The organism is Vibrio sp. T20 (assembly GCF_007858795.1).
Taxonomy (GTDB): Bacteria; Pseudomonadota; Gammaproteobacteria; order Enterobacterales; family Vibrionaceae; genus Vibrio; species Vibrio satsumensis.
Genome location: NZ_VFEB01000012.1, coordinates 1 through 55725 on the forward strand (window position 1 = coordinate 1; position 55725 = coordinate 55725).

Below are 55725 nucleotides of genomic sequence, written 5' to 3' on the forward strand. Positions count from 1 at the left end.
CAACTACCTTGAAAAACGCCGTACCTGTGAAATCACAATCTGATATTTTCAACTTTAGAATTGCTCCCTTTCTCTCACCGACTTGAGCTAGGAGAAGAACTATCAACGCATTACGCCACTGAGAGTGCTTAAAAGGATTACTGGGATGATTTGGTTGAATGATATCTAATAGTTTGTAGAAAGCCTTATCTGGAATGACAGATATTTCAGGATCACCATTCAATGTCCGAAGCTCCGTATCACGCCGAATACCAAGCAATATGACCGACTTCATATCAGAAAAGCGTTTTTCGATATAAGTTGGTACGTGTCCAGTACTGTGGTGCTCTAGGTATAGATACTCTAGAAAAGCAAGAGACCGGCGAATACGATTATTTGTCGTTGGAGGGACTACAATCGACGAAACCGTCTTAGTGGAATGAATAAGGTTATTAATCGCCTTGTTTGATAACCGGAAAGTAGCAACCTCTTTATGAGCAGTTATGCCTTTGAAAGTAAACTTCGTACTTTGAGTAAAGCGTCTAACTTCTTCTGCCTGCAGCATCTCACCTGTAGATATTCGTTGTTCAATATCAATACCCTCATGATCTAACCACTCAAAGAAAAATCTTAAATCATGTGCGACTGATATTTGAGTGTTGATAGCGTCATTCCCGTAACTTTGATACAGATGATTACAAAGGGAGTAATCTGGAAGGTAACTACTATTAACAAGAGATACTCGGGTTTTCCCCCCTATTTGATATATGTGGAGTTTTACTTGCATAATCTGCCTTTACAAAAAAAGTTTATACACATTAACTACTAGTACAGTTAGCCAGTAACAACCAGTTAATGATATTAATTATCACTAAATTATTAAGGCATTGATACTTAATAGTTTAATAAAAATAATGTATTTACAGATTAAAGATTACACTTAATTACCTGATGACCAACTTATGACGACTTTCTTTTTCATTGATATACCCAATAAGAAAAAACCGCCCGAAGGCGGTTTAGGTGTTAATTAGAATTGGTAAGTAGCATTCACGTAATATGTACGCTCTGGTGATGGGTATCCACCAGCAGTCTCGTACTCTTCGTCAGTTAAGTTATCCACTCGACCATTTAAAGTAAGGTTTTCATTCGCATAGTAGTTCACTGAAACATCAAACAAGCTATACGCTGCGAGATCTTCAGAGAAGTCCGGTCTCTCACCTACATATTGGTAACCTAATGAAACATCAACATCATCGAAACTAGCCACTGCATTATACTTGTAAATCTTCTTAGCTCGGCGTATCAGTTGCTCACCAGATTGATCTTCTGGGTCTTGGAAGTTAGCGCTCACTTGGTGATTAATAAAGCTAGTATCAAATCCAACGACCATTTCAACACCACGTAGTTGGCTTTCGCCATCGGTATTGTAGTACTTGCTTGTCGCGTAGTTGTAATCAATTAAGTCTTCAACGTTCGTGTCATAGCCAGTAATCGACCAATCAACGTCCTTGATTAAGCCACCAAAAGTCAACTCGAATGAATCTGCCTTTTCAGCTTCTAACTGTGCATTACCGTAGTAGCTATATAGTTGATATAAGTTAGGTGCCTTGAAGGATGTGCCATAAGCTGCTTTTACGAAAAGCCACTCAGCATAACGGTAGCCTAACCCGGTGTTGTAAGTGGTTTCAGTACCAAACTGCTCATTATCATCAACGCGAAGGCTCAGCTCGCCAAACACTTTATCCGCGTCTGCATTTAATGCTGCAAAGTATGCAACATTCGTTCTGTCATATTCAGTATTCGAAGGCTTCACAATATAAGCCTCATCACGCCAATCTACACCGCCGCTTAGAGTCAGTGCCGAAGTCAATTTGTATGAATTCACCCATTGAACATTTAGCTGTTCAAGCTCATCAGATGTTGCTGACGCTGAGTTCTTGCCTAAAGACTGTTCGTAGTTCCAGTTATCTTGATTCTGATAGTTAACTAGGAAATCAGACTTAAGTTCACTGCCACTATATTTAACCCCAGCAGCAAAGGTAGAATTCTGAACTTCTGCCTCTTTGTAAGAGTGGACAGGTGCTCCCGTAATATAATCAACATACGAACCATCATATTGAGAGATAGTCTCAAACATGCGGAAGTTAGCAAAACCACTCCATTGCTGATCAAAGTTATGAACATAACCAATTAGTGCGTTGCGCGATTCAAAACCATGGCGGTCACCATCATTTATTCCAGGCATTGGATGAACGTTGTATCCCTCATCGGAATCGTAACCAACAGACACGTTCAAGTGACCATTTTCACCGACCTTAGTACCACTAACAAAGCTCAGCTCCTGGTAATCTAAGCTTCCTAAACCTGCACTAACTGCCGTTTTTTCATTGTCAGAGTTTGCAACAGTAATAATGTTGATAACACCGCCGATAGCTTCTGAGCCATACATAGCAGCACGGGCACCTCGAACGTATTCCACACGATCAACGAATGTAATTGGTAACTGGCTAAAGTCGACTCCACCTTTTGCAGCGCGAGCAAAACGAATGCCGTCAATTAACACAAGAACCTGATCAGAGTTAGCACCTCGAACAAAGATCGAAGCTTGCTGGCCTCTACCACCATTCTGTGTAACTTGAATACCCGTTAATCGTTTGAATACATCAGTTAGTGACTTAGCTTGAATACGAGCTATATCTTGACGTGTCACAACCTCAACTTGAGCGACAACACTTTCAGTGCTTTGCTCAAAACGGTTAGCCGTAACCACCATGGTTTCGTCGGCAGATGCTTGTTGGGCGTGTAAATTGGAGATAGGTGAAAGCAGCGATGCTACAGCAACCGCTAAAAGGGATTTGTTCATGTTGTGATCCTAAATCGCGTAAAGTCCTACCAAACCACATCTTATGGTTTGGCCGCTGGCAGGTATTCGGACTCAAGAGCACAACCTTTATGGTTACCTAATACTCGACTTCCCACAAAAAGCTATTTGCAGTGTCTTATGAATACTCGTTCTCTTTTACCGCTGCGCGTCAGTTCTGGATTTACACCAGATTCCCTCTTCAGCCATCTATACATCTAAATGACACCAGCTTGCCGAAGATAGTATTGACCTCTGAATCATTTGTCTAGTCTAAGATAGTTATAAGCTATAGTTTTCATGGCCTATTTACACTGAATGACTCTCAACACTGGACAAGCGCCTGTGATTGAATAAAATCTGCGCTCTTGATTTAAAAGCACGACAGCAAAAGGCATAACAATGGCGAATTTAGATGTAAACCCGCAACGCTACCAAGAACAACTGGCAGAAAAGACAGAGCGTCTTACTGAAATGTTCTCAGAATATAATGTGCCTGAGCTGGAAGTGTATGAATCTCCAGAACAACACTACCGCATGCGTGCTGAGTTCCGCGTGTGGCATGAAGGTGACGATATGTATTACGTCATGTTCAACCAAGAGACTAAAGAAAAATATCGCGTAGACCAGTTCCCTGCTGCTAGCCGTCTAATCAATGACTTGATGCCTCTATTAACGGATGCAATGAAGGACAACCACTCTCTACGCCACAAACTATTCCAAGTAGATTTCCTTTCTACATTAAGCGGCGAGATTTTGGTGTCACTACTTTACCACCGTCAATTAGGTGAACAGTGGATTCAAGATGCTAAAGTACTTAAGCAGCAATTAAACGATGAAGGTTTTAACCTAAACCTGATTGGTCGTGCGCGTAAGATGAAAATCGTACTGGACCGTGACTACGTTATTGAAAAGCTAGACGTGAATGGTGATAGCTACATCTACCAACAAGTAGAGAACAGCTTTACTCAACCAAACGGAAAAGTAGCAGAGAAAATGTTGGAATGGGCTGTCGACTGTACTCAAGACAGCAAAGGTGACTTGCTTGAGCTTTACTGTGGTAACGGTAACTTCTCATTAGCGCTGGCACAAAACTTCGAGCGTGTACTGGCAACAGAACTGGCGAAGCCGTCAGTGGAATCTGCGCAATACAACATCGCGGCGAACAACATTGAAAATGTTCAGATCATCCGTATGTCTGCAGAAGATTTTACCGTAGCAATGGAAGGCAAGCGTGAATTCCGTCGTCTACAGCAAGCGAACATCGATCTTAAGAGCTACAACTGTAACACTATCTTTGTTGATCCACCGCGTTCAGGTATGGATGTAGATACTTGTAAGATGGTTCAAGGCTACGAGCGTATCATGTACATCTCTTGTAACCCTGAAACGTTGAAAGAGAACCTAGAGATCCTAAGCGAAACACACAATATCACTCGTTTTGCTCTGTTTGACCAGTTCCCTTACACCCACCACATGGAAGCGGGTGTATTCTTAGAGCGCAAAGCATAAGTCTCGCTTTCTCGGTCTAAGACAAACAGCAAATACAAAAAAACGAGCCAATTGGCTCGTTTTTTTTATTTATAGATTGGTTTAAGCGGTTTTACCGATAAAGCCTAGCTTCTTACCTACCCAGGCTAAAAGCAGCATCGCGACAATAATCGCAAAGAAGTTTGAACCTGCATCAGGGTGTTGTGCTTTCACAAAAGCCGAGTGGCCAAATGCACCCACGAAGAAACAAGCTAGACCTACTAGTGGGATATCTTCAGATACTGGATTAGTTAGGTATTCTTGGTAAAGCGCTTGTACTGCCAAAACTAAAGCGATAAGCGGGAAAATAGAGAAGCCCACTTCGCTCATTGTTACCCAAGATAACAATGCATCACCACACACACCAGCTACAACAGCAAGTACGAGTGTCTTTCTTTCAGAACCACGGTTTACAGTATTATTTTCATTCGACATTATTCAATCCCGCCTTTTAATCGGTTACGTTCACGTTCTTTACGATACCAAAAAGCTCCTTTGGCCATCATTCGCAATTGCATGATCAAGCGTTCAGCCAATTCATCTCGCTGACGTCGATCTAAATCTAATGCTTCTGCCCCTGAGTTGAAGACTAAGATGACCGAGGCTTCAGCTTGAGTGAAAGCTTCGTCCCTTGTCATGCCAGTCGTTATCAAATATTCGGTTAACTCAGCAGAGAAGTGCTGTATCTCACGAGCTACCGCTGCACGAAACTCAAATGAAGTTCCTGAGCGCTCTCGCAATAACAGTCTGAATACGTTAGGGCTGCTTTCAATGAATTCCATAAAGGTTTCAACCGATGTGCGAATCACACTGCCTTCTTTTACTATACGTTGCCTAGCTTGACGCATTAACTGGCGCAACAGTAAGCCACCTTCATCAACCATGGTTAAGCCAAGCTCATCCATGTCTTTGAAGTGACGATAAAAGGAAGTCGGTGCTATTCCAGCCTCACGAGCGACTTCTCTCAAGCTTAGATTGGAAAAACTACGATCGGCACTGAGCTGGCTAAATGCTGCATCGATTAAGCTGCGACGAGTTTTTTCTTTTTGCTGTGCGCGAATGCCCATTGGTTTCATACTTTATCAATTTCTTCTTTTACAGCCTAAACAGGCATGTCTAATACTCTGTTTAATATAACGCGAATCACTTATTTATATAAGGCACTCTGGTTATATAAGACACTAAACATACCTCTTTGTTCACGTACCGAAGTAAATACGTTCGCAGAAAAAATTTCAATATCCACACTGTCATTTGGAGACATACGACAGACCAAATATTATTTTTTCGATAACACTGCGTGATCCCACCGACTCTCTGATGCCCTTTTCATGTACCCAAGAACAGAATCAGTTAAAATCTCGCTAAAGCAATGTTAATCAAATATAACAAGGAAGATATCTATGCCGCACTCCAACCACTTTGATGTAATCGTAATTGGTAGTGGCCCCGGAGGCGAAGGGGCAGCGATGGGATTAACCAAAGCCGGGTTGAACGTTGCAATCATTGAGAAAGAGAGCAGCGTTGGTGGTGGTTGTACTCACTGGGGAACAATACCTTCAAAAGCACTGCGCCATGCCGTAAGTCGTATTATCGAATTCAACAGTAATCCGCTGTTTTGTCAGAACAACAAAAGCATTCACTCTACGTTTTCCAACATTTTGGGTCATGCTAAATCAGTTATCGATAAACAGACTCGATTACGCCAAGGCTTCTACGACCGCAACCAGTGCACGCTGGTATTTGGTACTGCACGTTTTATCGACACCAACACTGTCTCGGTAATGCAAAGCGATGGCACTGAAGAACATTACAGTGCAGACAAATTTGTTATCGCGACAGGCTCTCGCCCTTACCAACCAGATAACGTCGACTTCCTGCATGAACGTATCTACGACAGCGACTCGATTCTTTCTCTTAAACACGACCCGCAACACATCATCATCTATGGTGCTGGCGTTATTGGTTGTGAATATGCGTCGATTTTCCGCGGTTTGGGTGTAAAAACCGATCTTATCAATACTCGTGACCGCTTGTTGTCATTCCTAGACAATGAAACCTCAGATGCACTTTCTTATCACTTCTGGAACAGCGGTGTCGTGATTCGCAACGATGAAACCTTTGAGAAAATTGAAGGGACTGATGATGGCGTGATCATCCACCTAGAGTCAGGTAAAAAGATGCGTGCTGACTGCCTGCTCTATGCCAATGGCCGAACGGGTAATACCGACAAACTTAACCTTGGTGCTGTTGGCTTAGAAGCGGACTCTCGAGGTCAGGTATCAGTGAATACCAACTACCAAACTAGCGTTGATCACGTTTACGCGGTAGGTGATGTCATAGGCTACCCTAGCCTAGCAAGCGCGGCTTATGACCAAGGTCGATTTGTTGCCCAAGCAATTGTCAAAGGCGAAGCAGAAGGTCACCTAATTGAAGACATTCCAACAGGTATCTACACCATCCCTGAGATCAGCTCTGTAGGTAAAACAGAACAAGAACTTACCGCTGCAAAAGTACCGTATGAAGTAGGACGTTCTTCATTCAAGCACCTAGCTCGCGCTCAAATTGCGGGGAAAGATATTGGTAGCTTGAAGATTCTGTTCCATCGCGAAACCAAAGAGATTTTAGGTATCCACGTGTTTGGTGAGCGTGCAGCTGAAATCATTCATATCGGACAAGCGATTATGGAACAAAAAGGTGAAGCAAATACCATCGAGTACTTTGTGAATACGACCTTTAACTACCCAACCATGGCAGAAGCTTATCGTGTTGCAGCACTCAACGGTCTTAACCGTTTGTTCTAGATAAAGAACCGATAGGAGTATTTGACCACCCATAGGCCAAATACATAAACAGCAAGCCGCGCGCTTGCTGTTTTTATTTAAGACATTGAATAATAGGGAATTAGTAGCAATTAGATCATGATGTTCTAAATACCTCTTTACCTGTACAACCTCATTTACCCTTCCATAAACAGAGTCCCAAGAGCTAAGCGAGAAACTCACCCTTCTTCCACTGAGAAACAAACAACACACCCAAGCCAACCCCGCGCATTGCCATAAAGCTCAGCATCGCTAGCCACAGTGCATGGTTCTCTAAACCTGATGCTAAGTAGAAAATCGCGAAGAAACTGCAGGTCGCAACAAACATACTATTGCGCATATCCTTGCCTTTAGTGGCCCCAACAAAAATACCATCCAACAAGAAGCACCACATAGACACCAATGGCATTGCGATTAACCACGGTAAATACACCTCGGCTTGGCTCTTCACGTCTGGGATTGTAGTGATCATATTAATTAAGCTCGAGCCAGCAATTGCGAATACTATGGTCAGTACCAAACAAATATTGAAGCTCCAGAAGAAAGTACCAATCAATGACTGGTTCAGTTCATCTTGGTCTTTCGCACCTATCGCCTTACCGACCATGGCTTCCATTGCATAGGCAAAACCATCCATCCCATAAGAGATGATCATCAAAAAACTCATCAACACTGCATTGGCCGCAACAACATCATCGCCAAAGCTTGCACCTTGGAAGGTCATGAAAGTGAAAGTCGCTTGTAGGCACAATGAACGAAGAAAGATATCGCGATTCAGTTTCACGAAACGACTCAAACCTTGGCTGGTTTTCTTAAGCAGATCCCATGGCGATGGCAACTGTTTCTTCGCCCAGATTCGGTAAACACAAATCAGGCCAAATGTTAGACCAGCATAATCAGCCATTACAGATGCCAATGCTGCACCTTCCACTTGCCACCCTAAACCGATAACAAAAACGATATCCAAAACGATATTAGTGACATTGGTGATTATCACCATCCACATTGGCGCTTTGGCATTTTGAGTCCCGAGCAACCAACCTAGAATCACAAAATTAGTCAGCGCAGCAGGCGCACTCCAAGCTCGGATTGAGAAGTATTGCTGACCATAGTGCTTAACTTGATCACTGGCGCTGCTCAATGAGAAAACTAAATCGGCGACTAGACTGTGTAAAAGCAAAAAGGCACCTGCAAACCCTAAAGCCATGGTCACACCTTGCACAAAAACTAGGCCAAGTTGCTTACCATCATTCGCACCATAAGATTGTGCGGCTAGCCCTGTTGTCGACATACGCAGAAAACCAAGCAACCAAAAGGTCACGCTGATCATTGTGCCGCCCAGCGCCACACCACCTAAATACCAAGAATGCTCTAAGTGGCCGATAACCGCCGCATCGACTAAGCCCAGCAGTGGAACAGTAATATTAGAGAGAACCATCGGGATCGCGAGCAACAGCACTTTTTTGTGCATCGCCTGATTGGATAGCGTTTGAAAAATAATTTGGGGGTTAAATAGCTTCACGATCACCTCTTAGTTTAGAGGCGATAGTTTAACCTAGTGGGTGGGCTTTCACTATGTTGTGGAATTTTACTTATACCGATTGTGTACTCAGTTACTCGAAATGCAGAATCGCTAAGATTACCACTTAACGAGTACTAACTGCGGCGTTAAGCGCTTTTTGACCTGAGAGATTTTACAAAGAAGTCGCTGCCACAACTTCCAACGATTACATTGCTGTTCTAATGGTGAAAATGACTTAACCCATTGAGCCCATGGCAACCAATTGAGAACACTGTCTATTGGTGAAGATAACCCGTGAGCATACTTTCCTGAACCAAGCTTTTGCCCAAGAGCACTAGAGCTTTTATCTCCAGCTAACACTAAACACGCGTGTGCATGAGTAAAATAACGACTGAGAGACTGAATAAAGTGCGCGGTCTGTTGTTCATTGCAATCCAGCAGAGCATGTTCACACACCACCATCACTGAGGCTTGTTCTGGAATGTTAAGTTCATCCAACCAAGTTAGTTCATCAACAGAGCCACACTCCAAACGATAGCGTTCATTTTTGTGGAACAGGCGTTGGCGCCACACTAGGTTTTCCGTCACATCCAGCTCAACCCAATGGCAGCGTCCATTATCCAAACGGTAGAAACGAGTGTCGAGCCCTGCCCCAACATTGATGATCCAGGCATCTGGGTTGTGAGACAGAAATTGTTGAACTTGAGAGTCACAAAGTTGAGTCAGTGTTGCGTAGAGAAGTTGTTGCTGATCGAGCTCGCCAGTAAGACATTCAGGTGCGAGTTGGCAACGCTTGCAGGCTTGTGCTGCGATAGGGTCATAAACGAGACCATCATCAGCTAGGCTTTCACGACTACGAAACCAAAGGTGTTGAACGAGGTTGGTTGGAACTTGGAATTCTTGATGTGCAGCCCCTTGAACAGAAGAAGCCTTTTGCACAGAGGAGCGCGGCTTACGAGTAAGCGGCTTCATTTGAGGTTTGGTTGGGTTTGGCATCATCATCTTCCTTGTATCTCGACAAAGAAGATGATAATGAATATCAATTACAATAACAAGTTATTGAGAATAAATATCAATAAACTGTTTGTACTTATTACATCCAGTCGGTGTTACGAATAATACCAACCGCAAGTCCTTCAATAGACAAGTGTTGAGATTCTAGATCGACATGGATTGGAGAAAACTCTTCATTTTCAGCGTGTAACAGAACCGTTGAACCTTTACGTTCTAGGCGTTTTACCGTTACATCATCATCGACACGAGCCACGACAACCTGACCATCGCGTACATCTTGTGTTTTATGAACAGCCAGTAGATCACCATCCATAATACCGATGTCTTTCATACTTTCGCCATTTACACGAAGTAAGAAGTCAGCTTGTGGCTTAAACATGCCAGGGTCAACTTGGTAATGCATCTCTACATGCTCTTGAGCCAAGATAGGCTCACCAGCGGCAACCTGACCGATTAATGGTAAACCTTGCTCTTCGTTTGCAGCATCTTCGAGCAAAATACGAATACCGCGAGACGCACCCGGGATAATCTCAATCGCTTCTTTACGAGCAAGAGCTTTCAAATGTTCTTCTGCAGCATTAGCAGAACGGAAGCCTAGTTCACGTGCGATTTCTGCACGTGTCGGTGGCATACCGGAATCTTCGATCTTACCTTTGATAAGGTCAAAGACTTGTTGCTGGCGGGGCGTTAACGGCTTCATGATTCACCTGTCTTTTTATACAGTTGACTGTGAGTATATCCAGTAACTGAACAAAAGCAAAGCAATTGGTTGTTTTTAGTTCATTTTTAGCAAATTACAAAAACAAGATATCTAGCCATACATAACCGGCTAGTGCCAAACAGATGAAAACCGCAGCCGAACCGACATCTTTCGCCATCCCGGAAAGCTCATGGTGTTCACTGCCGATTCGGTCGACAACCGCCTCAATCGCGGTATTGATTAGCTCGACAACCATCACCAACACGACTACTGAGATCATCAGGATTCGCTCTACTTGGCTTACATCTAAGTAAAATGCCAACGGAATAAGCACGGCTGCCATGAACACTTCTTGTCGAAATGCAGCCTCGTTTTTAAACGAACTGGTAATGCCTTGCCATGAAAAGCCTGCTGCTTTGATGATGCGTTTGAATCCGGTGTTTGATTTTTTGGTCATTTTTAACCCTATACTCAATCAGTCGATGAATGATTTTCCACAAACTTAACGGCAATATGACTATTTCCATTAAAAGGTTAGACCAGTTTCTGGTATTCTTGCATCGATTAAATTTACGCCTAGGCTTATCCCTATTTCACTCATAGGATTTATCCTTTTTAGCATAGAAATAGAGATACGCTTCAGCACATTGAAATAACTATTGAGGCAGTGAACCTATATGTCTTCTGGACAATCTTTTTCACGTTCATTAATGAAGCTACCTTTATCCGTATTGGTAAAGGGCACATCAATTCCTTCAAACCCTGTCGAGGATTTGAACATTGATTTGAGCAAACCGATTGTATACGCCTTACCGTTTCGCTCAAGTGTAGACATTCTTACATTGCAAAAACATGCACTTGAATTAGGCCTACCTGATCCGTTGAGCATGCTTGAAATCAACGGCAAATCACTGCAACGCTACGTTTTTATCTCTTCTCGCAAAACTCTACTGCAAGACGATGATTATGTACCAAGCTCTTCAATTGAAGTTTTCTCTGAATTGCTTTCACTACACGCTGACGACTCTGAACTCGATGTTCAAGTCATCCCTGCCACTGTGCTGTGGGGACGCAAACCTGGTAAAGAGAATAATCAGAAGCCTTACCTGCAGGCAATGAACGGCTTAGAGAAATCAAAAGCAGTATTGCTAGCAGGCCGCGACTGTCTGGTTCGTTTTAGCCCAGTGGTTTCTCTACGCTATATGGCCAATTCACACGGCACCGACAGCACCATCGCTCACAAACTGGCGCGCGTGGCACGAATTCACTTTTCTCGCCAGAAACTTGCTGCCTCAGGCCCTAACCTGCCAAGCCGCCAAGCTCTGTTCGATCGCCTACTAAAATCAGAAGCGATCAAGAAAGCGATTGAAGACGAAGCGCAAGCAAAGAACATCTCGATCGAGAAAGCGAGCAAAGAAGCTCAAGATATCATGGACGAGATTGCGGCGAACTTCTCTTACTCGCTGATCAAGCGTGGTGAGAAGATTCTTGGCTGGCTGTGGAATAAGCTATACCAAGGCCTGCATATCAGCAACGCTTCAACGGTTCGTAAACTGGCTCAAGATGGCCACGAGATCGTTTATGTACCTTGTCACCGTAGCCACATGGATTACTTGTTGCTTTCTTATGTCCTTTACCACGAAGGCATGGTGCCTCCGCATATCGCTGCGGGTATCAACCTGAACTTCTTCCCTGCCGGTCCGATTTTCCGTCATGGTGGTGCGTTCTTTATTCGCCGTAGCTTCAAAGGCAATAAGCTTTACTCGACCATTTTCCGTGAATACCTAGCGGAATTGTTCGCTAAAGGTTACTCAGTAGAGTACTTCAGTGAAGGTGGTCGTTCTCGTACAGGTCGTTTACTGCAAGCGAAAACGGGCATGCTAGCGATGACAATTCAAGCAATGCTGCGCGGCATGAACCGTCCAGTGACTTTGGTTCCTGTGTACATCGGCTACGAGCACGTGATGGAAGTGGCGACTTATGCGAAAGAACTTCGTGGCAAGCGTAAAGAGAAAGAAAACGCGAGCCTAGTGATTCGTACCATTCGTAAGCTGCGTAACTTTGGTAAAGGCTACGTCAACTTCGGTGAGCCGATTCAGCTGAACCAATACCTGAATGAGCACTCACCAGAGTGGACGAAAGACATCGATCCTATGGGAACCAGCAAACCACAATGGATGAACCCGGTGGTTAATGACTTGGCGACCAAAATGATGACGCACATTAACGATGCGGCAGCGACCAATGCCCTGACCCTTTGTGCAACGGCACTATTGGCTTCAAGACAGCGCGCATTGTCTCGTGATTCTTTAGTTTCTCAGATCAATTGCTACCTGTCTCTGCTTAAGAACGTTCCATATTCTGCAACGTTCACTGTGCCAAAAGACAGCGCTGAAGATTTGGTAAAACATGCTGAATCACTGAACAAGTTCTTGATTGAATCAGACTCAATGGGCGACATTATTTCACTAGACCGTCACCAGTCAATTCTGATGACCTACTACCGTAATAACATCATTCACTTGTTTGCTCTGCCATCATTAATTGCTCAGATGACTATTCGTCAGCACGGCTTAACGATTGATGCGATTCAAAAGAATGTTGCAGCAATTTACCCTTTCTTGAAGAAAGAGTTGTTCCTAAGCTACGACGAAGATCAGCTTGAAGATGTGGTTTCAAAGATCATTGAAGAACTAGTCGGCCAAGGCATGCTTGTAGTTTCTGATAACGAAGTCACCATCAACCAGTCAAACAGCCAAGCACTGATGCTACTAGGTCGTACGATTTCAGAGACACTACAACGTTATTCAATTGCTCTGAACCTATTGGCTGAGAATCCTGATTTGGATAAATCAGACCTTGAGCAGAAGAGCCAAGACATTGCACAGCGACTTGGCCGCCTGCAAGGCATCAATGCACCAGAGTTTTTCGATAAAGGTGTGTTCGCTTCAATGTTCGCAACTCTGAAACAGCAGCAATATCTGGATAACGATGGTAACTGTGATCTAGAAAAGACTCAGCAATTCGCTAAGCTTCTCTACTCAATGCTTTACCCAGAAGTACGTTTGACGATTCAAGAGAGTATCCACCAAGCAGAGTAACAACCCGTTTGGTGTCGCTTTAATAACAAAACGGAACACGATCAAAAAAGGCACCCAATGGGTGCCTTTTTCTTTAGCATTCGTTAACTCGAAAAGCTGATGCTTACCAGAAGGTAATGAACAAACCCACGGTCACTGCCATTCCAACATAGTTGTTGTTGAGAAAAGCTTGAAAGCATAGGTCGCGGTCTCGGTGGCGCATCAGATGTTGTTGATACACAAATAAGCTCCCAGCTACCAACAGTGCCCAATAGAAGGTGTCACCTAATTGGTAATACATGCCTAACGCAATCAGCATCGCTAGGGTGACGAGTTGCAAAGAACCAATAATCAGTTTATCGAAGCGACCAAATAAAATAGCCGTCGATTTAATGCCAATCTTCAGATCGTCATCTCGGTCAACCATCGCATATTGCGTGTCGTAGGCAATAGTCCACAATGCATTAATCACGAAGATGAACCAGACAACGCTTGGTAGCTCATTGGTTTGCGCAGCCCAAGCCATTGGTATTGCCCAGCTGAACGCCAACCCCAGAAATATCTGAGGAAGGTGTGTAAACCGCTTCATAAAAGGATAAATAAAAGCTAAACCAACACCGATAAAAGAGAGCTTTATGGTCAGTGGATTCATGGTGAGTACCAACAAAAATGAAACCACGGCTAGCACTAAAAAGAGCAGAATCGCTTCCTTACTGGAAACCAAACCTGAAGGTAATGGACGCTGCTTGGTACGTTTAACATGACCATCTACTTTACGGTCAGCAAAGTCATTGATCACACAGCCAGCTGAACGCATCAACACCACGCCGAGTACGAAAACAACCAAGACATCAAAATCAGGCATACCTTGTGCGGCGATAATCAGTGACCACAAGGTCGGCCAAAGGAGTAACAGGGTACCAATCGGGCGATTCATTCGCGTTAATTGCCAATACGCCTTCGCTTTGGTGGCAAGCATTTACACACTCTCCTTAGAGTAAATGGGTGATGTTGGTAAAAACAGTTCTGCCACAAGCATCGGTTTATGGTTCATCCATAATCGAGAACGACGCGCGAGTAATCGCTCATCGCCTGCGATAACCCAACCGACTTGCAGCGCATCTCGCTCCACGTTCTCAGCACTGAAAACGGTCAATCCAAGCGGGACATTACCTTGTTGAGAAAGGTCAGAGTGTTGATGGTCTTCTAATGTGACTCGGGGGATCAAGGTTCGACCTAACACCCACGGTTCGTCATCACCCTTTAAAATCACTTTACGCAGTAAGCAATCAAACGATGATAAAAGATGTTCCTCGTCCTGTTGTAGCATTGAGCGTTCTACAACTTGATTATGAAGCAACTCAACAGACAGGTGCTGACAGCACTTACCTAACTTGCGGGAAAGAGAACCTTGCTCCATCAGCCACTCTTTGGTGGTTTTATTAGGAAAATCAAATGTTTCTGTACTTTGCCAATCTACATTCATTAACGAATTAAGATACAGCGATATTGGCTGATTCATACTAGTATTCAATAGGTGACTTTACACGTACAATAAAGCTTCAACTTTCGAACAAAATTAAAGCGTTCTTCGAATTGTAAACGTATTTAGATTTAGACCGCTCATTGTAACAAGACTAATGCGTTTCGAATATCGCGAATAAACTAAAGAAAAGTCACAAATATGCACAAACGTTATGTAGCCCAAATATTTCTTGCGATTACCCTACTCTTTTCAGCATCAAGTTTCGCTGAAGAGGAGTCGGCAGCTAAACTCGCCTACTTCACACTAGAGCCAGACCTGACCACCAATTTTTACACTAAAGGTAAAAAACTGGGCTACATTCAGGTTCGCCTCGACATCATGGTGGCAAATAGTAACGACTTGGCCGCTATTGAGCATCACCAACCACTGATTCGCGATGCGGTGATTGAATTGCTTGGCAAACAAAACGAAGAAACCATTAAGTCTCTATCCGGCCGTGAAGACTTAAGAAAATCCTTAGTTGAGCACCTCAACAAGATTTTGCTTCCAGAGACAGGTAAAACCCTGATTGCTGACTTACTGTTTACCAAATACCTTTATCAGTAATGATGTAAAACGAATCCCAATAAAAAAGCGGCTCATCTGGCCGCTTTTTTGTCTCTATCGTTTGCCTACTCACGAGAAGATATGAGTTAACTTCTTGCCGAGCTTGGTGCTTTCATCGCATCGATAAAGCCAATAATCACACCAGCGGCTAGGCCAGCTAAATGCGCAGTATTGGCGATAGCCATAAATGGCTGCATGTACCCAAGTACCAACCACACCAACATAAAGCCGACAATCTGTCTCGGGATACCTAAACCAAGTTGCGGCGCCTTCGCACCGACAACCCATAAGTAACCAACCAAGGCATACACAACACCAGACAAACCACCGAAGTTCGCCCCCTCAACCCAATACTGCCCAGCACCTGAAAGCGCAGAAGAGACAGCAAATATTTGCAGTAACTTAAGACCGCCTAACTTTTTCTCAATATCTCCACCCAGTTGCCACCACCACAAGATATTAAATGCGATGTGCATAACTGAGAAATGCAAAACAGCATGACTGAGCCAGCGCCACAATTGCCATTGCTGCCCATCAACCGCAGGGAAATGCAATGCGTTAAAAATCGCTTGCCCGAACCCTATCTGCTGCAAAGCAAAAATCACCACACACACCAACATGATACTCAGTGTCACTGGGCCAGCTTTGGCTTTTATCATGCCCATGAAGCTTGGCGTGTGATAATGAAAGTTGCTCTTTCTAGTCTCTGCCATATCCCAAGACGCCGCTTGATAACGCTTATGATTGGGTTCCGACAAAAAGCGGTTGAGCTCAGCTTCAGTTTCCACCTGAAATTGACCATCAATAAGCCAAAGAGCAAAACGCCCTTCCCCCTCAGGAGACATCTGAATAGGGATCTGACGAGACGCCATATAATCAATAAATGCTTGAGCAAGACGTGGGTTGTCTAACACCATCAATCTAATCATTGTTACTTCCTATTCATACTATGAGAGATGCTTGAAGCGATAAAGGTAATTAACCAGCAATCACAGGAAGTTCAGCACGGTGCCAAGCTTCGAAACCGCCGTCTACACTATATACCTCTTCAAAGCCTTGGTTCACTAAATATTGTGCTGCACCTTGGCTACTAATACCGTGGTAGCACATCACCAAGATAGGTTGTTCGAACTCAACCTCATCCATGAACGACACCATTGTATCGTTAGTCAGGTGGTAGGCTGTTTGTGAGTGAGCAACCGCAAAAGACTGCGGGTCACGTATATCGACAAGTCGAGCGTTGCCTTGTTCAATGAGGGCTTGAGCGCCTTTAACATCGATATGTTTAAACTGGTCCATGACTTTCTCTTTTATACTGATTTACTTTGCTGCCATTGTAACCTATCCCAAGGCTAACATTCACATCCACTTAATAAGGTTATCCACCAGCGATCACTTTTACACCATTTGTGGATAAATCTGTGAATTGCGTGAATAAAGTGCCTTTTTAAAAATAGATCCACAACATGTAGTAAGGATCCTGATCTAACTGTGGGTTAACTGAAAAATATCCCCACTCGAAAAACCCCGTCAAAGCCTTACTACACCCTGCTTTTAGACAGCTGACGAATAAACTTCTCACAGAGTTATCCACAAAATCATTTTGCAAATTTCGATCGCAAAAATTGAGAAATCGATCCAAAACAAAAAGGCCGAGATCTCTCGATCTCGGCCTTTTCAAAATTCAGTTATTTGCTAGCTCTACTATTAGAAGGTAGAAGCTAATAGAAACTAGATGCTATTAGAAATCGCCAACGGCTTGCTTCAATTTCTTCATCGCATTCTTTTCTAACTGGCGAACACGCTCTGCAGAAATGCTGTAGGTATCCGCTAAGTCTTGCAGGGTCGCTTTATTGTCGTCTAACCAACGTGAGCGAACAATGTGTTGGCTACGCTCGTCTAAGCTTGCTAGTGCGAGTCCTAGGCGGTTATTGGTGTGTGACTCCCAGTTAGCCGCTTCTATCGTTTCAGCAACGTCTGATGCTTTGTCTTCTAGGTAGTAAACTGGAGCTGTGTAAGCAGAACCGCCGTCGTCATCGTCCATAGGCGCTTCAAACGTCGCGTCTTGTGCCGCTAAGCGAGATTCCATTTCACGAACTTCAGAAGGCTCAACACCTAGCTCACGAGCAACTGTCTCAACTTCACCGTTATTAAACCAACCTAAACGCTTTTTAGACTTACGAAGGTTAAAGAACAGTTTACGCTGTGCTTTAGTTGTCGCAATTTTAACGATGCGCCAGTTACGCAGAACGTATTCATGGATTTCAGCTTTAATCCAGTGAACTGCGAAAGAAACCAATCGAACACCAACTTCTGGATTGAAGCGCTTAACAGCCTTCATCAAGCCGATGTTACCTTCCTGGACGAGATCAGCCATTGGCAACCCGTAGCCAGAGTAGCCTCTTGCAACGTGCACCACGAATCGTAGGTGGGAAAGGATCAAACCTTTCGCAGCATCGATCTCACCTTTGTAATGTAATCGCTCTGCAAGTCCACGTTCCTCTTCAGGTGTCAGCATTGGGTAGCTGTTCGCTGAGCGGATATAGCTATCTAAACTATCTTGTGTGACTAAAGCCATTTGATACGCTTGGTTTGCCATTCGGTTCCTCATCAATCTCTGATCTGGAGTAATACATCTATTAAAACCCGACAATCTTGAACCTAAAATGAACAGGTTTCAAGGAGGGGGAAGTAATTATGCATAATCAATTCGTCTATACAAGGCAAAAACTGGTTAAGAAGTGCCTATTTTTCGTCTAAATATGACTCTATTCACCTAAACTGGTTCAATTTCTTTTAGGTGACGCTGTGCAGAAAGCTTCGCAGCCACACTACCCAGCAGGGTTCCGATGATCAAAAGCAGTAAAGATTCATCCCAACTCAGGCCAATTAAACGGAAGTGGCTGTCGTATAGCTGAGCCAAGTCATCCACTGCGCTGTTCAGTAATACGGTAATCAATGCCGTCATTACCCAAGCGCTAATCGAACCTAAAACGCCAAACCACATCCCTGCATAAAGGTATGGTCGAAGAATATAACTGTCGGTCGCACCAATCAGCTTCATGGTTTGAATCTCTTCTTTATGCGCCAACACATTAAATCGTAGTGTATTGCCGATAATCAGAAATACCGCGCCCAACATCAATACCGTTAAGGTAATCACGATGACAGCCGCTAATGCTTTGATCGCATCTAATCGAGCTAACCAATCTTCGTCTAAGCGAACATCGGTGACTAATTCTTGTTGTTTAACTGTGCCTGCCAGTTCTTTAATTAGGGTATCGCTGTGTACGCTTGGCGTAATCACCAGCACACCTGGCAGTGAATAATCGTCTAGGATGGTTAGGGCATCTTCAAAACCAGAATACTGGCTGAGGTCTGCAAGCCCTTGCTGTGGAGAGATGTACTCCACCAGCTCGACTTGATCCCAACTTTCGATTTCATCCTTAAGCACCATTACTCGGGGCTCAGGAATACCATCCTCTACATAAGCACTTATTTGTGACGGACTAGTGACATCTTGCGCTACTTCACCCACATTTTTACCCAATAGGTACAAACAAGCTGGCATCGCCAACGCCATTGAGATCACCGCAAGGGTCAGCAAGTTGCCTAACGGGCGCTGCCACATTTGCGAGAACGATGACTTGGCTTGTTTCCAGTGAACAATAAAGAAGCCGTCGCTTGAGGTGCGGTTCGCTGCTCGATTAGATTGAGGTTTCTTAATGCGCTTATTCGCGGCCATAGTCTTCAACCTCACTCAAAAATCCTTGGTTTAATTCAAGATGGCGGTATTGAGGGCGAGTGTTCACTAACCCGATATCGTGCGTCGCTAGGATGATCGTAACACCTGCGCGGTTGAACTCTTCAAACAATCGCAACACACGGTTAGATAATTCAGGATCTAGGTTACCGGTAGGCTCATCTGCTAAAAGCAGAGTTGGGCGGTTCACCACAGCTCGAGCAATACCCACGCGTTGTTGTTCACCACCCGAAAGTTGGCTTGGCAAACAACGGGCCTTGTCTAGTAAACCTGTTTTGTCCAACGCAGCACTGACTCGGCGTTTTATTTCGTTTTCAGAAATAGATTCAATGCGCATAGGCAGAGCAACGTTATCGAAGATCGAGCGATCCATCAGCAGGCGATGGTCTTGAAAAACAATCCCAATATTACGACGTAAGAAAGGAATGTCTTTGGCTGGGATACGAGTGATATCGTGATCGTTGAACCAGACTCGTCCATCGGTTGGACGCTCTATCGCGCAGATCAACTTCAGCAAGGTACTTTTACCAGCCCCAGAGTGCCCACCCAAAAAAGCCATCTCTCCACGTTTCAGGTGAAAGTCTACTTTTTGGAGCGCTTGTCTTCCACCTCGGTAAGCTTTACTCACTTGCTGAAATTTGATCACCGAAAATTCCTCTTACGATCACTAATATCAAATTTAAAAACGGTAGCAAATTAAGGATAAACCACTTTGCTACTCGCGTTACTCTTCGCGGCTAAATAGTGCTTCAATGAAGTCTTTAGATTCAAATGGACGCAGGTCATCAATACCTTCACCCACACCAATGTAGCGGATTGGAATCTGGAACTGGTCAGCAATTGAGAAAATCACACCACCTTTCGCCGTACCATCTAGCTTAGTCAATGTAATACCCGTGACCGGAGCCACTTCACTGAATAGTTTCGCTTGGCTGATAGCATTCTGACCCGTACCTGCATCTAGCGTTAGCATGATTTCGTGTGGTGCAGAGTCATCAATCTTCTTCATTACACGAACGATCTTGCGTAGCTCTTCCATCAGGTTGCTCTTATTCTGCAAACGACCCGCTGTATCGGCAATCACAACATCAACGCCACGCGCTTTCGCTGCTTCAATCGCATCGTAGATAACAGACGCACTGTCCGCACCAGTGTGCTGAGCGATAACTGGCACATCGTTACGCTGACCCCAAACCTGAAGCTGTTCAACCGCTGCTGCACGGAAGGTATCACCCGCAGCTAGCATCACTTTCTTGCCTTCATTTTGGAATTGTTTCGCCAACTTACCAATCGTAGTTGTCTTACCCACACCGTTCACACCAACCATTAAGATAACGTAAGGTGTTTTAGTGGTATCAACAACCAGTGGCTGTTCCACTTGACTTAAGATGTCTGCCATCTCTTCTTTGAGCAAACCATATAGAGCTTCGCCATCTTTTAAGTCATTGCGAGATGCTTTTTCTGTCAGGTTTTCAATGATCTTAACGGTAGTATTCATACCCACGTCAGCAATCAGAAGTTGTTCTTCTAGCTCTTCAAACAGATCTTCATCGATTTGCTTACCTTTGAATAGACCAAAGAAACCCGCACCGATGTTTGCTTTAGTACGACTTAGGCTGCGCTTAAGGCGAGCAAAGAAGCTTTCTGTCGGCTTCTCTTGTACTTCTTCAACCTTAGCTTGAGGAGCCACCACTTCTTCCTGCTCTGCTTCTGCTTCTGCTTCTGCTTCTGCTTCTGCTTCTGCTAGGACAGGTTGCTGCTCTTCTTGAGTCTCTTCAAGCGCTTGATCTGATTCAGCAAGCTCAGATTCAACTGACTGAGGTTCAGTTGGCTTAGCTACTTCAGCTTCAGCCTCGACTTGTGATTCAACTTCAGTTTGATCTTCAACGTTTTCTACGTTCGCTTCATTCTGAGTTTTTAGGCTTTGTTCTTCTTCACCAAAACCAAGCCACGATAATAATCCGCGCTTCTTTTTTTCCGTCATCAGAGGAGTTTCCTAGATCTACTAATTAGCTGTATTGACTTAATACACGTCGACTCTTTGCTATTGTTATACAATACAAGCTTGTACAAACGAATAGTAAAGAAAAATGACAAAGCAGTGATAAGTTTGCTTTTAGCTTGATACACTTTGTCATTGCAAATTTATTTAATACACAAACCCACTTAAATTGGGCTCGGTATAGTATCACTTTATTAGCGGTCAAAAAATCTATGGTAAGACGTCGCCAGCAAAACACATCACAAAAAAAGCCATCCGGAGGCTTTGTTCGAATTATTAGTGGCTCATGGAGAGGTAGAAAGCTACCAGTTCATGATTTAGAAGGATTACGCCCAACCATTGACCGAGTAAAAGAGACACTCTTTAACTGGGTGGCTCAAGATATCCCACATTCAACTTGCTTGGATGTATTTGCCGGTTCTGGCGGTCTAGGTTTTGAAGCAGCTTCTCGCCAAGCAAAAATGGTGACACTGCTCGAAATGAATCAAAAGGCAGCCAAACAGCTTTCTGATAACGCGAAAGAGCTCAAAGCAGACAACATCAATGTCGTGAATACTGATGCTATCTCTTTCCTTAAGAAACCGGGCACTCCTTACGATATGGTTTTCCTTGATCCACCATTTCGTAAAGGCTTACTGGCAGAAACAGTACAACTGCTTGAGAGTAACGGTTGGCTTGCAGACAATGCCATCATTTACGTCGAGACAGAAAAAGAACTGAAACTCGAAGCTATGCCAGAGAACTGGGAATTGCATCGCGACAAGACCACCGGACAGTCAAGCTACCGACTGTTCAATCGAATCACTGAAGAATAGGAGTTATTGAATGAAGTTCTTGCTTCCACTAGCAAAAGCAGCCATCGCCTTTGTTTGGTTTATCTTAATCGTAAATATTTTCTACCCGTTCCCGGGTAATGCTGCGATTGCGCTTTATATCATGACAGCATTCTTGTTCTTCATGCACGGCCTGCAGATGCTGATTTTCATCGGTGCATTCGGCGATAAGATCGAGATGTCACGTTGGGAGAAGTGGTCAATATTGATTTTCGGCGTCTTTGCCTTACTCGATATCCGACGCAAACACATGATGTAATCAAGCTTAAGCTCAGATATAAAACGCTTAGCTACAGAAAACATCATGACAGAAACAGTGAAACAAAAACGCCGCTCATTTGAGCGGCGTTTTTTTATTTACTGTGGTAACGACATTAAGCCATGTAGCCTTTCACACCATCTAGGAACATTTGCGTCGACAACATAACCAGCAACAAGCCCATCAAGCGTTCGATGGCTTTAAGGCCCCTCTCACCCAGCACTCGCAGGAAGAAACCATTAAACATCAGAATAAAGAAGGTAGCCCCCCAAGCCAGCATCACCGCGCCTGAAAGCTCTAACATATTGTCAGGGTGCTGAGTCGACAACAGAATCAATGCCGCAATAACTGAAGGGCCAGCAATCATTGGGATCGCCATCGGCACAATAAACGGTTCTTCACCCGCCGCAAGGCCGGTAATACTGCCCGCACTTGGGAAGATCATCTTAATCGCGATGATGAACAGAATAATACCGCCAGAGATACTCAAGGTTTCAGGCTGCACGTGCAGGAAGTTCATGATGCTTTGACCAGCAAACAAGAACAACAGCAGAATAATCAGCGCAAACATCAGTTCACGAACAAGAACAATACGGCGACGCTTCGGATCAATATGCTTAAGGATAGAGAGCACGATTGGTAGATTACCAAGCGGATCCATAATAAGAAACAGCATGGTCGCTGCAGATAAAATTTCCATAAGTTTGTCTCGAAAAGCGTAAGTGCGCGGAGTATAGCAGCCTCAACATTGATTTTCGAACGCAGTAATAAAAGGATTAACTTATGTAATTAGAAGGGAATTTTTCGAGAGCAAATAGAAAGGTAATTTAAAGAGTGGAACCGAAAACATCGCATCCACTCCTCTTAATCTATAAAAGCCAAAAGGCTCTAAAAACCAAGTCACTGGGAATTAGTGGTTACACACACGTTCGCGATTAGTGCAAAGCTTGTCATCAATAACTACGACCTTTTCCATCTTCAAGAAAAACTTCAGCAATCCATCTAAATCCAGGCCGTTCAGCTTACAGGTATGAAAGCGCGCTTCTGCGCCATAAGTTTGAGCAAGCTCCTGCGTCAACTCTTCGCGAGTCAGTGGCTTTTCACTCAGTAGGTTTAAAACGTTGTGTGCATGAATTTCGGTAGTCATAACTCTATCTCATGTTTAATGAAGTAGATGTAGAGTACCTACTTTCATCTGAGCTGCCTTGATGTAGCTCAGAGTTAAGCTAGCTCTACCCTAAATGGTAAGGGAAGCAACAATGAGAGCGTGAGCCAGAAAGTAACTGCCCGTCACCCAAAAGTAGGCACCCTTAATTGGGCTACGATAGAAATTTAGCGCGTATGCTAATGCCGAAAGCAGCAACACGGCACAACCAGCAAAGCCCACCGCATGCGACAGTTGAGGATCAAGCAACCAGAGTTCACCAGAAGCCCATGCAAGCTGAATAAGCACAATACCCATGATAACCACAGGAAAGACGAGTTTGTCTAAGCGAGGCAGTAATAAGAAGAAAGCAACGACACAAGCCGCCAACAGCAGCGCGAACAACCACCAGACCATTTCTCCTGATAGCTGTAACCAAAATGCTTTGCTGTAACAGAGCTGAGCCAACAAGAAGCAAACAAAATGCAGAGAACGTTTTTGAGTAACAGTATGCAAGACATCTGCGATCGCAGAAACCGCCAACCCAGCAACGACCCAATAGGTAAAATCAGCAACGACAGATTGAGTTAAAGCAATGGTCGCTAATAATACAAAGGTAAAAACCTTATACGATAAGGCCTGACCGATATGTCCATGTTTCGTTCCTGCTATTGCTCCGATACCAGACAAGGAAACCGCCAACCAACTCCACATACCATTTGCCCTATTGCTTTAAATCGTCGCCAGTCTAGGCACACGAGTGTTGATGTAAAGCCTCAGCGCCTCAAAGTTGGATCTTGATTACGCTTCCACTAAAAAGAGTCTCTTTAGATTGAAGTCGTAACAATTACTACCGTGACAATGGCCATTCGTTTAAAACTAGCGCGAATCATCATAAAACCCATTCAAACTGGCATTAGAGTCACCATACTTGAATTTTGGTCAATTCTAACCTATCAAACCCACCAAAACCGACCATATTCCGCCAAAAACCACACTTGAAAAATTAAAATAAAAACATTTAAAGCAAACAATAACAATAACTTAAATATATAAACTCAAGTTTAATAGGAAAATAAAAACACCAACCAACCCTAGACTTGTAAAGTAGCCAGTTTTCTTTTTTAAAGCCCAGTTTTGTCAGGTTATTTCAAGCCCCCGGTAAAAACCGCCACAAAAACCAAGCCGAAAATTTAAAAAACCAACCAAAACAAACCTCACCACCACCAACCCCCATTAATACAGTTTAACAACCTTTAACAATATAAATCACACATAACAACCATTATAAAACAGCAACTTAAAATAAATAAGAACAAACATGAATCACAACGAACAAAATAAGAACACACCAAAACACACAGTTAAACAGAGACAAACAAGCCAAAAACTAATAGTTTTCTACTACTTTTGGAGCTTTCGAAAGTAATTCTTGATCTAAACCTATAAGTGGGCTATTCTTTAAAACATAGCGAGAGACAACCAAATTTAGGAGTAGTGTTATGATTTCATCTTCGCAAAGACAAGGACTTGTAATGATCGCGGTAGTTGTAGGTCTAATGACACTACCGATGATGTACTAAGCAAGTTACAGATAAAAAAAGGGACGCCATGAGCGTCCCTTTTTTTGTTCAATTTTTTCACTTCGAAAACAGATGCAGTGTTAGCACATCCCAGTTCGCATAATAGAAACCTGCGGCAGCTAAAGTCATTGCCATCATCAGTAAAATCGCAACTCGCCAGATAAAACGACCACTACGTGGAGTCAGCTCCTTCTCACAGTCGTTACACATCATGATGAATTTATGTTGGTCTTCCAACTTAGCCTCATGTTCATTGACTACCTTGTTACGACACGTTGCGATATAACGCAGCTTACTCACCATATCGTGCGGTAACCTTTCTTCACAGCTTGTTACAAGCTCATGTAATCCTTCGCCTTCGGCATGATATTGAAGCCTCAATAATTTCTCTATATTGCGAGTTCTTGTCACCACTTTTTCAATATCGGTCATCTTGGCCCTCCCACTCCACACTATAATTCTAGTCGAGCATTTCCCTATTCTTATACAAAATCACTGTTATTTACGAGAGAAAGAGACAATAAATAACAATGCTTTATCCCAAACTGGCCATTAAATGTGATGTCTGCCGAAAAATAATCAGCTTGGCTTACAACAGTTCACGAATAACGGCTTTAAACACATATCCCTATTGCCTGAAAGACTAGAATAACCATCACGACTACATGGAGGTTATATGCCTAATTCACTCTTTTTTGCCATCTTTGCACTCGCTGCTCTAGCGGCTTGGGTATTTATTGGTTTCTATAGAAAACACTCGCAAGGTGAAAATGCGCCAGAGAAGAAAGTGAATGTCACGGTGTTAGACAAACAATCCATCGACCTTCCTGACGCAGAACCTGGCCAAGAAGATCAAGAGTACTGGATTTACGTTCAACGTGGTGTGGTTGGTCCGAAGCGAGAATTCCAAGTCGGCATCCACTACTTCCACGCCCTTAACCCGGGCGACAAAGGAACCTTAACCTACCAAGGCGATAAGTTCTTGCACTTTGCGTTGAAGCGCTAAACGTCAGCCGCTTCAACTGTCTCCCCTAAGCAATCCATCAGAAAGCCTTAGCACTCACCGCTAAGGCAATAACCAACGTGTTTTCTCTGACTTAGAGACCAACCAGCTCATCCATAACGCGCCAGCTCCGCTGATCACAATCCATAATGGAATAACCCAAGCTGGATGTCCTTGGTACCAACCGAACTCTTTCATTGGCCACAAGACAATAGGGTGCAGCAGGTATATACCTAAGCTGTGCTTACTGATAAAGCCAACTACTTGGTTACTCTTATCAGACAAGCCTTCACCATAGTAACGGCATACCATGAACACCATGCTCGCTGCTAATACGGTATTCAACGTCTTGTAAGATAACCAGCGCCCTACCGTGTACTCTTCTGCCACCAAGCTTGCATCAACCACCATGTAAACCGTGGTTAGTAACGCAAATCCACCCAGTAATACACTCACGCCAACTGTCATCTTGTTAAGTGGCACAATCTTATACAGCAAGTAACCCAATGGTAAGTAACCGGTGTACAACCACAACTCGTGACTCCAAGGGCCATCGATTTTCAGTAAGAACAGCAATGTTGTGAACAACCATACCGCCGTAAAGGCATAGACAGATCTATCACCGTACTTTCTGACCATGATCTGCAAGAACGGAATCACAAAGTAGAGCGGGATGAAGTAATAGAAGAAACCAAGGTGGTAATAGGTGTAATGATGGTAGCTATTAAGCAACACGTCCCAACTGACGTCGGCATCAAAGCCCATTGCCGACCAACCCGAAAGATAGGTATAGAAAAGCGACCAGACAATGAAAGGTATCAGTACCTTGCCCAGACGACGCTTGAGGTAGTATTTGGCGTCAAACGGGCGCTGGTCACTGAGCATCAGTGCGCCAGTAATCAAAATGAACACAGGTACTGCCCAGCGGCTGAAACCGTTTACCGTAATGGCAGTAAGCCATTCACCGAAAGGAATAGTGCCCAATTCATTGCGATAAGGCGCCAAAACATGAATCGCGATAACCGCTACGGCCGCGACACATCGTGCTAAATCAAAAAAGAGAATTCGCTGCTTCATGTAAATGCCTGATTAATATTCAATCATTCTACTATAGCAATAAAAAAGCTGACCGGAATAAATACCAAGTCAGCTTAGTGTTAAAGGAGATGCTTATCGCGAATTTAGCTCATACGACGCTAGCTTATGCGACTTGAGCTCTTACTCATGCGGCTGAAGCTTATGCCGCTGAGATTTGCGGTACTTTAGGTAAACGCAGAGAGATCACCGTCGTTATCGCTAAGAATGCGAAGGAAACCCACAGACACGCAGACAAACCTGCCATTTGGAATACCAAGCCCGACAATATCGTGCCAATCAAACGGCCCATCGCGTTTGCCATGTAATAGAAACCGACATCAAGAGAAACGCCATCGCCTTTCGCATAACTCACAATCAAATATGAGTGAAGTGATGAGTTCACCGCAAAGATGGCACCAAATACCATCAAACCACCCACGATAACGAGCTCTGGTTGCCAACCAATCTGTACTGCATAAGCGATAGCAGCAGTCACGATAGCCAGCGCACCTGCCCATAACAGCGCAGCATGGCCATCTGGCACCTTGCCTTGAGCTTTACCAGTAATCTTCGGCGCAATGCCCTGTACAAAGCCATAAGCGATAGTCCAAGCAGCTAAGAAACCACCAACCCATGAATGATCCCAACCAAACACACTGCCTAGGTAAATCGGCAAAGCAATCACAAACCACACATCACGGGCACCAAATAGGAACATACGCGCTGCAGATAGGATGTTGATGGATTCTGACTTAGAGAAGATCTGTTTGAATTTAGGCTTGGTTTTCGCTTTACCCATGTCCGCTTCTAAGCTCAACACACTGCCAACGAAGACTAAGGCCAACACGACTGCCATCGCAAGCACAGCGTATTGGAAGCCAATCATTGAAAGCAGCAAACCACCAATAAAGAAGCCTGCACCCTTCAGCGCATTCTTAGACCCAGTCAGAATCGCAATCCACTTATACAAAGCACCTTGCTGCTCATCCGGTACCAAGGTTTTGATTGAGCTCTTGGCACTCATCTTATTGAGATCTTTAGCGATACCTGACAAGGCCTGCGCTGCCATTACCCAAGGAATAGTCAACATAGCCGATGGCAATGCCAACATACCCAAGGCAAAGACTTGCATCCCGAGACCAATGTTCATGGTCTTATTGAGGCCAAGACGCGCCCCCAGCCAGCCACCGATTAGGTTCGTCACCACACCAAAGAATTCATAGAAAAGGAACAGTGAGGCGATCTCTAACGAACTGTAACCAAGGTCGTAGAAATACAGGACCACCAGCATACGAAGTGCACCATCGGTAATGGTGAAGTTCCAGTAGTTGAAAGTCACCAACATGTATTGGCGAACGCTCTTACTTAGATTTGAAAACATAATGCTATCTCTGCAATCAAAACAAAAAGAGCTTTTGGATCACGATAAGCTTAACACTCCAGATACCAAAAGCTCCTTGTCTAACACCGATGACTATTAGCTATTCGCTACGCCATTGATGTACTCAACCTGGATAGGTTTAGTGAAAGCACCTGGACGCAGTGCTTGAACTTCTTGAACGATCTTGTCGAGATCCCAGCCTTTTTCTAAAAGCAGATGAGCCGCGAACAAACCGGTACGACCTGAGCCGCCCATGCAGTGCATTGCTACCTTAGCGCCACTATCAACAATTTTGTGTAGATCTGGGCTTGCTGCAGACCATTTCGCCGCAAACTCAGCACCCGGAGCACAATCGTCTTCGATTTCGATTTGGAACCACTGCATGCCTAGCGCACGAGTTTTCTCGCCAAGTGCTGCCACGTCTTTGCTTGCTAGCTCTGCATCATCGAGCGCAGTCACAATAGCTTCAACGCCTTGCTCTTTCAGTTGTGCCAGAGATGCATCAAGATCAGCGTCTTTAGTACCTGGGCATGGAGTCAGAATCAGCGCGCCTTGTTCAAGGTCTAATTGCCATGTTGGGTGTGTCATAGTGTTATCTCCTAAGTGCTCAGGTTTATGCTAAGCCGACTGTACGTACTAACTCTGCGGTACGTGTCGCGTAACCCATTTCGTTGTCGTACCAAGCGTAGATCTTAACCATGCGCTTACCAACCAACATGGTAGACAGTGCATCTACGATTGTAGAGCGTTGGTCGCCTTTGTAGTCGATAGACACAAGTGGGCGCTCTTCAAAGCCAAGGATGCCTTTTAGCTCGTTCTCAGATGCTTCTTTCAACATCGCGTTCACTTCTTCTGCCGTCGTGTCTTGCTTCACTTCGAAGATGATGTCAGTCAGAGACGCGTTCGCTAGTGGTACACGAACTGCGTGGCCGTTGATGCGGTTTTCTAGCTCAGGGAAGATCTCAACAATCGCCTTCGCAGAGCCAGTTGTTGTTGGGATTAAGCTCATGCCACATGCACGTGCACGACGTAGATCTTTGTGCGGCGCATCTAGAATGGTTTGCGTGTTAGTTAGATCGTGAATCGTTGTAAATGACGCATTCTCTATACCAAGCTTCTCGTTGATCACTTTCACTACTGGAGCGATGCAGTTAGTGGTACAAGACGCAGCCGTCACAATTTTGTGTACTGCTGGTTCAAAAATGTTGTCGTTCACACCAACAACGATGTTTGCGATGCCTTCTTCTTTCACTGGCGCTGATACCACAACACGCTTCACGCCTTGCTCTAGGTATTTGTTTAGGAAAGAAGTCTTACGGTGAACACCGGTCGCTTCGATAACCACATCGCAGCCAGACCAATCGATCGCATCGATGTCGCGCTCTTGTGTGGTCTTGATGCGCTGGCCATTTATGATCATCTCATCGCCTTCTGCAGTTACTTCGTGGTGAAATCGACCTTGAACTGAATCGAACTCTAGAAGATGTGCTAACGTTGCGGTATCGCCCGCTACATCATTAATTTGTACAAACTCTAGCTCTGCCCAATCGAATGCTGCGCGAAGTGCTAGACGGCCGATGCGGCCAAAACCATTAATACCTACTTTAACTGTCATCGTATGCTCTCTCAGCTAGTGGGGAATCTAAAAATATTCAATTAAACGCAACATTGAGGGCGTGAAGTCATAGCTTCTAGGCGTTCAATGTCTTGTTGATATTCAGTTTTCAAACAGTTCGATGCGATAAGGTCATCAATTAACTTTAGCATCCAACCCGGTAAATCTTTGGACAAGCGGTAGAAAACCCATTGTCCTTGGCGAACGTCAGTCAAAATGCCGTTTGAGCGCAACTGCGCAAGGTGGCGTGAAACCTTTGGCTGACTTTCTTGTAATGCCTGAGTCAACTCACCAACAGAGAGGCACTCTTGGCGCACAATCATCATTAAGCAACGCACTCGCGTTTCATCAGACAGTAATTTAAAAAATTGGTGAGGAAGCATAACTACATACTCATATATGGATATGCGTATATATTAATTATAAAAAAACGCACGTCAAGGCGTGCGTTTCAATTGTCATAAAAGTTTAACGAAGAAACATCAGAGCTTGTTGGTCACGGTATGACTCCAACGGCGAGCTTCGGTAAGCTCCGTTTTTACCTGATCCACGCTTAATCCTAAATCAGCGCAGTGCTCATCAAGCTGTTGCCAATCGGCATGTTCAAAGCTCTCTTCAAGCGCGAGCAAGGTACCATATGGCCCTTCTCTACGTAGCAGAGCCACCTTGATACTTTTACACAAAGGCAGTTGCTCAACTAAATTCTCTAACGATAGATCGAGCAATGCATCCAACAATGAGAACAAACCAATCATAAAGGCTTGCTCAGTGTGCCCTTCAAATACCTGATAACGAGACATACGCTGACAAAATTGCGCTCGCTGTAAAGACAAGCCATACAACTCTTTCGGCTTTTTATCAGAGACATAAGACGCCACCGCCAGCGAAACAAACATTTTCAGCTTCTCTTGCCCCAAGTAAACCAAGGCCTGACGGAATGACGAAATAGTTACCTCAAGACGAGGCGACATTGTGTTCACAAAGCGCAGTAGCTTATAAGACAAAGCGACATCCTTCGCGACGATGCTCTCGACACGTTGGAAGTCGACATCCGGCTTACACACTTCTTGGAACAGCTCCATGGCAATCACTTGTTCAGGGCTGATGTACTTGGTCTTGATGATTTCCGGTTTACTAAAGAAATAGCCTTGGAAGAACTTAAAGCCCGCCTCTTTGGCTTGCTGGAATTCTTGTTCGGTTTCGACTCGTTCAGCAAGAAAGCTAAACTTTTTCCCTTGATGAGCTTTTACCAAATCACACGCCTCATCCAAGCCCATCTGCATGATATCGAGCTTAACAATATGTGTGTATTTAAGGAAACGCTCCCATTCTGGCGTCGAAGTAAAGTCATCTAGAGCAATCATGTACCCCGCTTGGTATAGCTCTTTAACGGCTTCTAATAATTCGTTGGTCGGTTGGCAGGTTTCGAGGATCTCAACCACAACCTTATCTTTCGGCAAGCTCAAAGGCAACCGACGAATCAAGCTTTGATACGGGAAGTTAATAAAGCAACGTGAAGATGGGATCGACGGGTTAAGACCAACCGACAAGAAATTCTCAACAATCAGACGATACGTTGCTCTGTTAGACTCTATATGCGCTGGATAGGCATTCCTTTCTCCGTCACGAAACAGCAGCTCATAACCAAGTGTGTTCTTGTTACGGTTTAAGATAGGTTGTCGAGCAACGTACGTAGCGGTCATTTCTTGATAACTCTAATTGATTTAACTATAACTCTATTGCTTTCACTAGGCTTTAGCGGCAGCCAGCAATGCGCCGCAGCCCATGAACATACCACCAAAGATTTTATTTATCTTACCCATTATGCGATCTGAACGAATAAAACGTCCCATTTGTGAAGCTAATGAGGTATAGCCCAACATAACAACGCTATCAATGAATACCGTCGTCACACCTAGCACTAATAACTGCGGTGCTTGTGGTTGTGTGGGATCGATAAATTGAGGAAACAAAGCCACCAAAAATACGATAGATTTTGGGTTGGTAAGGTTAATCAGCACCGCATTTCTAAGCAGCTTGCCACTCGATAGCGTCGAGTTTTCTTGTGAGGCCACTAAGCTAGAGTTGTCACGCCACTTTTGAATACCCAACCAAAGAAGGTAAACCACGCCCACCCATTTGATGATAGTGAATGCCAACGCAGATTGAGCGACTAATGCGCCAATACCCGCGCCCACCAGCATTATGTGGAATGCAAGACCGAGCTGTAAGCCTGCGATCGACGCGAGCGACTTCTTGGTACCATAACTTAGTCCATTGCTGATTGAGTTAACGGTACCTGAACCCGGAGCCAAACTAAACAATATCGCCGTGACGACATAAGCAAGCCAAACATGAGTATCCATTTGCATTTCCTTACTAGTTCTTTAATCTAACAACATTAGTAGCGATAAAGCTCTCACATGCACCAGTTCAGGTAATTTCCCATGGAAAACCACAGCGTCGCCCCGTTTTCTTACACGCAAGAACCTCAGTTCGAGCAAGCGATTAAACACCCGATCCCCACTCTTTGGCAACAACGAAAAGATGGGTATGTAACATCATCCGGTAAAAAGAAGCTGTACTGGTGTAGCCTAACCTCACCGACTCATACCAAAGCCATCGTTATTTCAAATGGCCGTATCGAGTGCTGCCTAAAATACCAAGAACTCTTTTATGATTTCTATCAACAAGGCTATGACGTTTATTCATTTGACCACCAAGGTCAAGGTCAGTCGGAACGTATGGTAACAGACTCTGACATTGGTCACATTCATGAGTTCGATGATTATGCATCAGACATGTCTGACATCATTGCCAGTTTTGACTTAAGTAAATATACCGAGCGTTATCTTCTTGCGCATTCAATGGGCAGTACCATCGCGACTCGCTATCTACAGACTCATCCGGATCACCCGTTTGATAAGGTAACCCTGTGTGCGCCGATGTTTGGCATCAACACTGAATGGTACCTAAAACCTATCGCGATGGTTGTTGGACAAGTGCTTACCGCGTATCACGCTAAACCAACTTATGCGCCAGGCCAACAAGCGTATTACTCAAAACCTTTCGAAAACAACTTACTGAGCCACAGCAAGGTTCGCTATCAGTGGTTCCGCCGTTTGTATGACGAGTCACCCTCTTTGCAGGTAGGCGGACCGAGCACACGCTGGGTGTGGCAAGGGTTAATGGCAGCCAAGCAGGCCATCCAACAAACTCGCCAAATCAAAATCCCACTGCTTTTGATTCAAGCAGGGGAAGAGAAGATTGTCAGCAACAGTGCCCAAGTAAAGTTCATCTCTAAACTGAAGAAAACGAACTCTAATTGCCAGTTTAAGTTGATTGAAGGTTCTAGGCATGAAGTGTTGTTTGAGCAAGATGAATACCGCAATCAAACACTGGATGCGATCAATCAGTTTTTTTCCCAGAGCTAACACGCTAAGCAACCTACCAAGAAGATATGTGCTAAAGAGGAAGAGAAGTAAGTGAGCTTTGCCCTCTTTTCTTGCGTGAATTTGGCATACAATTTCTAGATAGAGATATTGTATTTCAAAGGGCGCTAGCATTGGCTGGTGTCGATATTGGTTAAGCATTTTGCAATGAGGGTTAAATGACTATTCCTGCACTTAAAGATTCCGTGAAAATCGTTGCCTCTGATTTAGATGGTACGCTTCTGGCTCCCAACCATCAGTTAAGCGATTTTACCAAGCTGACACTCAAGAAGTTACACGACCAAGGTTACACCTTTATCTTCGCGACGGGTCGCCACCATGTCGATGTTGCGGGTATTCGAGAGATTGCTGGTATTCCGGCCTACATGATCACTTCAAACGGTGCGCGCGTACACGACCAAAATGATCAGCTAATGTATAGCCAGAACGTGCCTCAGGATTTAGTTCAGCCTGTTATTGATGTGGTTCGCCAAGATCCAAACATCTTCATTCACATGTACCAAAATGAAGATTGGTTGCTGGATCGTGAAGATGAAATGCTGGCTAAGTTCCACAGTGAGTCTGGCTTTAGCTACAAGCGATTTGAAGCTGACAACGCGCCGAGTGATGGCATTGCGAAAGTTTTCTTCACACACCCAGAACAAGACCATGAATACCTAGTGACGTTTGAACAAAAGCTAAGAGACATGTTTGGCGACAAACTGAACATCGCTTTCTCAACACCTTGGTGTCTAGAAGTGATGGCAGCAGAAGTATCGAAAGGCCATGCGTTAGACGCGGTTGCGAAATCACTGAACCTGACTCTTGATAACTGCATCGCCTTTGGTGATGGTATGAATGATGCTGAGATGCTAGCTATGGCGGGTAAAGGCCTGATCATGGGCACATCACACGAGAAAGTGATGAAAGCTCTGCCAGACAATGAAGTGATTGGCAGCAACGCAGACGACGCCGTTGCTCACTACTTAGAAAAACACCTACTCTAAGCAGTCCCAATAAAAACATAAAGGCAGCCAATGGCTGCCTTTTTTGAACCTTACGCTAAAAGCTTCCTCTAAGGTTAGCGAGAACCGAGTACTTCTTTGCTTAAGATGGCCTGCCACTCCTGTTCAGTAACAGGCATGATGGACAAGCGATTACCGCGCTTCACCAATGGCATTTCTGATAGCTCTGGCATAGCTTTCAATGTTGCTAAGGGAATCAAACGCTCAGTCACTCGTACAAACTCGACATCCACCATAATCCAGCGAGGATTATCAGGAGAAGATTTAGGATCGTAGTAATCACTCTCGGGATCGAATTGAAAATGATCTGGGTAGGCTTCTCTGGTTACTTTTGCGATCCCTGCTACGCCAACTTTTTTACATGATGAGTGGTATATCATCACCAAGTCTCCAAGCTTGACATCATCACGCATCATGTTTCGAGCCTGATAGTTGCGTACACCCTCCCAACAAGAGGTTTTTTGTACTCTAAGAGTCTGAATAGAAAAGGTGTCGGGTTCTGTTTTAAATAACCAATATGCCATAATAAATCCAATTAACGGTTGCTCCGAGGAAGATATAACATGAAGGTAATGAAAAACCCAGTGACATGGCTAGTCGCATTCGCGCTACAAGGTTGTGTAACGGCGCCAGATACACCGCAACAATCTGAAGTTCCACCAGCAACCTTGGATGAGCCACTGAGCATTCAACCGCAAACCTTCATCATGCGTGGTCAGGTTGTGGTTGGCCACGAAAGCCGAACCTTCACCCCTTGCGGTAGCCAACAACAATACTGGTTAGATTTAACACCAGAACTCGCATTAGAAGCGCAAGGGCTCTCAGCGAGACCTTACCAAGCCTTATACGGCGAGCTGATTGGTCATCTAACCGTACCGAGCCAAACAGGGTATAACGCAGATTTCACGGCACGTTTCGTGGTTGATCAAGTGAATATCCTAACCGCAGAAAACCCTGATCGTTGTGACCAACCCTTGCGTTCAACACGTGTATTCGGCAATGAACCTTTCTGGTCAGCAAGCTTCGATAAAGACCAGCTCAAATACACTAAGATGGGCGAACAGCCACAGATCCTCGATATTGAATCAAGCCGCACCACACCAAGCAGTCGTGATTACCAATTAGAAGGTAAAGCAGCGCAAGGCAAACTCAACCTTACAAAAGAGAGTTGCAGCGACGGCATGAGCGATTCGATCTATGGCTGGGAAGCGAAACTCAACCTTAATGACAACAAATACAACGGTTGTGCAACAGTATCTAACCAAGATCCAACTCTGGACTGGAGCGGACTCTACTTCGCAAGCTCAACACAAAACTCTGGGTTCTCAATTAACCTAGAGCTCAACGATGACCACAGCGCGATCACGACTTACTCTTACAGCAATGGCGATCCTTCGATTGTTGAACAAGGCTTCTGGCAGCAACTCAACCAAAATCAGGTTCAAGTTGTGATGACTCGCCACCAGCAGCAATACCTGATCTCAGAGCGTATCTTCACGCTCGATAACGGCAAACTGGTCGCTGAAAAAGAAAAAGTGGGCAACGTTGTCTACCCGATTGCCAATGGCGGTCTAGTGCTATTTGAGGCCAAGAGTGAACAAGCACAAATGAACACGACCAAGGCCGTGGATCTAACCGCAAAGCAGGTTAACTCAAGTGATCAACTTGATCCAAAAGTCGACCAAGCGATCCGCGAGTATTTTAAGATCAACAACAGCTCACCAGACGATACTAAGTACCGCTGGCTGACCTACGACCTCAATGGCGACGGTAAAGAAGAGCTGTTCGCCCAACTCGATTGGTGTGGTTCTGGTGGCTGTACACTGCTGATTTTCGAAAACCATCAAGATAATTGGCGCTTCAATAGCCGAGTGACACTAGTTAAGGGCGACATACGCTTAGGTAAATCACAAAACCACGGCTGGCAAGATCTGGTCTTCAATGTCAGCGGCGGCGGTGCAACACCAGCGAAACACACATTGTCATACTCTGGTGTGAGCTACCCACTCAACCCAAGTGTTGCTCCAATTGCAGATGATGCTGACATCAGCGATGTGGTTTTGTTTGCTGATGGTGTCTCACCTGCACAAAGTGGGGTTAAGCTGTAAACATGAGTAACCTACAAGCTTGCCCTGGTTGTGGCTTCACTCACCAATGTATTTGTCACCTGATACCGAGTGTCGAAAGCCAAATCGATCTTGTACTGCTCACTCATGAGAATGAACTGTCGCGCGATACCAATACCGGAAAGCTGCTTCAGCAATCCCTTGATCAGTGTCGGTCCCTTGTATGGCAAAGGAAAACACCACCAGCGGAGCTAATGGCGCTGCTTGACGATGAAACACGGCAACCGTTTCTGTTATTCCCAAGTGATAAAAGTATCGAGTGCCAGCAAGCTGTGATGACCCAAGCCCTGAGTCGTAAACCGCTATTCATCATCTTAGATGGCACATGGCAAGAAGCGAAGAAGATGCTTAACAAGAGCTCATGGTTACAAGCCGTTCCACAAGTTCACCTCGACATCATTAGCGTATCTTCATACACCTTGCGCCGTAATCAAGACAGTGGCCACTTGTGTACTTGCGAGGTGGGCGTTGAGTTACTCAAGTCTTTAGGTGAGGGTGAACCTGCCAAACTCATTGATGACTACTACCAACAGTATCTAAAGGTATTCCATGCCGACAAGTGTGGCCATGCCCTCAAATAGACCAAATAGGCGCGCGGGAAGGCAATAAACAAATTTCAGGACGGGACAGATACTAAAAACAAAAAGGGTGAGCCATAAGCTCACCCTTTTTACATCGGACTTTAATCTATTGAACCATTTAGTGTTTCACGTGAAACGCACACTCTGGCTGTTCGTTGAAAAGAGATTTTACTCTCCCTATCAGAATAAGCGTTGAGGCTGACCAAAGTAGTAACCTTGCAGGTAATCGACACCCATATCCTCTGCGATTCGACACACCTGTTCATTATGTACGAACTCCGCCACCGTCTTAGCATTCAGAATCTGACATAAGCTCACCAGCTGTTGCGCTATCTTACGTTGCTTTTTATCCGTATCGATATTGCGAATTAGACTACCATCAAGCTTTATGACTTGTGGTTCTAGCTTCAATATCTCATCAATGTTCGAATAGCCTGAACCAAAGTCATCGACAATAATATTCACACCAAGATCACGGAAGTGGTTACACACCTCAATCAAGCGACCGTAATCCTGAATTTGTTCCGTTTCCAGCACTTCTAAACCAATACGCTGTGGGTGACTGATTTTCTTGATGGCTTGTTCAAGATGAAGAATGGTTTTCTCATTGCTGAAATCTTGTGGCGCTAAATTAATTGAGAACGAATCGGTTCGCTGACTCATAAAATCAAAGGTACGCGTTATCATCTGACGACTGAGGCGTGTATAGAGGTGCGTTCCTTCTATGATTGGCAAAAACTTACCCGGTGCAATCAACTGACCGTCTTCTTCAATTCGAACCAAGCACTCGTAGCTCTCTACCTGATGGCTATGCGCCGAAACAATCGGTTGAGAACACGCCACAATATTCTGATTAAGCACAGCACGACTCACGCACGACAACCAACCAAGTTGTTCTTGGCGATGCTTCTCCAGTTGAATTAACGTCTTAGCACTCACTAAGTGTTTATTCTGGCTGACGGCACTGCGCCTCGCATCAATCGCCTTCAATAATAAGTCATCAATAGAGGTCGTTGGGAAATCTCGACGGCTAGCAATACCCGCACAGATAGACACCGACAAGTAATCAATATCGGGTAAACCTGTAGGTTCGAAATTTACATGCTCGGTTTGATCGGCAAACTCCGAGAATCGCTGATGAATATGTTCTTGGCTCGCCCAGCTATCGAACACCACTGCCCACTCACCAATACCGATACTGTAGAGCTGACATCCCTCATCAAAGAACTGCCACAGCGCCTTTTGAAAATACTCACTCAAGTCATGCAGAAGCTTGTCACCCACTCGATAGCCGTACTTTTCATTGATCTGACCAAAGGTCGTGACCTTCAAAGCTAACAAGTGGCTATCACTGCTCATCTTCGACAGCTTCTCACGCAATACACTTCGATTAGGCAAGCCAGTACGGTGATCAATTCGGTAGCTCGCCGTTAATGCGGTAGCTTGTTGCTGAATCTTACTCGCCATGCTGTTGTTCATGTCATCGACATCAAGCAGTGCATTTCGGATCAATGAAAACAGAGGGGATATATTGGTCGCGGGTTGTGTATCTAATGGCAATACTACCTTACCCTCGCCTTCTCTTAATGCGAGGTAAGTGAGGCTATGGTGCAAGATTCGCTGTTGATCATTCTCTTGATAGAGTTCTCCCATGCAGTACACGCCATAGCTGTCGGCCAGCTTCTGGAAAACCTCAACCTCTTGGTTGCCATCAATAAAGTCGATGCGAGAGATACAGTTATAGATAAAAAACTGTTCCGGCTTATGAGAGGCAAGCTGTTGAACCCCCAGTCGGACCTGCTCCAGGGTCAATGAGGGATGGTCATAACAAAACCGGACCTCATCACCCACTTGGAATTGGCCACTGAACTCTATCTCTCCATATTCCGTCACCTTGAGCGGTAAGTGAATCCTTTGCTCTTTCGGATCACCAACCATCAAAGGAAAATTATGCAGTTGCTCAAAAGGCAATTCAAGGCCATCAGCGAGGTAACGATTGTAGAGCTCACGAACAGGTATACCATCCAATTCAACCAACCAGTTATCTTGGGCTCCTGTCACTCGGAAAGTCCGGCCAATAGGGTTCCATTCAGTGAAATAACCTTTAGTGATGGATAGCTCTGCACTGTGCAGCGCCAACATCACATAGGCATTTTCATAGCAAATACCGTTTAGCATCACCCATCGTCCATTATCTGTGATGGTCGATGCACCACCACAGATAGGTAATAAATATCTCGACTGCTCAAACGCTGAAAATAGAACTCGGTTATTTATCTGCAAGCGGTCTGCGAAACAGATGATGCTTTGAGTATTATCATTGCACTCAAGCTGTTGCCACATAGCGTGGCTATCGACCAATGGTTGCTCGCTATATTCGACAACACCACAAGAGTAAGACGTCGCGTCAAAACGGGTAACAATCAGATAAAGACCTTGGTGCAGGATGACGCCTTGGCTGATGTAGTGGTTAGCACTGCAACCAATCAGTTTGGCATTGGGGAAAGTCGATTGAATCACTTGGCAGGCAGCCGCAACAGAACCCTTCTCGAAAGACGAAAACACCTGAATTAGTAGGCTTTCGTGTTGATGAAAATCTATCTTTTCCAATTCACGTTGGGTTTGCTCAATGTCTTGTATCAGGAGAGAAGTCGACTGCATATTCACATTAATCGCTAGGTTAATGATTTGTTATTGTGCTTATTATAGATAAGGCTTGCACGGAATACTTACAATCGTCTTATAAATAATGTGACGTTAGTTAGACATCACTTATTCCACCACAAAGCAGACATCAATGGTGATTGAGCATTTTCGAAGCCAGCCGGCATGAGAACCCATTAGTTTTAATAACTAAAACAATCGCTTAGGCTCACCAAAGTAATAACCCTGCAGATAATCGACACCCATTTGTTCTGCTATCTCACAAACCTGTTGGTTATGGACAAATTCAGCAACCGTCTTAGCATTGAACACTTGGCATAAGCGAACCAACTGAGAAGCGATATTTCTTTGTTTTTGGTCTTTGTCGATATTACGAATCAAGCTACCGTCGAGCTTAATAATCTGTGGCTCAAGCTTAATGATCTCATCAATATTGGAGTAACCAGAGCCAAAATCATCAACAATGATTCTCGCCCCGAGTGCACGGAAGTGATCACACACCTCTATCATGCGGCCATAATCCTTGATTTGCTCAGATTCCAAAACCTCTAAGCCAAGTCGAGTGGGATCGTTCATACCACTGATCGCAGCCTCGAGTACCTCAAGCGTCTTGTCACTCAACAAATCTTGTGGGGATAGATTGATAGAGAACGAACTCTGTTTATCCGCCATATAACCGATAGTGCTCTTAATCATATGTCGACTAAGGCGTGTGTAGAGGTGCGTGTCGGCAATGATAGGTAAGAACTTTCCTGGTGCCACAATAGTACCGTCCGACTCCATGATTCTGACTAAACACTCTTGGCCAATCATTTCGTGAGTGCCCGATTCCACAATCGGCTGAGAGTAGGTAATGATGTTCTGATCTAAAATCGCACGGCTCACACAGCTCAACCAACCGAGCTGCTCTTTGCGGTCCTCTTCGCTCACCTGAATGTCTTTGGCATTGGTGATGTGGGTATTGTTCCGCACCCCATAACGTCGAGCTTCGATCGCTTTCAATAAGATCTCGTCACCGCTGTCGGTTAAGAAATCACAACGACTAGCAAAGCCGCCACACAGAGAAACAGACAGGTAATCAATATCAGCCAAACCATATGGCTCAAAATTTATGTGTTCGATGTCATCGGCGAACTCAACGAAACCTTCTTTTATTTTTGTACTACCAACACTGGCGTTAAAGATAATCGCCCACTCTCCGACCCCAATACTGAACAGCTCAACCTTCACGCGAGGCTCCTTCACGACACGAAGCTGCAATCGCTCAATAAAGTGATTAGACAGGTCAAGCAGTAACTGGTCACCCACCTGATAGCCGTATTTTTCGTTAACTTGATGGAAATTCGTGAGCTTTAACGTGAGTAAGTGTTCACTAAATAGAATCGTATTGAGGCGCTCCTTCAGTACAATACGGTTCGGTAAGCCAGTGCGTGAGTCAATGCGATAGCTCTCGGTTAAGCGACGCGCTTGTTGATGGAGTTTTTTCTCCATCTGGGTATTCATACTGTCGAGATCAGCGACTGCATTTCTGACCAAGTTAAGCAATGGCGACACTGTTGAGCCACACTGAAAATCTTCACAACGAAACTCTTTAACCTCGTCAGACTCGCGCATAGCGATATAAGTCAGGCTGTGGTGCAGTATCTCTTGGCGGTCTTCATTGCGGTATAGCTCACCCATGCAGTAGGCACCACATGTATTCACTATCCCTTCAAATGGCTTAAGCTCAAGTTTACTGTCGATAAACTCAAGTCGAGATACACAGTTATAGATGATCACCGACTCAGGCTGATGCATGGCTAGCATCTCGGCACCGTGACGCACCTTTTCCGCGGTCAAAGAGGGGTGGTTATAACAAAACTGCGCCTCTTCACCGACATGCCAAGGGCTATCAAACTCGATACTGCCATCATCATTAATGCGTAGAGGTGTTGAAATACCCTTCTTTCTGCCAAGTTCTCGATAAAGTGGAAAGCTCATCAGTTGGCTAAAAGGAAGGTCTTTGCCATCCGCAAGGTAATGTTTGAATACTTCAATCGCCGGCTTGTCATTCAACGCATATAAGCGATTTCCGACCGCATGTGTGACTCGCAGTTTCATCCCAATCGGGTTCCACTCAGAGTACGCATCCGACCAAACCTTCAATCTTGGGTTAGTCAGAGCCACAGCAACACAGGCATGCTGGTAGGTTTGCTCGTTATACATAACCCAACGGCCAAATTCATTCTCATGGCACAGTCCACCAGCAATCGGCAATGCGTAAGGCAGGTTTTCAAAAGCGCTATAAATAGGGTAATCACGCCCTTCGACCTGATCGCACAAACTGATGACCGTTTTGGTGCCTTCGGTAAGGTGCAGTTGCAAAGCTAAGTCTTGGCTATCTTGATTTGGATTACCCGTAAAAGGCTGGACTGCCGAGGTTAGATGGGTTTCGTTGAACTCACTGATGATGACTAAGGTGCATGCACTTTCAAGGCAATTATCACAGATAACATGACGAGCACTCTGACCAATTAGCGTCGCATTGTTTAAACGATTGAGAGCGACACTCGCGATTTGACGAGCTAGATCTGAAGATTGAGCTGAGAAAATTTGGATAAGGTACTGTTTGCTGTCACACCATTCTCGCTGATCAAGTTGAGCTCTAAACAACGCCTCAGTATTTGCGAGAAATGTAAATGTTTGCATGCCAACCCTTGTTCAAATTCTAATGGAGTAGAGAACCCGCAACCACTGCTATGACTGAAATGAATCGATAAAAAGTAGCCGCCAATTATCCTAGCCTAATCAGGCTTTTATAGGCGACTAATGTAACAATTCACTATCATAAATGCGACACAATAAGCTTACCAAGCCATTAAATTAGTCGCATAAGATCGCTAAGTTGGTCTATTTCAACATCAGGGAGCACGCTCGCCTTCGAAGAGAGGTATAAATTGGAACCAGTGTCATTAAACCAGCACGCTTGGAAGCCATTTTGCTTGGCTCCATAGACATCCGTTTTGAGGTGATCACCAACATGAAGAATATTCTCAGCGTCACAATCTAGGTGTTGCTGAGCTTTTTCAAACATATCTGGGCAGGGTTTAGCTCTTCCATCAGGGCCAGCTTTAAGGATTAATTGAAAGTACTGCCCTAAGCCAATTTTGTGTGGGTCGACATTACCATTAGTAATCGCAACTAGAGGAATGCCTTGACTAAGCTCAGTCATCACACGATGCGTTTCGTCAGGAACATTGACTTGATTACGTAGCCATAATGCATGCTCAATACCTTCTCGAGCCGCTTGTTCTGCTTGCTGCTGAGAATAACCCAATTGCAGCAAACCACTTTTAATCTGAGTTTCACGCCATACGGTGACATCATGTTTCAAAGCTGGGTTTTCAGAGGCGACTTGCTGCTTAATGCCCTGCCACTCTTCGAGCGATAAAGAAGCCGACACTGGGTGCTTTTGATAAAGCCACTGTGCCATCTCCTTCTCAACCTTCATGATCACAGGCCAGTTGTCATACAGGGTGTCATCTAAGTCAAAGGTCATGGCTTTGATGGGCTTTAACCCTCGATAAATTCGCATAGTAAACCCTTAAATCTAATCTTTGTTCTTCTTACGCGCTCTCGGGTGAGCCTGATCATAAGCTTGTGCTAAGTGTTGGAAATCTAAGTGGGTATACACTTGGGTCGTCGAGATGTTTTCATGGCCAAGCAATTCTTGAACAGCACGAAGGTTTTGGCTCGACTCTAGCACATGCGTTGCAAAGGAGTGACGCAGTTTATGCGGGCTGATGTGGCTCGCGACAGATTGCTTCTTTCCCCACTCTTCCATACGTTTTTGCACGCTTCGATGAGAAATACGAGTCCCTAACTTCGAGACAAACAGTGCGGTTTCACCCGGTGAAGCCAACTCACCACGAACTTTAAGCCATTTATCGACCCACTCTTTAGCTAAACCAGAAAAAGGCGCTTTGCGTTCTTTATCGCCTTTACCGATGACTCGGATTTCACCCTGGCGACCCAACACATCTTTGAGGTTAATACCGACCAGTTCTGCCAGTCGTAACCCAGCGCCATACATCACTTCCATCATCGCGCGGTCACGAATCGACAGTGGGTCGTCCTCGTTAACATCAAGCAACTGTCCAACCTCATCAACATCGAGGTTTTTAGGCAGAGGACGCTGTTTACGTGGAGCAGAAACACCTTTGGCTGGATTGGCCGTCATTTCTCCACGCAACACAAGAAAATCAAAGAAACTGCGCAGTGAAGATAAGCGTGTTGCAATGCTGCTTGCTTTCATTCCCTCACGCATGCCTTTACTGGCAAGTTGTCTTACCCACGCTGCATCGACCTGGCCCCAATCCTTTAGCCCTAGTGTGACTAAATGACCGGCCATAGTTTCAAGTTGTTGTTTGTAATTACGTTGAGTGTGTAGGCTGAGTCCCTTCTCGCTTCTGAGATACTCATAGAAGCGAGAAAGTGGCTTTTGAAGGCTGTTAGGAAGAGGTATTTTGGGCTCTAGGCTCATTATTTATCTGCCAAGGTAAGGTGTCCGCCAAATGAGCGACAACAAGTGCTAAATGACGTAAAAAGAGCGTATCCATATGGGGTTGGAAATGTCCGCCTTCTTCACTAGAAAAGGCGAGCAACCCCAATGGAGACTGCTTAGCAAGCGGTAGTACTACATAAGAGCCTAGCTCTGGAACTGGATAATCACCAAACAAATCGTGTCTGTCGGCTTTTCTCAAGCGCCCAAGATAAGCATCTTTGCCATTGAAATGGTTCAGCGAAAACTTAGAGTAGCCCTCAGCACTTAAATGATAAAAACCCGATTGTGAAAGAATTCGAACATGAGCCTTAAGCCCAAGGTCTAACGCTTTTTGTTCAACGGCCTTTATCACCTGCATGAAGTCACTGCATTTCAGCACTTGCGCTTGCAGATCCATAAACTCATAGAAGGTTTTATCGTTATTTGCCGCCAACGACATCAAGCCAGTGATCTCTTCTTCAAGCTCTTCGATTCGATGACGCTGGCGTTTAAGCTGAATCTCAACCAGAGAAACAGCGCCCTGCTCAACGTTATTGATAGCAAGGCGATCAACCAAATCTTTTCTGTCTTGGAAAAAATCTGGGTTATCACGTAAATATTCCGCGACCACTTCTGCGGTGAGTGCGTCGGCTTCAACGTAAGACAAAACCTATCCTTTATGTTTTATGAATCTATTGGTTATAAATCGTTATTAGCAAGAAAGTTGACCATCAAACACATGCGTTGCCGGGCCGGTCATAAACAGAGGTTTACCCGGGCCTTGCCAGCTAATGTGTAAGTCACCGCCTGGTAGACGAACCTTCACATTCTCAGCCAGTAAGCCTTGAGTGATACCAACGGCAACTGCGCCACACGCTCCGCTGCCACATGCCTGAGTTTCACCCGCGCCACGTTCGTAAACACGCAAACGAACTTCTTCACGGCTAACCACTTGCATAAAACCAGCATTAACACGCTCAGGGAAACGTTCGTGTGATTCGAGAAGCGGACCTAGGATGTCCACATCAGCAGTATCGACATCATCAACGACGGTAACCACATGTGGGTTACCCATGCTTACCGCACCACAGAACAAAGTATGTACATCCGTTCTCAGGATATACGTCTTCTCTGGCTGCTTGGCCTTGAATGGAATCTTACCTGGTTCGAACTCAGGAATACCCATGTTCACCGTGATCAGGTCATTCTCTTCAATTTTGAGAACCATTTTACCTTTCTTGGTGCTGACGTTGATACTGTACTTATTCGTTAAGCCTTTCATGCGAACGAATCGTGCAAAACAACGAGCCCCATTACCACACTGCTCCACTTCACTGCCATCCGCATTGAATATGCGGTAATGGAAATCAGTTTCAGGATCATAAGGAGCCTCAACCACAAGTAGCTGATCGAAACCCACACCAGTGTGACGATCCGCCAAACGGCGGATCAAATCTGGAGAAAAGAAAATATTTTGAGTAATGCAGTCCACGACCATGAAATCATTGCCCAAACCATGCATTTTAGAAAAGTGGAAGTGCATAACGCTTAAAATTACTCCGGAAGAATGTTTTCAAGTTCCCATAGACTCGCAAGCTCTTCACGCTGACGAACCAAATGAGTTTTATCGCCATCAACCATCACTTCAGCCGCACGCGAACGAGTGTTGTAGTTAGATGACATCGCGAAGCCATAAGCGCCCGCAGAACGAACTGCTAGCAGATCACCTTCTTCAAGAACAAGGTCACGATCTTTACCTAGGAAATCACCCGTCTCACAAATTGGGCCAACCAAATCGTAAGTCACGGCTTCACCCTGTCTCGGGCTAACTGGAACAATATCTTGCCAAGCTTGGTAAAGCGCTGGACGCATCAGGTCGTTCATTGCTGCATCGATGATGGCAAAGTTCTTGTGTTCGGTTGGCTTGAGGAACTCGACTTTTGTTAATAATACACCAGCGTTAGCAGCAATCGCTCTTCCAGGCTCGAAAATCAGCTCTAGATCAGAATGATTCTCTAGGCGAGCCAATAAGGCTTTCGCGTAATCTGAAGGCTGTGGTGGTAATTCATCACGGTAAACCACACCCAATCCGCCACCGACATCAAGGTGTTTGATGTTGATACCATCAGCTCGTAGTTGGTCGATCAGTGCAAGCAGGCGATCGGTAGCATCAATGAAAGGTTCGATATCCGTTAGCTGAGAACCAATGTGGCAATCAATACCATGAATAGACAAGTTATCGAGTGTTTGTGCAAACGCATAAACGGCTGGAGCACGGTCGAAAGCAATACCAAACTTGTTATCACGCAGACCAGTAGAAATATAAGGGTGAGTGTTGGCATCAACATCTGGGTTGATACGTAATGAAATTGGCGCTTTAACACCAAGCTCACCAGCAACTTTATTCAGTCGCTCAAGTTCTGGCTCAGACTCTACGTTGAAACACTTAATGTTCAACTCAAGTGCGCGCTTCATTTCAGCAGCTGTTTTACCGACACCAGAGAACACAACTTTTGCCGGATCGCCACCAGCAGCTACTACACGCTCTAACTCACCGCCAGAAACAATGTCAAAACCTGAACCCAAACGAGCCAAAGTATTCAACACGCCAAGGTTCGAGTTAGCTTTAACGGCATAACACACCAAGTGCGGATGCTCACCAACCGATGAGTCAAACGCGTTCCAATGACGCTCTAATGTTGCACGAGAGTATACATACAGCGGCGTACCATATTGCTCTGCGAGTTGTGAAAGTGCGACGTCCTCAGCCCAAAGCTGGCCATCTTCCTGATAGTTGAAGTAATCCAAAGTTCTTATCCCTTATAAATAACGATTTCTGCGTGTTTCACTTATTGTGATTGTTCAGTCTGCTGAACTTCATCAGGATCGTATAACGGACCCGTTTGACCACAACCAGAAAGTCCAATAACGGACACCATAAACAGAGCGGTAATTAATTTTTTCATTTTGCATATCGTGATTATTAACTCAATGCCCCCTATAATCGCACCACACTCAAGAAAAGCAATAGGATAGAAAGGATGAACGAGACTGAATTTCATCAGCTGGTCGATATACAGATGCAAAACATCGAAGAAGCTATCGATGAATCAGAGGCAGATATTGATTACGAAGTGACTGGTAACGTAATGACGCTCGAGTTTGAGAACCGCAGCCAAATCATTATCAACCGCCAAGAACCAATGAAAGAAATCTGGTTAGCGTCTAAATCTGGTGGCTTTCACTTCAAGCTGATCAATAACAAATGGACATGTTCTAAGACGGGCATGGAGCTGTTTGAGATGGTTAAAGAAGAATGCGTGAAGCACGCAGGTGAAGAGATTGATTGGGTCTAATCATTTGTAAGCAAAACTAAAAAGGAGTGAATCAATCACTCCTTTTTAGTATCAATCAGTCTAAATAACCTAAATGTTGACTATCTTTGAGCTCCGAGAAGACAAGGTAGCGTCGTTACGGTAAGGCACAACATAAGAGTTACCCTCTTCAGGGTGCACGATCTGGTAGTACTGAGGTAAATTAAAGTTAATCAACTTAGACGACATCTTCGACTCATCTTTTACCGATGTGTAGAAAGAATTCACGTTCGCGATCATCTCATCTTTTTCACCATTGTACTGGTGATACACCTCTACTTGATTCGACTCGTCCAATACATAGATATTGAAACCTTTATCGGTATCTTCAAAGAAGAACTGAATTAAACCCTCACTCGCAAAACCATCCACCACTTCTGGCAGTTGATACTCCTGCTCTTTATCGAGCATCAGTAACGGTGAACCCTTCAACTTATTGGTTGAGATACTACGGTAGAAATCAACCGAGTTTTCCAACATCTGTACCGATACACCACGACGCTCGAAGAACAGGCCAAACATCTTATTAGCTAAACGAATAGCCTTAAAGCGGCGACGCTTCTCTGGTTCAATCGGTTTCAATCGTAAGTCGATACACTCAGCAAGCAGTTGATACACCATATTACGCATCACACCACGCAGGTTTTTGCTGTAACAGAACACATCAACCGACTCTGGCGGCAACGCATCTTGGTGCATTTTGCCAAGAACCGTTTTAAGTGCATCCAACATTGCTGTATCACCTTGGAAATGAAGCGTACGTACTTCATGCCAAGAGTTACGATAAACCAGATCGACACTGCCGACTAAGCTCTTACCTTCTTCACCAAAGCTGAAGATATCAGCATTCTTGAGGTCCACTTTTAATGCACGACCACTTAACTCAGAAGTTGGGTCATTTTCAAAGTTGATGAACATCGCGAGCTGGCTTATCTCACACGGACTCGCCAGTGCTTGCATACTCGGGCGACGCTTACGCAAAGAAAACGTATTACGCAGATCGCTCACCATTTGATAGAACTTATCGATATCAATGTGAGCATCACGCACCACAGAGTGCAAACGCGTCGACTCCGTAATCAAGCCATTAAAGAATGACCAAGCAACCAATTTACTCAAGTACTCATGGTGCTCAAGTGAAGGCTGACCAAGAATACGATGCGCTACCAATGGTTGCTTATACAGGTACCAGCCGGCTTTATTCGACTGACCCTGACGAACTTCGATAAAGCTCAAGTCTGGTTCATGTAGATCAGGAGAGATTTGCGGATTCAGTAACGTCACTTTACCTGGCAATACCTCAAACGCAGCGTAAAGCTTACGCGCCAAAATACTAATATCTTGTGGGCTAATTGCAGAAGTGATGTCGTTGCGACGCGCAAATTGAATCAGATTACGATAGCTCAGCATCAAGGCATCAAGCAGTGCATGGTGTACCACTTTAACCTGCTCAACCTTCCAGTTACGGCGGTTATCGAGCTCAGCAATGGTTTCATGTCCCCAATTCCAAGACTTAGTCATCTCAGTTAAGGCTTCACGACGCCACGCAACAGAACCAATGCCCGCATCTCGTGACAACTTCTCGTGGGTCTTAAGGTAGAAACAACGTCTCACCAAGTCCAATCGAGTGTGGTCGTTAATGCGTTCTAGATAGCGCGTTACCTTCTCAAGCATCAGATAGTAGCTATCCATGCCATACAGATCCGGTTCATCCGCGAAGAAGCGACGCTTGGTATCAATACTCAGCAGTTGAGTGTTTGGGTATTCCCATGAATAGGCTTCTAACAGGATCGCCTTTAACACCGATTTATACGGAGAGTCGATACTCTTATAGAGCTGCCATAGATTTGAACCAAAGTACTCTTCAGCGGGAATACGATTTAGCTTACCGAAATCGATCCACTGCGAGCAATCAAGATAGCCGTCCTGACATAAACCTTGAACATACTCGTCGTAGCACTCTTCCATTTCAGGCGGAATGATTTGCCACAACAAACGTTGACCGGCTAAACGAACCGCTGAGCGATAGAACTCATCAAGCAGTAACAAGTGCTGTGAAGAACCACAGTTATCACCGGTCATCTCTTCCGAATGATTCGAACGGAAACGCTGTTCATCCATCAAGAAGAAGTTAGCTTCCACACCTAAGGTCTCAGCCCAATCGGTAATCAGCAAACATTTGTTGGTAAGGCTATCACGAGATGCGCCATCCATATCTGGAGACACACACACCCAGATATCAAGATCACTTGAGGTACTTTGCCCAATAGAAGAAGTACTACCCATGGTGTACAAGCCAAGGATTGCAGGTTCAGCAGCCTCGGTAAGTTTGCCACCCAGCGTTAATTCGGTATCAGAGACAAATTGCTTTTGGAATTCATTAAGCGTGAAGCTACGAATTCCAAAAGGAACTTGTTGGTCATAATAACCCGGCATCATCGGGTGATTGAAGTGAAGCAGTGCGGGAATAAGGTTGAAAACTCGCTGGCCTTGCACATTCATCAACGCCAACGCACGATCAATGCGCTGCTGATTTAGATTGTCTAATCGTTGAATCAAAGTTTGAGTGTAAGCCTGCAAGGTAAGTCCTTGGTTTGAGGTTAAGTGCAGTTCTGTTTAGTTACTGAACGAAAGCAGCAACAAAACGTGATCAATTTAACACTTTTACCCTTAGTGGTAAAGCAAAGGAATCCGTCATACTGGTCAATTCCTTGATGACAGAAAGTTAAACTCACGGCGCCGTAGTGTCCTCTTTATTGACTATTTCTAATAATAGCCCATGTTTCAAATGAGATACCAATCACACTATTTTGGTGAACTAATGAAAATCTCTCAGCTATCAAAGTATCGAATGATCAAACAGTAAGAATTCTCGCCTCATAATGGTAGGATTAGGCTATTACAGAACCTATATCGGAACCACCATGACAAATTCAGCACCAATCCGTATCGCGACCAGAAAAAGCCCTCTTGCCCTTTGGCAGGCATACTTTGTAAGGGATGCACTGCAAGCTGCTCACCCTGGTTTAGAGGTTGAGTTGGTAACTATGGTGACCAAAGGTGACATCATCCTCGATACTCCGCTTGCTAAAGTTGGCGGTAAGGGCCTGTTCGTTAAAGAACTTGAAGTAGCAATGCTAGAAGGTCGTGCTGACCTAGCAGTTCACTCAATGAAAGATGTCCCAGTAGACTTCCCAGAAGGTCTAGGTCTGGTGACGATTTGTGAACGTGAAGATCCTCGTGATGCTTTCGTTTCAAATACCTACAACAATATCGACGAGCTACCACAAGGTGCCGTCGTGGGTACATGCAGCCTGCGTCGTCAGTGTCAATTACTTGAGTCTCGCCCTGACTTAATCATCAAAGAGCTGCGCGGCAACGTTGGTACTCGTCTAGGTAAACTCGATGATGGTCAATACGATGCGATCGTACTGGCTGCTGCTGGCCTTAAGCGTTTAGAGCTAGAAGAGCGTATTCGCAGCTTCATCGAACCAGAACAGTCTCTACCAGCTGTAGGCCAAGGCGCTGTTGGTATTGAGTGCCGTCTAGATGATGAACGTCTAATCAAGCTTCTTGAGCCGCTGAATCATAAAGACACGGCTGATCGTGTACTTTGCGAGCGAGCAATGAACCTTACTCTAGAAGGTGGTTGCCAGGTGCCTATCGGTAGCTATTCACTATTAGATGGCAACAACATCTGGCTACGTGCATTAGTTGGTGAACCGGACGGTTCGAAGATGGTTCGTGGTGAGATCTCTGGTCCTCGTAAAGACGCAGAAGCGCTTGGCGTGACTCTAGCAAATCAATTGCTGGATGATGGTGCAAGAGAAATCCTAACCAAACTCTACGCTGACCAAGAATAACCATGACTGTGTTGGTGACTCGCCCTGGTTCAGAGGGGCAATCGCTTTGCCAACAACTAGCGGATGAAGGAATTCAAGCAATCCATCATCCGCTGATTCGTATCGTTGATAATCCAAACTCTTCGGATTTAAGCACCCAGCTTAATAACAGCGATATCATTATTGCAGTCAGTCACCACGCCGTGACCGCTGCTCAAAACATCCTTTCGAAAACCTCATCCATTTGGCCCACTTCGCCGCTTTATCTTGGCGTTGGTCAAAAAACTGCGCACGTTTTAAGCAAAGTCTGTAAACAAAAAGTAAACTACCCTCAAGTTAGTGATAGTGAACATCTTCTTAAACTTACTGAACTTAATGGCGTAGAAAATAAGTCCGTTTTGATACTACGTGGTAATGGTGGGCGTGAGCTCATTAGAGATTCCCTACTCAATCGAGGTGCACAAGTCTCTTATTGTGAGACCTACCGTAGAGAATATATTCCCATTAGCGACCACAATACCTATCAAACATGGATAAACAAAAAAGCGTCCAAAGTTGTCATCACTAGTCAGGAACAATTGGAGTATCTCTGCTCAATTACCCCTGATGAGTATTTGGCTTGGCTGTCAACAAGACATCTATTTGTCCCAAGCCAGCGCATTGTAGAACGAGCACAACAACTCGGTTTCTCGAACGTGACCAATACTCACAGTGCTACGAACCAAATATTACTGGCTGCTCTCCGGCCCTAGCTAGAAACAGGAAATAAGCATGACAAGCAAAAAAAATAATGAGCATATTGAACCTGAAAAGAAACAAGACACTCAGCCAGTAGTTGTTGAAAACGAAAAAGCTGACTCTACAGAGACAAAACAATCTGAACAGAAGCTCGATGCCTCTATCTCAAATACCGCTAATAATGAACAGCCTCAAGCTGAGCATAAAGAGCAAATAGAGAAAGCAGAAAAGCAAGGTAAGCGCGGTGTCAAGCTAGGTGCTATTGCGATCGCTATTTCTATTATTTTCAGTGGCGGTATCGCATTTCAAATGCAGCAAAAGAGTGCTGAGTACTCAGCTCAAATCGCCACTCTTCAAGCGCAACTTCAGAATACCCAATCTGCAGTAAATAAAGACCTGCAAACCATCAAGCAAGAGACTATCCAAGAAGCGTCGCACGCGGTGGAGAAAACTCAGGTAGTACAGTCTCAACAGCAAAAGAGCATTCAAAGCCTACAGTTAGCAGTGGCTGACGTTAAAGGTCGCCGCCCGAATGACTGGTTACTTGCCGAAGCCGATTACCTTGTGAAACTAGCAGGACGTAAACTGTTTCTAGAGCATGATGCCGTTAGCGCAACTAAGTTAATGGAAAGTGCCGATCAACGTATCGCAGCACTGAACGACCCTAGCTTAGTGTCACTGCGTCAATCAATGACCAATGACATTACCAAGCTTCGCACTATTCCTCTGATCGACCGTGATGGCTTAGTTCTACGCATCACAAGTCTTCAGCAGCAAGTCGATTCGCTGCCACTTGCCAATGCTATTCTTCCAGAAGCCGCAATTGTTGAGAAAAAAGCAGTATCGCAAGATATTAATGATTGGCAAAATAACCTGATGACGTCGATGAAAGACTTCTCAGAAAACTTCATCACATTCCGCAGTCGTGATGGCGAAGTTATCCCTCTACTTTCTCCTGAGCAACACTTCTACCTGCGTGAAAACATCAAAGGTAAATTAGAGACCGCTATTCGCGCCGTCTACAAAGAGCAAGGTGAACTCTATAGTGTAGCTCTTAATACCGCTAGCGAGTGGTCGAAAGCGTACCTAAACCAAGATAACAACTCAGTCATTGAATTTGAGAAAGCGATTAAACAGTTAAGTGAACAGAACATCTCTGTGAAATACCCTGTAAAGCTTGAGTCTCAGAATGAGTTATCAGATGTGATACGTGAGCGCCTACGACGTGAAGTCACCGTTATGACCACGGAGGAAAAATAATGATTCGTTGGATTTTTCTTTTTCTCGTTCTCGGTGCTGGGTTAATTGTTGGTACTCAGTTCTCTGGTCAACAAGGCTACGTTCTGATCTCAATTGCCAATAAGACCATTGAGATGAGCGTGACAACACTGGTTATCTTTGTTATTGCTCTTCTAGCTGCTCTGTTCGGCTTAGAGTACTTGTTTAAAAAGCTTATGTACGCAAGCTCGACAACTTGGAACTGGTTCAGTGTTCGTAAACTGAAACGCTCTCGTCGTTATACCAATGAAGGCATCATCAAACTTCTTGAAGGTGACTGGAAAGGCGCAGAGAAGAAGGTAACTCGTTGGGCTAACCACCACGACATGCCGCTGCTTTGTTATTTAGTCGCTTCTCAAGCGGCACACGAACAAGGGAATACGGGTGAACGTGACAAATACATCGAGCTCGCTAGCCAGCAAGACAACTCATTACTTGCCGTTGAGCTAACCAAGGCTAAACAACAGATCAGTGAATCGAACTACGAAGCGGCTTTCGATACACTTTCAACATTGAAAGGTTCGTACCCGAATAACACTGCTGTACTTGGCCTGCTAAAAGCCACTTACATGCAGCTTAAGTTGTGGCAGCCATTGTTAGAGCTAACGCCTAAGCTAGCTAAGAACAAGCTTCTTACAGCTGAAGAGCAAGTTGAGTTGGAGCAGAAAGCACAATGTGGCTTACTTCACGATGTGGCACAGCAGCAAGGTAGCGAAGGTTTAATCAGCCATTGGAACAAGCTTTCCAGAAAGCAGAAACAAAGCTCTCATCTTGTTTCCTGTTTTGTGAAACAACTGATCGCTCGTAAAGCTGATTCAGAAGCCTTCACAGTGATTAAAGAGAACATCGCGAAGAGTGGTTCAAATGAACTCTATATGTTGCTTCCTGAGCTAAACCTTGCTGATCACCACCCAGTCGTGGTTATGCTAGAACGCGCTATCAGTAAAGATGGTAGCAATGCTGAAGCACACAGCGCATTGGCTCAGTTCTACCTAAGAGAGCAGAAGTGGGCAGAAGCACAAAGCCACTTTGAGAAAGCGCTAGCACTTCGTTCAAATGTTTCAGATTACGGATATCTATCTGACGCACTAGAGAAGCAAAACTTAACGAAAGCAGCTCACGAGGTTTCTCGTAAAGCGCTCGCTCTAGTTCAACCCGCTTAACTCGAAGCAACTCAACGAAGCCGATGCCCAGCATCGGCTTTTTTATATCTGTTGTTTATCCCCAGATAACCTCAACGATACTTATAAACCATAATCTATCGAGCCCTTACTCGCCTTCCCCACCAAACCAAGTGTATTAAAGTAACTATGAAATTGTGCGTTAGGGCCTCCCAAACACACATAGAACTACTTTAATTGTGTCTGTATGTAGTTTACGATTTTTATAAACAAGCTCTTAGAAGAGATTCAAGAGGAATCATAGAGAAAAGTGACACCTTTAAGCCCAAGAGTAAATGGAGATCACCTTGAGAAAAGGCGTTTAAAGATATTTACCCGCAGACAGATGCCCACTTAAAGTCACGCTGAATTAACAAAATAGCCATCAATAGTCCAACTATAAACCGTTATAACCGAGGCTTCACGTAACAACCCTGTAGATTCATTCATGAAGTAAAAGGGATAAAGCAAGAGTTACAGACCAACAAAACCTTGTTATTAAAAACGAAGCATCTTTATCAGCCAGTTCAAATTAATAGGAAGTAAAGATCTCGGAGACAGATAATAAAACTCAGATATCGGAAACGACGAAAGCCTAGTCGTCAAACTAGGGTTTCTAATACGTAATGAAGGGAGTAGCGAGAACGCTAAACGCAGGGTCGCCAATTGAGGACTAAACCTTTGTGGGACTGATTCTGCTAGAGAAAAACACTTTTCTTTAA

At 44.6% G+C, this 55725-nt stretch carries 53 protein-coding genes and 1 riboswitch; of the genes, 16 read left to right on the forward strand and 37 right to left on the reverse strand.

Features of this window, described 5'->3' with window-relative positions:
• Both FTW16_RS01105 and btuB read right to left on the reverse strand, forming a co-directional pair.
• Positions 1–766 (reverse strand): hypothetical protein (locus FTW16_RS01105; RefSeq protein WP_222433353.1); only part of this gene is annotated, 766 nt, incomplete at its 3' end.
• Positions 767–1009: 243 nt separating this feature from the next.
• Positions 1010–2845 (reverse strand): TonB-dependent vitamin B12 receptor, encoded by a 1836-nt coding sequence (gene btuB, locus FTW16_RS01115; protein WP_146489775.1) that lies wholly within the window; start codon positions 2843–2845, stop codon positions 1010–1012.
• Positions 2846–2884: 39 nt separating this feature from the next.
• A riboswitch (cobalamin riboswitch) is annotated at positions 2885–3090 on the reverse strand.
• A 154-nt stretch (positions 3091–3244) separates the two neighbouring features.
• Here btuB and trmA point away from each other — a divergent pair.
• Positions 3245–4354: a tRNA (uridine(54)-C5)-methyltransferase TrmA gene (gene trmA / locus FTW16_RS01120; RefSeq protein WP_019820518.1), complete on the forward strand. Its 1110-nt coding sequence runs from the start codon at positions 3245–3247 to the stop codon at positions 4352–4354.
• Between the two features lie 81 nt (positions 4355–4435).
• Here the strand turns inward: trmA and FTW16_RS01125 are convergent, their stop codons facing one another.
• Both FTW16_RS01125 and fabR read right to left on the reverse strand, forming a co-directional pair.
• Positions 4436–4807, reverse strand: a complete 372-nt coding sequence (locus tag FTW16_RS01125; RefSeq protein WP_004736696.1) for a YijD family membrane protein — start codon at positions 4805–4807, stop codon at positions 4436–4438.
• Positions 4807–5448: an HTH-type transcriptional repressor FabR gene (fabR, locus tag FTW16_RS01130; protein WP_010438693.1), complete on the reverse strand. Its 642-nt coding sequence runs from the start codon at positions 5446–5448 to the stop codon at positions 4807–4809. The genes FTW16_RS01125 and fabR overlap by 1 nt, the downstream gene beginning before the upstream one ends.
• Before the next feature lie 327 nt (positions 5449–5775).
• Here fabR and sthA point away from each other — a divergent pair, with 327 nt between their 5' ends.
• Complete coding sequence (sthA, locus tag FTW16_RS01140) at positions 5776–7176, forward strand: Si-specific NAD(P)(+) transhydrogenase (RefSeq protein WP_061019802.1); 1401 nt, start codon at positions 5776–5778, stop codon at positions 7174–7176.
• 184 nt (positions 7177–7360) lie between these two features.
• Here sthA and dinF read toward each other — a convergent pair whose 3' ends face one another.
• From dinF to FTW16_RS01165, 4 genes are all read right to left on the reverse strand, one after another.
• On the reverse strand, positions 7361–8716 hold the full coding sequence (gene dinF, locus FTW16_RS01145) for an MATE family efflux transporter DinF (RefSeq protein WP_186727998.1): 1356 nt from the start codon (positions 8714–8716) through the stop codon (positions 7361–7363).
• A gap of 117 nt (positions 8717–8833) precedes the next feature.
• Complete coding sequence (locus tag FTW16_RS01150; protein ID WP_146489776.1) at positions 8834–9712, reverse strand: class I SAM-dependent methyltransferase; 879 nt, start codon at positions 9710–9712, stop codon at positions 8834–8836.
• Positions 9713–9809: 97 nt separating this feature from the next.
• The gene (gene lexA, locus FTW16_RS01155) at positions 9810–10430 is read right to left on the reverse strand and encodes a transcriptional repressor LexA (RefSeq protein ID WP_019820514.1); all 621 of its coding nucleotides are present in this window, start codon (positions 10428–10430) and stop codon (positions 9810–9812) included.
• Between the two features lie 94 nt (positions 10431–10524).
• Positions 10525–10887 (reverse strand): diacylglycerol kinase, encoded by a 363-nt coding sequence (locus tag FTW16_RS01165; RefSeq protein ID WP_029405300.1) that lies wholly within the window; start codon positions 10885–10887, stop codon positions 10525–10527.
• A 220-nt stretch (positions 10888–11107) separates the two neighbouring features.
• On the opposite strand from FTW16_RS01165, the gene plsB reads away from it, so the two are divergent.
• Entirely contained in the window at positions 11108–13531 is a 2424-nt protein-coding gene (gene plsB, locus FTW16_RS01170) for a glycerol-3-phosphate 1-O-acyltransferase PlsB (RefSeq protein ID WP_146489777.1), read from the forward strand.
• A 103-nt stretch (positions 13532–13634) separates the two neighbouring features.
• Here plsB and ubiA read toward each other — a convergent pair whose 3' ends face one another.
• Entirely contained in the window at positions 13635–14489 is an 855-nt protein-coding gene (gene ubiA / locus FTW16_RS01175) for a 4-hydroxybenzoate octaprenyltransferase (protein WP_146489778.1), read from the reverse strand.
• Positions 14490–15032, reverse strand: coding sequence for a chorismate lyase (locus FTW16_RS01180; protein ID WP_186727999.1), 543 nt, complete (start codon positions 15030–15032; stop codon positions 14490–14492).
• A gap of 162 nt (positions 15033–15194) precedes the next feature.
• Here FTW16_RS01180 and FTW16_RS01185 point away from each other — a divergent pair, with 162 nt between their 5' ends.
• The gene (locus tag FTW16_RS01185) at positions 15195–15602 is read left to right on the forward strand and encodes a flagellar basal body-associated protein FliL (RefSeq protein ID WP_048610748.1); all 408 of its coding nucleotides are present in this window, start codon (positions 15195–15197) and stop codon (positions 15600–15602) included.
• 86 nt (positions 15603–15688) lie between these two features.
• Here FTW16_RS01185 and glpG read toward each other — a convergent pair whose 3' ends face one another.
• The 6 genes from glpG to ftsY form a co-directional block, all read right to left on the reverse strand.
• A complete protein-coding gene (gene glpG, locus FTW16_RS01190; protein ID WP_146489780.1) occupies positions 15689–16531 on the reverse strand; it encodes a rhomboid family intramembrane serine protease GlpG in 843 nt (280 codons plus the stop codon).
• 49 nt (positions 16532–16580) lie between these two features.
• Complete coding sequence (gene glpE / locus FTW16_RS01195) at positions 16581–16901, reverse strand: thiosulfate sulfurtransferase GlpE (protein ID WP_048658877.1); 321 nt, start codon at positions 16899–16901, stop codon at positions 16581–16583.
• A 442-nt stretch (positions 16902–17343) separates the two neighbouring features.
• Positions 17344–18201: an RNA polymerase sigma factor RpoH gene (rpoH, locus tag FTW16_RS01205; protein WP_108083487.1), complete on the reverse strand. Its 858-nt coding sequence runs from the start codon at positions 18199–18201 to the stop codon at positions 17344–17346.
• A gap of 177 nt (positions 18202–18378) precedes the next feature.
• The gene (gene ftsX, locus FTW16_RS01210; protein WP_146489781.1) at positions 18379–19347 is read right to left on the reverse strand and encodes a permease-like cell division protein FtsX; all 969 of its coding nucleotides are present in this window, start codon (positions 19345–19347) and stop codon (positions 18379–18381) included.
• On the reverse strand, positions 19334–20011 hold the full coding sequence (gene ftsE, locus FTW16_RS01215) for a cell division ATP-binding protein FtsE (protein WP_004736585.1): 678 nt from the start codon (positions 20009–20011) through the stop codon (positions 19334–19336). Before ftsE ends, ftsX begins: the two co-directional genes overlap by 14 nt.
• 78 nt (positions 20012–20089) lie before the next feature.
• Complete coding sequence (gene ftsY, locus FTW16_RS01220) at positions 20090–21349, reverse strand: signal recognition particle-docking protein FtsY (RefSeq protein WP_146489782.1); 1260 nt, start codon at positions 21347–21349, stop codon at positions 20090–20092.
• A 230-nt stretch (positions 21350–21579) separates the two neighbouring features.
• On the opposite strand from ftsY, the gene rsmD reads away from it, so the two are divergent.
• On the forward strand, positions 21580–22182 hold the full coding sequence (rsmD, locus tag FTW16_RS01225) for a 16S rRNA (guanine(966)-N(2))-methyltransferase RsmD (RefSeq protein WP_017061036.1): 603 nt from the start codon (positions 21580–21582) through the stop codon (positions 22180–22182).
• Positions 22183–22192: 10 nt separating this feature from the next.
• Positions 22193–22459: a DUF1145 domain-containing protein gene (locus FTW16_RS01230; RefSeq protein ID WP_016784000.1), complete on the forward strand. Its 267-nt coding sequence runs from the start codon at positions 22193–22195 to the stop codon at positions 22457–22459.
• Positions 22460–22574: 115 nt separating this feature from the next.
• Here FTW16_RS01230 and FTW16_RS01235 read toward each other — a convergent pair whose 3' ends face one another.
• The 4 genes from FTW16_RS01235 to FTW16_RS01255 all read right to left on the reverse strand — a co-directional run bounded on the left by FTW16_RS01235 (position 22575) and on the right by FTW16_RS01255 (position 25618).
• Complete coding sequence (locus tag FTW16_RS01235; RefSeq protein WP_146489783.1) at positions 22575–23159, reverse strand: YhgN family NAAT transporter; 585 nt, start codon at positions 23157–23159, stop codon at positions 22575–22577.
• Positions 23160–23369: 210 nt separating this feature from the next.
• The gene (locus tag FTW16_RS01240) at positions 23370–23606 is read right to left on the reverse strand and encodes a YecH family metal-binding protein (RefSeq protein WP_017061034.1); all 237 of its coding nucleotides are present in this window, start codon (positions 23604–23606) and stop codon (positions 23370–23372) included.
• A 90-nt stretch (positions 23607–23696) separates the two neighbouring features.
• On the reverse strand, positions 23697–24317 hold the full coding sequence (locus FTW16_RS01245) for a lysoplasmalogenase (RefSeq protein WP_146489784.1): 621 nt from the start codon (positions 24315–24317) through the stop codon (positions 23697–23699).
• 926 nt (positions 24318–25243) lie between these two features.
• A complete protein-coding gene (locus FTW16_RS01255; protein WP_004736595.1) occupies positions 25244–25618 on the reverse strand; it encodes a hypothetical protein in 375 nt (124 codons plus the stop codon).
• Between the two features lie 244 nt (positions 25619–25862).
• Here FTW16_RS01255 and FTW16_RS01260 point away from each other — a divergent pair, with 244 nt between their 5' ends.
• On the forward strand, positions 25863–26192 hold the full coding sequence (locus tag FTW16_RS01260) for a DUF2500 domain-containing protein (protein ID WP_017061032.1): 330 nt from the start codon (positions 25863–25865) through the stop codon (positions 26190–26192).
• A gap of 60 nt (positions 26193–26252) precedes the next feature.
• Here FTW16_RS01260 and FTW16_RS01265 read toward each other — a convergent pair whose 3' ends face one another.
• From FTW16_RS01265 to rhtB, 7 genes are all read right to left on the reverse strand, one after another.
• Positions 26253–27266: an acyltransferase gene (locus FTW16_RS01265; protein WP_146489785.1), complete on the reverse strand. Its 1014-nt coding sequence runs from the start codon at positions 27264–27266 to the stop codon at positions 26253–26255.
• A 160-nt stretch (positions 27267–27426) separates the two neighbouring features.
• A complete protein-coding gene (gene arsJ / locus FTW16_RS01270; protein ID WP_146489786.1) occupies positions 27427–28647 on the reverse strand; it encodes an organoarsenical effux MFS transporter ArsJ in 1221 nt (406 codons plus the stop codon).
• Between the two features lie 96 nt (positions 28648–28743).
• Positions 28744–29235, reverse strand: coding sequence for a cyclin-dependent kinase inhibitor 3 family protein (locus FTW16_RS01275; RefSeq protein ID WP_146489787.1), 492 nt, complete (start codon positions 29233–29235; stop codon positions 28744–28746).
• Positions 29236–29260: 25 nt separating this feature from the next.
• Entirely contained in the window at positions 29261–30262 is a 1002-nt protein-coding gene (locus FTW16_RS01280; protein ID WP_146489788.1) for an ArsJ-associated glyceraldehyde-3-phosphate dehydrogenase, read from the reverse strand.
• 41 nt (positions 30263–30303) lie between these two features.
• On the reverse strand, positions 30304–30645 hold the full coding sequence (locus tag FTW16_RS01285) for an ArsR/SmtB family transcription factor (protein ID WP_146489789.1): 342 nt from the start codon (positions 30643–30645) through the stop codon (positions 30304–30306).
• Between the two features lie 99 nt (positions 30646–30744).
• Positions 30745–31965, reverse strand: a complete 1221-nt coding sequence (locus FTW16_RS01290; RefSeq protein ID WP_146489790.1) for an EAL and HDOD domain-containing protein — start codon at positions 31963–31965, stop codon at positions 30745–30747.
• Between the two features lie 45 nt (positions 31966–32010).
• The gene (gene rhtB / locus FTW16_RS01295) at positions 32011–32628 is read right to left on the reverse strand and encodes a homoserine/homoserine lactone efflux protein (RefSeq protein ID WP_048610767.1); all 618 of its coding nucleotides are present in this window, start codon (positions 32626–32628) and stop codon (positions 32011–32013) included.
• 81 nt (positions 32629–32709) lie between these two features.
• Between rhtB and FTW16_RS01300 the strand changes: the two genes are divergently transcribed.
• A complete protein-coding gene (locus FTW16_RS01300; RefSeq protein WP_146489791.1) occupies positions 32710–33696 on the forward strand; it encodes an alpha/beta fold hydrolase in 987 nt (328 codons plus the stop codon).
• Between the two features lie 176 nt (positions 33697–33872).
• The gene (locus FTW16_RS01305; RefSeq protein ID WP_146489792.1) at positions 33873–34700 is read left to right on the forward strand and encodes a Cof-type HAD-IIB family hydrolase; all 828 of its coding nucleotides are present in this window, start codon (positions 33873–33875) and stop codon (positions 34698–34700) included.
• 74 nt (positions 34701–34774) lie between these two features.
• Here FTW16_RS01305 and FTW16_RS01310 read toward each other — a convergent pair whose 3' ends face one another.
• A complete protein-coding gene (locus FTW16_RS01310; protein WP_017633148.1) occupies positions 34775–35242 on the reverse strand; it encodes an EVE domain-containing protein in 468 nt (155 codons plus the stop codon).
• 39 nt (positions 35243–35281) lie between these two features.
• On the opposite strand from FTW16_RS01310, the gene FTW16_RS01315 reads away from it, so the two are divergent.
• Both FTW16_RS01315 and FTW16_RS01320 read left to right on the forward strand, forming a co-directional pair.
• Positions 35282–36826 (forward strand): COG3650 family protein, encoded by a 1545-nt coding sequence (locus FTW16_RS01315; RefSeq protein ID WP_146489793.1) that lies wholly within the window; start codon positions 35282–35284, stop codon positions 36824–36826.
• 2 nt (positions 36827–36828) lie between these two features.
• Positions 36829–37425: a tRNA-uridine aminocarboxypropyltransferase gene (locus FTW16_RS01320; protein ID WP_146489794.1), complete on the forward strand. Its 597-nt coding sequence runs from the start codon at positions 36829–36831 to the stop codon at positions 37423–37425.
• Positions 37426–37605: 180 nt separating this feature from the next.
• On the opposite strand, the gene FTW16_RS01325 is transcribed toward FTW16_RS01320, so the two are convergent.
• The 8 genes from FTW16_RS01325 to lptM all read right to left on the reverse strand — a co-directional run bounded on the left by FTW16_RS01325 (position 37606) and on the right by lptM (position 47577).
• Positions 37606–40086, reverse strand: coding sequence for an EAL domain-containing protein (locus tag FTW16_RS01325; protein WP_146489795.1), 2481 nt, complete (start codon positions 40084–40086; stop codon positions 37606–37608).
• A 192-nt stretch (positions 40087–40278) separates the two neighbouring features.
• On the reverse strand, positions 40279–42777 hold the full coding sequence (locus tag FTW16_RS01330) for an EAL domain-containing protein (RefSeq protein WP_132982602.1): 2499 nt from the start codon (positions 42775–42777) through the stop codon (positions 40279–40281).
• 169 nt (positions 42778–42946) lie between these two features.
• Complete coding sequence (gene yigB, locus FTW16_RS01335; protein ID WP_132982603.1) at positions 42947–43663, reverse strand: 5-amino-6-(5-phospho-D-ribitylamino)uracil phosphatase YigB; 717 nt, start codon at positions 43661–43663, stop codon at positions 42947–42949.
• A 15-nt stretch (positions 43664–43678) separates the two neighbouring features.
• The gene (gene xerC, locus FTW16_RS01340; RefSeq protein WP_017061015.1) at positions 43679–44611 is read right to left on the reverse strand and encodes a tyrosine recombinase XerC; all 933 of its coding nucleotides are present in this window, start codon (positions 44609–44611) and stop codon (positions 43679–43681) included.
• Positions 44580–45278, reverse strand: coding sequence for a DUF484 family protein (locus FTW16_RS01345; protein ID WP_132982604.1), 699 nt, complete (start codon positions 45276–45278; stop codon positions 44580–44582). Before FTW16_RS01345 ends, xerC begins: the two co-directional genes overlap by 32 nt.
• A gap of 45 nt (positions 45279–45323) precedes the next feature.
• Positions 45324–46154 carry a diaminopimelate epimerase gene (dapF, locus tag FTW16_RS01350; protein ID WP_132982605.1) on the reverse strand — a complete coding sequence of 277 codons (831 nt, stop codon included), beginning with the start codon at positions 46152–46154 and terminating at the stop codon, positions 45324–45326.
• Positions 46155–46165: 11 nt separating this feature from the next.
• Positions 46166–47419 carry a diaminopimelate decarboxylase gene (gene lysA / locus FTW16_RS01355; protein WP_061019782.1) on the reverse strand — a complete coding sequence of 418 codons (1254 nt, stop codon included), beginning with the start codon at positions 47417–47419 and terminating at the stop codon, positions 46166–46168.
• 41 nt (positions 47420–47460) lie between these two features.
• Positions 47461–47577 carry an LPS translocon maturation chaperone LptM gene (gene lptM / locus FTW16_RS24885; protein ID WP_407829960.1) on the reverse strand — a complete coding sequence of 39 codons (117 nt, stop codon included), beginning with the start codon at positions 47575–47577 and terminating at the stop codon, positions 47461–47463.
• 75 nt (positions 47578–47652) lie between these two features.
• Between lptM and cyaY the strand changes: the two genes are divergently transcribed.
• Entirely contained in the window at positions 47653–47967 is a 315-nt protein-coding gene (gene cyaY / locus FTW16_RS01365) for an iron donor protein CyaY (RefSeq protein ID WP_132982606.1), read from the forward strand.
• A 69-nt stretch (positions 47968–48036) separates the two neighbouring features.
• On the opposite strand, the gene FTW16_RS01370 is transcribed toward cyaY, so the two are convergent.
• Entirely contained in the window at positions 48037–50565 is a 2529-nt protein-coding gene (locus tag FTW16_RS01370; protein ID WP_132982607.1) for a class I adenylate cyclase, read from the reverse strand.
• A gap of 344 nt (positions 50566–50909) precedes the next feature.
• On the opposite strand from FTW16_RS01370, the gene hemC reads away from it, so the two are divergent.
• From hemC to FTW16_RS01390, 4 genes are read left to right on the forward strand one after another with little or no spacing between them, the layout of a single operon-like run.
• A complete protein-coding gene (gene hemC / locus FTW16_RS01375) occupies positions 50910–51848 on the forward strand; it encodes a hydroxymethylbilane synthase (protein ID WP_019825210.1) in 939 nt (312 codons plus the stop codon).
• A 2-nt stretch (positions 51849–51850) separates the two neighbouring features.
• On the forward strand, positions 51851–52579 hold the full coding sequence (locus FTW16_RS01380) for a uroporphyrinogen-III synthase (RefSeq protein WP_132982608.1): 729 nt from the start codon (positions 51851–51853) through the stop codon (positions 52577–52579).
• A gap of 19 nt (positions 52580–52598) precedes the next feature.
• Complete coding sequence (locus FTW16_RS01385) at positions 52599–53825, forward strand: uroporphyrinogen-III C-methyltransferase (RefSeq protein ID WP_146489796.1); 1227 nt, start codon at positions 52599–52601, stop codon at positions 53823–53825.
• Positions 53825–55006: a heme biosynthesis protein HemY gene (locus FTW16_RS01390; protein WP_146489797.1), complete on the forward strand. Its 1182-nt coding sequence runs from the start codon at positions 53825–53827 to the stop codon at positions 55004–55006. The genes FTW16_RS01385 and FTW16_RS01390 overlap by 1 nt, the downstream gene beginning before the upstream one ends.
• Positions 55007–55725: the final 719 nt, after the last annotated feature.

Coding starts and splice junctions, on each gene's coding strand:
- FTW16_RS01275 (WP_146489787.1), bottom strand. CDS start 29,235: ATGACACACCCAACATGGCAATTAGACCTTGAACAAGGCGCGCTGATT.
- FTW16_RS01385 (WP_146489796.1), top strand. CDS start 52,599: ATGACAAGCAAAAAAAATAATGAGCATATTGAACCTGAAAAGAAACAA.
- FTW16_RS01125 (WP_004736696.1), bottom strand. CDS start 4,807: ATGTCGAATGAAAATAATACTGTAAACCGTGGTTCTGAAAGAAAGACA.
- plsB (WP_146489777.1), top strand. CDS start 11,108: ATGTCTTCTGGACAATCTTTTTCACGTTCATTAATGAAGCTACCTTTA.
- FTW16_RS01180 (WP_186727999.1), bottom strand. CDS start 15,032: ATGAATCAGCCAATATCGCTGTATCTTAATTCGTTAATGAATGTAGAT.
- glpE (WP_048658877.1), bottom strand. CDS start 16,901: ATGGACCAGTTTAAACATATCGATGTTAAAGGCGCTCAAGCCCTCATT.
- FTW16_RS01320 (WP_146489794.1), top strand. CDS start 36,829: ATGAGTAACCTACAAGCTTGCCCTGGTTGTGGCTTCACTCACCAATGT.
- trmA (WP_019820518.1), top strand. CDS start 3,245: ATGGCGAATTTAGATGTAAACCCGCAACGCTACCAAGAACAACTGGCA.
- fabR (WP_010438693.1), bottom strand. CDS start 5,448: ATGAAACCAATGGGCATTCGCGCACAGCAAAAAGAAAAAACTCGTCGC.
- FTW16_RS01230 (WP_016784000.1), top strand. CDS start 22,193: ATGAAGTTCTTGCTTCCACTAGCAAAAGCAGCCATCGCCTTTGTTTGG.
- FTW16_RS01255 (WP_004736595.1), bottom strand. CDS start 25,618: ATGACCGATATTGAAAAAGTGGTGACAAGAACTCGCAATATAGAGAAA.
- FTW16_RS01150 (WP_146489776.1), bottom strand. CDS start 9,712: ATGCCAAACCCAACCAAACCTCAAATGAAGCCGCTTACTCGTAAGCCG.
- FTW16_RS01325 (WP_146489795.1), bottom strand. CDS start 40,086: ATGCAGTCGACTTCTCTCCTGATACAAGACATTGAGCAAACCCAACGT.
- FTW16_RS01390 (WP_146489797.1), top strand. CDS start 53,825: ATGATTCGTTGGATTTTTCTTTTTCTCGTTCTCGGTGCTGGGTTAATT.
- FTW16_RS01185 (WP_048610748.1), top strand. CDS start 15,195: ATGCACAAACGTTATGTAGCCCAAATATTTCTTGCGATTACCCTACTC.
- FTW16_RS01260 (WP_017061032.1), top strand. CDS start 25,863: ATGCCTAATTCACTCTTTTTTGCCATCTTTGCACTCGCTGCTCTAGCG.
- ftsX (WP_146489781.1), bottom strand. CDS start 19,347: ATGGCCGCGAATAAGCGCATTAAGAAACCTCAATCTAATCGAGCAGCG.
- FTW16_RS01315 (WP_146489793.1), top strand. CDS start 35,282: ATGAAGGTAATGAAAAACCCAGTGACATGGCTAGTCGCATTCGCGCTA.
- FTW16_RS01290 (WP_146489790.1), bottom strand. CDS start 31,965: ATGACCGCTACGTACGTTGCTCGACAACCTATCTTAAACCGTAACAAG.
- FTW16_RS01240 (WP_017061034.1), bottom strand. CDS start 23,606: ATGACTACCGAAATTCATGCACACAACGTTTTAAACCTACTGAGTGAA.
- FTW16_RS01245 (WP_146489784.1), bottom strand. CDS start 24,317: ATGTGGAGTTGGTTGGCGGTTTCCTTGTCTGGTATCGGAGCAATAGCA.
- lptM (WP_407829960.1), bottom strand. CDS start 47,577: ATGAAAAAATTAATTACCGCTCTGTTTATGGTGTCCGTTATTGGACTT.
- FTW16_RS01380 (WP_132982608.1), top strand. CDS start 51,851: ATGACTGTGTTGGTGACTCGCCCTGGTTCAGAGGGGCAATCGCTTTGC.
- FTW16_RS01310 (WP_017633148.1), bottom strand. CDS start 35,242: ATGGCATATTGGTTATTTAAAACAGAACCCGACACCTTTTCTATTCAG.
- glpG (WP_146489780.1), bottom strand. CDS start 16,531: ATGATTAGATTGATGGTGTTAGACAACCCACGTCTTGCTCAAGCATTT.
- FTW16_RS01235 (WP_146489783.1), bottom strand. CDS start 23,159: ATGGAAATTTTATCTGCAGCGACCATGCTGTTTCTTATTATGGATCCG.
- arsJ (WP_146489786.1), bottom strand. CDS start 28,647: ATGTTTTCAAATCTAAGTAAGAGCGTTCGCCAATACATGTTGGTGACT.
- FTW16_RS01300 (WP_146489791.1), top strand. CDS start 32,710: ATGGAAAACCACAGCGTCGCCCCGTTTTCTTACACGCAAGAACCTCAG.
- cyaY (WP_132982606.1), top strand. CDS start 47,653: ATGAACGAGACTGAATTTCATCAGCTGGTCGATATACAGATGCAAAAC.
- FTW16_RS01285 (WP_146489789.1), bottom strand. CDS start 30,645: ATGCTTCCTCACCAATTTTTTAAATTACTGTCTGATGAAACGCGAGTG.
- ftsY (WP_146489782.1), bottom strand. CDS start 21,349: ATGACGGAAAAAAAGAAGCGCGGATTATTATCGTGGCTTGGTTTTGGT.
- xerC (WP_017061015.1), bottom strand. CDS start 44,611: ATGAGCCTAGAGCCCAAAATACCTCTTCCTAACAGCCTTCAAAAGCCA.
- rsmD (WP_017061036.1), top strand. CDS start 21,580: ATGGTAAGACGTCGCCAGCAAAACACATCACAAAAAAAGCCATCCGGA.
- FTW16_RS01330 (WP_132982602.1), bottom strand. CDS start 42,777: ATGCAAACATTTACATTTCTCGCAAATACTGAGGCGTTGTTTAGAGCT.
- hemC (WP_019825210.1), top strand. CDS start 50,910: ATGACAAATTCAGCACCAATCCGTATCGCGACCAGAAAAAGCCCTCTT.
- FTW16_RS01280 (WP_146489788.1), bottom strand. CDS start 30,262: ATGACAGTTAAAGTAGGTATTAATGGTTTTGGCCGCATCGGCCGTCTA.
- FTW16_RS01305 (WP_146489792.1), top strand. CDS start 33,873: ATGACTATTCCTGCACTTAAAGATTCCGTGAAAATCGTTGCCTCTGAT.
- btuB (WP_146489775.1), bottom strand. CDS start 2,845: ATGAACAAATCCCTTTTAGCGGTTGCTGTAGCATCGCTGCTTTCACCT.
- FTW16_RS01165 (WP_029405300.1), bottom strand. CDS start 10,887: ATGACCAAAAAATCAAACACCGGATTCAAACGCATCATCAAAGCAGCA.
- sthA (WP_061019802.1), top strand. CDS start 5,776: ATGCCGCACTCCAACCACTTTGATGTAATCGTAATTGGTAGTGGCCCC.
- dapF (WP_132982605.1), bottom strand. CDS start 46,154: ATGCACTTCCACTTTTCTAAAATGCATGGTTTGGGCAATGATTTCATG.
- lexA (WP_019820514.1), bottom strand. CDS start 10,430: ATGAAGCCGTTAACGCCCCGCCAGCAACAAGTCTTTGACCTTATCAAA.
- rhtB (WP_048610767.1), bottom strand. CDS start 32,628: ATGGATACTCATGTTTGGCTTGCTTATGTCGTCACGGCGATATTGTTT.
- FTW16_RS01265 (WP_146489785.1), bottom strand. CDS start 27,266: ATGAAGCAGCGAATTCTCTTTTTTGATTTAGCACGATGTGTCGCGGCC.
- ubiA (WP_146489778.1), bottom strand. CDS start 14,489: ATGCTTGCCACCAAAGCGAAGGCGTATTGGCAATTAACGCGAATGAAT.
- rpoH (WP_108083487.1), bottom strand. CDS start 18,201: ATGGCAAACCAAGCGTATCAAATGGCTTTAGTCACACAAGATAGTTTA.
- yigB (WP_132982603.1), bottom strand. CDS start 43,663: ATGCGAATTTATCGAGGGTTAAAGCCCATCAAAGCCATGACCTTTGAC.